Annotated in this window: 45 protein-coding genes and 1 pseudogene (2 of these 46 cut by a window edge); 27 read left to right on the top strand and 19 right to left on the bottom strand. The window is 71.4% G+C overall.

Going from position 1 to position 57,671, the window contains the following annotated elements:
- From STRAU_RS13385 to STRAU_RS13355, 7 genes are all read left to right on the top strand, one after another.
- A protein-coding gene (locus STRAU_RS13385) for a DEAD/DEAH box helicase (protein ID WP_203227396.1) crosses the window boundary here: on the top strand, window positions 1-817 show its end. Its footprint begins 1,757 nt before the window's first position; the window shows 817 of its 2,574 coding nt (coding positions 1,758-2,574); the start codon falls outside the window, past its left edge; it ends in the stop codon at window positions 815-817.
- A gap of 48 nt (window positions 818-865) precedes the next feature.
- Complete coding sequence (locus STRAU_RS13380) at window positions 866-1,768, top strand: acyl-CoA thioesterase (protein ID WP_016640841.1); 903 nt, start codon at window positions 866-868, stop codon at window positions 1,766-1,768.
- A gap of 139 nt (window positions 1,769-1,907) precedes the next feature.
- The gene (locus tag STRAU_RS13375; protein WP_016640840.1) at window positions 1,908-2,462 is read left to right on the top strand and encodes a tetratricopeptide repeat protein; all 555 of its coding nucleotides are present in this window, start codon (window positions 1,908-1,910) and stop codon (window positions 2,460-2,462) included.
- A gap of 143 nt (window positions 2,463-2,605) precedes the next feature.
- Window positions 2,606-3,733, top strand: coding sequence for an FAD-dependent monooxygenase (locus tag STRAU_RS13370; protein WP_037659079.1), 1,128 nt, complete (start codon window positions 2,606-2,608; stop codon window positions 3,731-3,733).
- Between the two features lie 62 nt (window positions 3,734-3,795).
- Entirely contained in the window at window positions 3,796-4,974 is a 1,179-nt protein-coding gene (locus STRAU_RS13365) for an alpha/beta hydrolase family protein (RefSeq protein WP_016640838.1), read from the top strand.
- A 24-nt stretch (window positions 4,975-4,998) separates the two neighbouring features.
- Window positions 4,999-5,940, top strand: a complete 942-nt coding sequence (locus STRAU_RS13360) for a VOC family protein (protein ID WP_016640837.1) — start codon at window positions 4,999-5,001, stop codon at window positions 5,938-5,940.
- A gap of 221 nt (window positions 5,941-6,161) precedes the next feature.
- Window positions 6,162-7,142: an AraC family transcriptional regulator gene (locus STRAU_RS13355; protein ID WP_016640835.1), complete on the top strand. Its 981-nt coding sequence runs from the start codon at window positions 6,162-6,164 to the stop codon at window positions 7,140-7,142.
- 29 nt (window positions 7,143-7,171) lie between these two features.
- Here the strand turns inward: STRAU_RS13355 and STRAU_RS13350 are convergent, their stop codons facing one another.
- On the bottom strand, window positions 7,172-8,059 hold the full coding sequence (locus tag STRAU_RS13350; protein WP_016640834.1) for a DUF6397 family protein: 888 nt from the start codon (window positions 8,057-8,059) through the stop codon (window positions 7,172-7,174).
- A gap of 286 nt (window positions 8,060-8,345) precedes the next feature.
- A complete protein-coding gene (locus STRAU_RS13345) occupies window positions 8,346-8,759 on the bottom strand; it encodes a roadblock/LC7 domain-containing protein (RefSeq protein ID WP_016640833.1) in 414 nt (137 codons plus the stop codon).
- A 93-nt stretch (window positions 8,760-8,852) separates the two neighbouring features.
- Here STRAU_RS13345 and STRAU_RS13340 point away from each other — a divergent pair, with 93 nt between their 5' ends.
- Window positions 8,853-9,281 carry a PPOX class F420-dependent oxidoreductase gene (locus tag STRAU_RS13340; protein ID WP_016640832.1) on the top strand — a complete coding sequence of 143 codons (429 nt, stop codon included), beginning with the start codon at window positions 8,853-8,855 and terminating at the stop codon, window positions 9,279-9,281.
- A 24-nt stretch (window positions 9,282-9,305) separates the two neighbouring features.
- On the opposite strand, the gene STRAU_RS13335 is transcribed toward STRAU_RS13340, so the two are convergent.
- The 5 genes from STRAU_RS13335 to STRAU_RS13315 form a co-directional block, all read right to left on the bottom strand.
- Entirely contained in the window at window positions 9,306-9,866 is a 561-nt protein-coding gene (locus tag STRAU_RS13335) for a GTP-binding protein (protein ID WP_052029071.1), read from the bottom strand.
- A 154-nt stretch (window positions 9,867-10,020) separates the two neighbouring features.
- The gene (locus STRAU_RS13330; RefSeq protein WP_016640830.1) at window positions 10,021-10,434 is read right to left on the bottom strand and encodes a DUF742 domain-containing protein; all 414 of its coding nucleotides are present in this window, start codon (window positions 10,432-10,434) and stop codon (window positions 10,021-10,023) included.
- Window positions 10,435-10,452: 18 nt separating this feature from the next.
- Entirely contained in the window at window positions 10,453-10,887 is a 435-nt protein-coding gene (locus STRAU_RS13325; protein WP_016640829.1) for a roadblock/LC7 domain-containing protein, read from the bottom strand.
- Window positions 10,884-13,523, bottom strand: coding sequence for a sensor histidine kinase (locus tag STRAU_RS13320; protein WP_052029069.1), 2,640 nt, complete (start codon window positions 13,521-13,523; stop codon window positions 10,884-10,886). The genes STRAU_RS13325 and STRAU_RS13320 overlap by 4 nt, the downstream gene beginning before the upstream one ends.
- Window positions 13,524-13,584: 61 nt before the next feature.
- Window positions 13,585-14,358: an MHYT domain-containing protein gene (locus STRAU_RS13315; protein WP_016640827.1), complete on the bottom strand. Its 774-nt coding sequence runs from the start codon at window positions 14,356-14,358 to the stop codon at window positions 13,585-13,587.
- A 179-nt stretch (window positions 14,359-14,537) separates the two neighbouring features.
- Between STRAU_RS13315 and STRAU_RS13310 the strand changes: the two genes are divergently transcribed.
- On the top strand, window positions 14,538-15,137 hold the full coding sequence (locus STRAU_RS13310; RefSeq protein ID WP_037659139.1) for a class I SAM-dependent methyltransferase: 600 nt from the start codon (window positions 14,538-14,540) through the stop codon (window positions 15,135-15,137).
- Between the two features lie 57 nt (window positions 15,138-15,194).
- Here the strand turns inward: STRAU_RS13310 and STRAU_RS13305 are convergent, their stop codons facing one another.
- Window positions 15,195-15,959, bottom strand: coding sequence for an alpha/beta fold hydrolase (locus STRAU_RS13305; RefSeq protein ID WP_037659136.1), 765 nt, complete (start codon window positions 15,957-15,959; stop codon window positions 15,195-15,197).
- Window positions 15,960-16,094: 135 nt separating this feature from the next.
- Here STRAU_RS13305 and STRAU_RS13300 point away from each other — a divergent pair, with 135 nt between their 5' ends.
- Entirely contained in the window at window positions 16,095-16,616 is a 522-nt protein-coding gene (locus STRAU_RS13300) for a PadR family transcriptional regulator (protein ID WP_016640824.1), read from the top strand.
- 17 nt (window positions 16,617-16,633) lie between these two features.
- Here the strand turns inward: STRAU_RS13300 and STRAU_RS13295 are convergent, their stop codons facing one another.
- Window positions 16,634-17,539: an oxygenase MpaB family protein gene (locus STRAU_RS13295; RefSeq protein WP_037659133.1), complete on the bottom strand. Its 906-nt coding sequence runs from the start codon at window positions 17,537-17,539 to the stop codon at window positions 16,634-16,636.
- Window positions 17,540-17,638: 99 nt separating this feature from the next.
- Between STRAU_RS13295 and STRAU_RS13290 the strand changes: the two genes are divergently transcribed.
- Together STRAU_RS13290 and STRAU_RS13285 are read left to right on the top strand one after the other, a co-directional pair.
- Window positions 17,639-17,935: a hypothetical protein gene (locus tag STRAU_RS13290; protein ID WP_016640822.1), complete on the top strand. Its 297-nt coding sequence runs from the start codon at window positions 17,639-17,641 to the stop codon at window positions 17,933-17,935.
- A gap of 194 nt (window positions 17,936-18,129) precedes the next feature.
- Entirely contained in the window at window positions 18,130-19,005 is an 876-nt protein-coding gene (locus tag STRAU_RS13285) for a hypothetical protein (protein ID WP_016640821.1), read from the top strand.
- 127 nt (window positions 19,006-19,132) lie between these two features.
- Here STRAU_RS13285 and STRAU_RS13280 read toward each other — a convergent pair whose 3' ends face one another.
- From STRAU_RS13280 to STRAU_RS13265, 4 genes are all read right to left on the bottom strand, one after another.
- Window positions 19,133-21,211 carry a hypothetical protein gene (locus STRAU_RS13280; RefSeq protein WP_016640820.1) on the bottom strand — a complete coding sequence of 693 codons (2,079 nt, stop codon included), beginning with the start codon at window positions 21,209-21,211 and terminating at the stop codon, window positions 19,133-19,135.
- A gap of 111 nt (window positions 21,212-21,322) precedes the next feature.
- Window positions 21,323-22,573, bottom strand: a complete 1,251-nt coding sequence (locus STRAU_RS13275; protein WP_037659076.1) for a hypothetical protein — start codon at window positions 22,571-22,573, stop codon at window positions 21,323-21,325.
- 382 nt (window positions 22,574-22,955) lie between these two features.
- The gene (locus STRAU_RS13270) at window positions 22,956-23,138 is read right to left on the bottom strand and encodes a hypothetical protein (RefSeq protein WP_037659074.1); all 183 of its coding nucleotides are present in this window, start codon (window positions 23,136-23,138) and stop codon (window positions 22,956-22,958) included.
- Between the two features lie 106 nt (window positions 23,139-23,244).
- Window positions 23,245-24,312 carry a fatty acid desaturase family protein gene (locus STRAU_RS13265; protein WP_016640816.1) on the bottom strand — a complete coding sequence of 356 codons (1,068 nt, stop codon included), beginning with the start codon at window positions 24,310-24,312 and terminating at the stop codon, window positions 23,245-23,247.
- A gap of 334 nt (window positions 24,313-24,646) precedes the next feature.
- Between STRAU_RS13265 and STRAU_RS13260 the strand changes: the two genes are divergently transcribed.
- The 3 genes and pseudogenes from STRAU_RS13260 (at window position 24,647) to STRAU_RS13250 (ending at window position 30,530) form a co-directional block, all read left to right on the top strand.
- Complete coding sequence (locus STRAU_RS13260; protein WP_016640815.1) at window positions 24,647-27,472, top strand: DEAD/DEAH box helicase; 2,826 nt, start codon at window positions 24,647-24,649, stop codon at window positions 27,470-27,472.
- On the top strand, window positions 27,469-28,812 hold the full coding sequence (locus STRAU_RS13255; protein WP_016640813.1) for an SWIM zinc finger family protein: 1,344 nt from the start codon (window positions 27,469-27,471) through the stop codon (window positions 28,810-28,812). Before STRAU_RS13260 ends, STRAU_RS13255 begins: the two co-directional genes overlap by 4 nt.
- Before the next feature lie 354 nt (window positions 28,813-29,166).
- A pseudogene (locus STRAU_RS13250) lies at window positions 29,167-30,530 on the top strand (esterase-like activity of phytase family protein).
- A gap of 93 nt (window positions 30,531-30,623) precedes the next feature.
- Here the strand turns inward: STRAU_RS13250 and STRAU_RS42945 are convergent.
- Together STRAU_RS42945 and xylA are read right to left on the bottom strand one after the other, a co-directional pair.
- A complete protein-coding gene (locus STRAU_RS42945; RefSeq protein ID WP_016640810.1) occupies window positions 30,624-31,100 on the bottom strand; it encodes a hypothetical protein in 477 nt (158 codons plus the stop codon).
- Window positions 31,101-31,218: 118 nt separating this feature from the next.
- Window positions 31,219-32,385 (bottom strand): xylose isomerase, encoded by a 1,167-nt coding sequence (gene xylA / locus STRAU_RS13240; RefSeq protein WP_016640809.1) that lies wholly within the window; start codon window positions 32,383-32,385, stop codon window positions 31,219-31,221.
- A gap of 136 nt (window positions 32,386-32,521) precedes the next feature.
- Here xylA and xylB point away from each other — a divergent pair, with 136 nt between their 5' ends.
- The 5 genes from xylB to adh all read left to right on the top strand — a co-directional run bounded on the left by xylB (window position 32,522) and on the right by adh (window position 39,514).
- Window positions 32,522-33,979 carry a xylulokinase gene (gene xylB / locus STRAU_RS13235; RefSeq protein WP_016640808.1) on the top strand — a complete coding sequence of 486 codons (1,458 nt, stop codon included), beginning with the start codon at window positions 32,522-32,524 and terminating at the stop codon, window positions 33,977-33,979.
- Window positions 33,969-35,162, top strand: a complete 1,194-nt coding sequence (locus STRAU_RS13230; protein WP_016640807.1) for an ROK family transcriptional regulator — start codon at window positions 33,969-33,971, stop codon at window positions 35,160-35,162. Before xylB ends, STRAU_RS13230 begins: the two co-directional genes overlap by 11 nt.
- Window positions 35,163-35,501: 339 nt before the next feature.
- Window positions 35,502-36,191 carry an N-acetylmuramoyl-L-alanine amidase gene (locus STRAU_RS13225; RefSeq protein ID WP_078621183.1) on the top strand — a complete coding sequence of 230 codons (690 nt, stop codon included), beginning with the start codon at window positions 35,502-35,504 and terminating at the stop codon, window positions 36,189-36,191.
- Window positions 36,192-36,353: 162 nt separating this feature from the next.
- Window positions 36,354-37,634 carry a GAF domain-containing protein gene (locus tag STRAU_RS13220; protein ID WP_016640805.1) on the top strand — a complete coding sequence of 427 codons (1,281 nt, stop codon included), beginning with the start codon at window positions 36,354-36,356 and terminating at the stop codon, window positions 37,632-37,634.
- Between the two features lie 356 nt (window positions 37,635-37,990).
- Window positions 37,991-39,514, top strand: coding sequence for an aldehyde dehydrogenase (gene adh, locus STRAU_RS13215; protein WP_016640803.1), 1,524 nt, complete (start codon window positions 37,991-37,993; stop codon window positions 39,512-39,514).
- 360 nt (window positions 39,515-39,874) lie between these two features.
- Here adh and STRAU_RS13210 read toward each other — a convergent pair whose 3' ends face one another.
- The gene (locus STRAU_RS13210) at window positions 39,875-40,168 is read right to left on the bottom strand and encodes a DUF1330 domain-containing protein (protein ID WP_016640802.1); all 294 of its coding nucleotides are present in this window, start codon (window positions 40,166-40,168) and stop codon (window positions 39,875-39,877) included.
- 243 nt (window positions 40,169-40,411) lie between these two features.
- On the opposite strand from STRAU_RS13210, the gene STRAU_RS13205 reads away from it, so the two are divergent.
- The 7 genes from STRAU_RS13205 to STRAU_RS43595 all read left to right on the top strand — a co-directional run bounded on the left by STRAU_RS13205 (window position 40,412) and on the right by STRAU_RS43595 (window position 51,758).
- Window positions 40,412-40,708 (top strand): winged helix-turn-helix transcriptional regulator, encoded by a 297-nt coding sequence (locus STRAU_RS13205; protein WP_016640801.1) that lies wholly within the window; start codon window positions 40,412-40,414, stop codon window positions 40,706-40,708.
- 64 nt (window positions 40,709-40,772) lie between these two features.
- Window positions 40,773-41,642 carry a PhzF family phenazine biosynthesis protein gene (locus STRAU_RS13200; RefSeq protein ID WP_037659068.1) on the top strand — a complete coding sequence of 290 codons (870 nt, stop codon included), beginning with the start codon at window positions 40,773-40,775 and terminating at the stop codon, window positions 41,640-41,642.
- Window positions 41,643-41,958: 316 nt separating this feature from the next.
- Window positions 41,959-42,960: an ArsR/SmtB family transcription factor gene (locus tag STRAU_RS13195; RefSeq protein ID WP_037659065.1), complete on the top strand. Its 1,002-nt coding sequence runs from the start codon at window positions 41,959-41,961 to the stop codon at window positions 42,958-42,960.
- A 203-nt stretch (window positions 42,961-43,163) separates the two neighbouring features.
- Window positions 43,164-43,565, top strand: coding sequence for a hypothetical protein (locus tag STRAU_RS13190; protein ID WP_016640798.1), 402 nt, complete (start codon window positions 43,164-43,166; stop codon window positions 43,563-43,565).
- Between the two features lie 437 nt (window positions 43,566-44,002).
- Window positions 44,003-44,989, top strand: a complete 987-nt coding sequence (locus STRAU_RS39005; RefSeq protein ID WP_158692068.1) for a PP2C family protein-serine/threonine phosphatase — start codon at window positions 44,003-44,005, stop codon at window positions 44,987-44,989.
- Window positions 44,990-45,094: 105 nt separating this feature from the next.
- Window positions 45,095-47,191 carry an ATP-binding protein gene (locus tag STRAU_RS13180; RefSeq protein WP_063890352.1) on the top strand — a complete coding sequence of 699 codons (2,097 nt, stop codon included), beginning with the start codon at window positions 45,095-45,097 and terminating at the stop codon, window positions 47,189-47,191.
- 337 nt (window positions 47,192-47,528) lie between these two features.
- A complete protein-coding gene (locus tag STRAU_RS43595) occupies window positions 47,529-51,758 on the top strand; it encodes a glycosyl hydrolase family 18 protein (protein ID WP_016640794.1) in 4,230 nt (1,409 codons plus the stop codon).
- A 146-nt stretch (window positions 51,759-51,904) separates the two neighbouring features.
- Here the strand turns inward: STRAU_RS43595 and STRAU_RS13170 are convergent, their stop codons facing one another.
- The 3 genes from STRAU_RS13170 to STRAU_RS13160 all read right to left on the bottom strand — a co-directional run.
- Window positions 51,905-55,759: an nSTAND1 domain-containing NTPase gene (locus tag STRAU_RS13170; RefSeq protein WP_016640793.1), complete on the bottom strand. Its 3,855-nt coding sequence runs from the start codon at window positions 55,757-55,759 to the stop codon at window positions 51,905-51,907.
- Between the two features lie 130 nt (window positions 55,760-55,889).
- Window positions 55,890-57,200 (bottom strand): copper amine oxidase, encoded by a 1,311-nt coding sequence (locus STRAU_RS13165; protein WP_016640792.1) that lies wholly within the window; start codon window positions 57,198-57,200, stop codon window positions 55,890-55,892.
- A 119-nt stretch (window positions 57,201-57,319) separates the two neighbouring features.
- Window positions 57,320-57,671, bottom strand: the final stretch of a protein-coding gene (locus STRAU_RS13160; RefSeq protein WP_016640791.1) for a hypothetical protein. It continues 542 nt past the right edge of the window; only the last 352 of its 894 coding nucleotides appear in the window; the start codon falls outside the window, past its right edge — the gene reads right to left on this strand; its stop codon occupies window positions 57,320-57,322.

The following is a 57,671-nucleotide window of genomic DNA, read 5'->3' as shown; positions in this document are numbered from 1 at the left end:
GAAGGCCGACGGCGTCGAGTACGAGGACCGGATGGAGCGCCTTCAGGACATCACGTACCCGAAGCCGCTGGAGGAGCTCCTCTTCCACGCCTACGACACCTACCGCACCAGCCACCCGTGGGTCGGCGATCACCCGCTGTCCCCGAAGTCCGTGATCCGCGACATGTACGAACGGGCGCTGTCCTTCACCGAGTTCACCTCGTTCTACGAGCTCGCCCGCACCGAGGGCATCGTCCTGCGCTACCTCGCGAGCGCGTACAAGGCGCTTGAGCACACCATCCCGGACGACCTGAAGTCCGAGGACCTGGAGGATCTGATCGCCTGGCTCGGCGAGATGGTCCGTCAGGTCGACTCCAGCCTCCTGGACGAGTGGGAGCAGCTCGCCAACCCCGAGGTCATGACGGCCGAGGAGGCCCAGGAGAAGGCCGACCAGGTGAAGCCGGTGACGGCCAACGCCCGCGCCTTCCGCGTCCTCGTCCGCAACGCGCTCTTCCGCCGGGTCGAGCTCGCCGCCCTCGACCACGTCGAGGAGCTGGGCGAGCTGGACGCCGAGTCGGGCTGGGACGCGGACGCGTGGGGCGCGGCCATGGACAAGTACTGGGACGAGTACGACGACCTGGGCACCGGCCCCGACGCGCGCGGCCCCAAGCTGTTGCGCATCGAGGAGGATCCGGAGCACGGTCTCTGGCGCGTCCGCCAGACGTTCGCCGACCCGAACGGCGACCATGACTGGGGCATCAGCGCGGAGGTCGACCTCGCCGCGTCCGACGAGGAGGGCCGCGCCGTCGTCCGCGTCACGGACGTCGGGCAGCTCTGAGGGCCTGTCTTTGCACCCGAGCCCCTGGACAGGAGTCGAAGAACCGTCATGAACACTCCCGCCGACCGCCTGGTCGATCTGCTGGACCTGGAACAGATCGAGGTCAACATCTTCCGCGGCCGCAGCCCGCAGGAGTCCCTCCAGCGCGTCTTCGGCGGGCAGGTCGCCGGGCAGGCGCTGGTCGCGGCCGGCCGCACCACGGAGGGCGACCGGCCGGTGCACTCGCTGCACGCGTACTTCCTGCGTCCCGGCCGGCCGGGCGTGCCCATCGTGTATCAGGTGGAGCGGGTGCGCGACGGCCGGTCCTTCACCACGCGCCGCGTCACGGCGGTCCAGCAGGGGCGCACCATCTTCAATCTCACCGCTTCCTTCCATCAGCCCGAACAGGGCGCTTTCGAGCACCAGCTGCCGCCTCGCATCGACGCTCCCGCCCCGGAGACACTGCCGACGGTCGCCGAGGAGATCAAGGAGCACCTGGGCGCGCTCCCGGAGCAGTGGGAGCGGATGGCGCGGCGGCAGCCCTTCGACATCCGCTATGTGGACCGGCTGCGCTGGACCGCCGAGGAGATCAAGGACGCCGAGCCGCGCAGCGCGGTGTGGATGCGCGCCGTCGGCCCTCTCGGCGACGACCCGCTGGTGCACACCTGCGCGCTCACGTACGCCAGCGACATGACCCTCCTCGACGCCGTCCGCATCCCCGTGGAGCCGCTGTGGGGTCCGCGGGGCTTCGACATGGCCTCGCTCGACCACGCCATGTGGTTCCACCGGCCGTTCCGCGCCGACGAGTGGTTCCTGTACGACCAGGAGTCACCGATCGCCACGGGCGGCCGCGGTCTGGCGCGGGGCCGTATCTACGACATCGAGGGCCGGCTCCTCGTCTCGGTCGTCCAGGAGGGGCTGTTCCGCCCGCACGCACCCCGGCACATGGGCACGCCCGCTCCGGACGCCTGAGCCGACAGGCGTGCTGCGCAAGGGACTTGCGGGACTTGCGGACGTACGGGACTTGCGGGACTTGCGGGACTTGCGGGACTTGCGGGACTTGAAGACGTTCTCCCCGACGAGGGGGAGGCACAGGGGACGGGAGCACGACATGAGCGACAGCGGCGGCGGACCGGCCGGGGGCGGCAGCACGAGCCCCGGCCCGGGGACGGGCGACGGCCGGGACGAGGTGCTCGCCGAGGCCGTACGACTCCGTGAGAGCGGCAGCCGCGAGGAGGCGCGCGCACTCCTGATCCCCCTCAGCGAGCGCTTCCCCGACGATGCCGAAGTGGCCTACCAGACCGCGTGGGTGCACGACACGCTCGGCCTCGAAGCCGAGGCCCTGCCCCACTACCAGCGCGCGATCCAGCTGCCGGGCCTCTCGGACGACGACCGACGCGGAGCACTCCTCGGCCTCGGCAGCACGTACCGCGTCCTCAGCCGATACGAGGAAGCCGTCACCGCGCTGCGCGAGGCGTCCGAGGAGTACCCGGACGACGGAGCCCTCAAGACCTTCCTGGCCATGGCGCTGTACAACACGGGCCATGCCCGTGACGCGATGGGAGTCCTGCTGCGGCTCCTCGCCGCGACGAGCCGGGACCCGGACATCGCCTCCTACCGTCCCGCCATCGAGTACTACGCCAAGGATCTCGACGAGACGGTCTAGCTCGTTGCGTGGCGGCTCGCGCAGTTCCCCGCGCCCCGGCGCCCAACTGCTTGCCGACAGCGGATGGCCGCCGCCCGATTCGGACAAGGCGGAGCGCCGACGCGTCCTACGGTGTCGAGGAAATCGGCGCTCTGGAGGCGTATATGGACAGCTGTCGCGGTGCGCAGACAGCCGTGATCGTGGGTGCGGGTGTGGCTGGTCTGACGGCGGCCATTGCCCTGGCACGGCGCGGATGGCAGGTGGAGATCGCCGAGGTCGGCCCGCCGGAGGCGGCTTCTGGATGGGGGTTGTGCCTGACGGGTCCTTCGCTGCGCGCGCTGGACGAGCTGGGTCTCGCGGACGCATGTCTGGCCGAGGGCTACGGCATGAGCACGGTCACGCACGTGGACGTGAACGGCGAGCCCGCGGGCGAGGCCCAGCTGCCACGCCTGCTGGGTGCGCGACGACCGGCGATGGTCGGAATCGCGCGTCCCGCGCTGCACCGCATCCTGTACGCGGAGGCCGAGAGGCGCGGTGTAGTGGTACGCCACGGAGTGACCGTCGCCGCGGTGGATCAGGAGAGGGGCCTGGTCCGCGTGCGGTTGTCGGACGGCGCGGTCCGCAGGGTCGCGCTGCTGGTGGGCGCGGACGGGATCCGCTCGACGACGCGGGGCCTGCTGGGGCTTGAGACCTCGCTCGGCTTTCACAGGCAGATGGTCTGGCGGGCTCTAGTGCCCCGCCCGCGGTGGGCCACCGGGATCCATCAGTTCGCCGGGAAGGCCGACACGGCCGGACTCGTGCCCCTCTCGGGCAGTCAGGCGTACGTGTTCCTGACGGAGAACGGAGTGGAGCAGAGCGTCCTTCCCGATGCCGAACTCGCCCCGCGTCTGCAGCAGCTGCTGGCGGCCTTCCCGGGCCGGGTGGAGGAGATCCGCTCCCTGGTGTCCGCGTCGGAATCGGTGGTGCGCCGCCCGGTGCTGACGGCGCTCCTGGAGGGCGCCTGGAACCGGGGCGACGGCGTGGTCATCGGGGACGCCGCACATGCGCCCGCACCGCAGATGGCCAGTGGTGCTGCCCTGGCCATCGAGGACGGGCTCGTACTGGCCCGGGAACTCGAGCGCCACGAGTCCGTCGGCGCGGGGCTCCAGGCGTTCGTCAGCCGGCGCGCGCAGCGGTGCCGAACGCTCGTGGAGACGTCGGTGGCGATCGTCGGCCTGGAGCGGGAGCAGCGCCACCACGAGGCGTATCCGCTGGCCGATTCCTGCCACCTGCTCATGGCCGAGCCCGCGTAACCATCCGGCGCGAAGGGCGTCCCGGCGGCTCGCCGTTTCGTACGACGGACATGGAGAGACAGATGCCCGCTGCACCTTCCCGAACCCGCACCCACACCCCCACCCGAACCGGATCCCCGTCCCCAACCCCGACCCGGCCCCGAACCCTGCCCGAGGCGCAGCAGTGGCTGCGCGAGCACCTGGAGCAGCGCAAGAATCCCTTCAACGCCATCAGTCACGACGCCGCCGCGCGCCACATCGAGACGCTTCCCGGCACCGATCCCCAGTCCTGGGCCGGGCACTGGCTGGCGGGGGCGGAGGACTTCGCGAGCCGGGCGCGCGGGGCCGAGGAGAGCGGCGATCGCGAGGAAGCGCTGGAGAACTGGTGGCAGGCGTACCAGTTCGCGTTCCTGGGCCGCTATCCCTCCCCGCTGCACCCGGCGAAACTCCACGCGTACGACCGGGCCCTGCAGTACTTCGGCCGGGTGTCCGCTCTGGAGCGCACGCCTGTCCAGCACTTGGCGTCGCCCTTCGAGGGGCGTGCCGGAGAGGGAGAGGTGCTGCGGTTCTTCGTGGCACGCCCGCCCGCGGGAGCGGCGCGTCCGCCGGTGGTCATGATGTGGGGCGGGATCGATGTGTGGAAGGAGGAGAGCTACGCGCGCGGCCGGCCGCTGCGCGAACGCGGGTTCGCGACCCTGCACATCGACATGCCCGGGGTGGGGCAGTCGCCGGTGCTCGCGGGCCGTGCCGCCGAACGGCAGTGGGATCCCGTCTTCGCCTGGCTGCGCGGGCAGAAGGACCTGGACGCGGACCGGGTGGCGGCACTGGGGCTCTCGTTCGGCGGCTACTGGGCGATGAAGCTCGCCCACACCCACCGCGAACAGTTGGCCGCCGCCGTCAACTGGGGAGGTGGCGTCCACCTGACCTTCCAGCCCGAATGGCAGGAACGCAGCCGCGACGCCTCGTCCTATCTGATGGACCTGATGCCGGCCAGGGCGCGCGTCTTCGGCGGCAGCACCTTCGAGGACTACGTCGACCGCTGCCCCGAGCTGTCCCTGCTCGACCAGGGCGTCCTGGACCTGCCGTGCTGCCCACTGCTTCTGGTCAACGGCAAGGACGACCTGCAGAACGCTTCGGCCGACCTCTGCCTGGCCCTTGAGCACGGGGGCCCCAAGACGGCCCGGCTGTTCCCCGGCGGTCACATGGGCGAGGGGCCCGTGCTGCCCACCGTCCTCGACTGGCTGACCGACCGACTGCGCTGACCAGCGCGGCTGAAGGAGTGCTCCATGAGCAACAGCAGTCTGATCACCCACCTGCGGCACATCGATGTCGCCATGCCGAACTTCGCCGAGCAGCGCCGGTTCTACACCGAGCTGTGGGGGCTGACGGAGACCGCCGGTGACACCGGCGTCTCGTTCCTGGCGGCCGAGGGCTCCCCGGAGCAGTACGTGGTGCGGCTGCGCGAGGACGCCCACAAGCGCACCGACCTCATCGCCTTCGGTGCCGCCGGCGCCGACGATGTCGACACCCTGGCCGGACAACTGGCCGCCCAGGGCGTGCGGTTGGTCCACGAGCCGACATCCCTTGACACTCCCGGGGGTGGCTACGCGGTCCGCTTCTTCGACAACGAGGGCCGTGTCGTCGAGGTGTCCGCCGACGTCTCCGCCCGCCGGCACCGCAAGATCGAGGCCCGCGAGCCGGTCCCCGTGCGCCTGTCCCACGTGCTGATGAACTCCCCCACCCCGGAGGCCACGGTGGCCTGGTACATCAAGCATCTGGGGTTCCGTCTCTCGGACACGATGTGTCTGGGCGACCGCGGCGAGATCATGTGGTTTCTGCGGTGCAACACCTTTCACCACAGCTTCGGCATCGTGCGCGGGCCCCACGCGGCCTTCCATCACGCCTCCTTCGAGAGGCGCGGCATCGACGAGTTCATGCGCGGCACGGGCCGGATGCGGCGCCTGGGCATCGAGCGACTGTGGGGCCCGGGGCGGCACCGCGCCGGTGACAACTCCTTCAGCTACTTCCTCGACCGGGCCGGCAACACCGTCGAGTACACCACCGAGCTGGAGGTCCTGGACGAGGACACCTGGCACCCCCACATCTTCGACCTGCGCGATCCCGCCAACGCGGACCAGTGGGGCACGGCCAACGAGATGGACGAGTTCATCGCCGCCAAGTCCCACAACGACGTCGACCCAGGGCTGTTCAAGGCCCCGCCGATGTGAACGGAGAGCCGCGTGGAACCCCTCCACACCCGGCTCGCCGACAGCCGACGGTCGGTCGGCCGACGTCCGACCAACGTCCGATCAACGTCCGGCCGACGTCCGGCCGACGGCGGCGGTCCGCAGGAGAACGTCGCGACGTACGGCTCGATGTGTACGCCCGCGACGGTTCCCGCCGACCGCCATGGCTGACAATGAGCTCCTAGGGAGGTGACCCCACCATCGTGCCGACGCCTCTGCGAAACCACCTCATCACCAGGTCCCAGAACCCCGCCGACCTGCTCAACGGCGCGACCCGCCTGTTCGGCGGCGCGATCTCCACCTCGCCCCTGGACGAGCTGTGCGGCGGTGATCACGAACTACGCGGTGTCGCCGCGCACGACTTCGCGGTGGGCTACTTCGCCTCGCCACTCGGTGTGCGCGTCGCCTCGGCCAAGGGCCACGGCCGTGGCTCCTACTTCGTCAACATCGGTGTCTCCGGTGCCATCTCGGCATCCTGCGGCGGCCTGCGGGCGACCCTCGACGAGGCGACGGCAGGAGTCGCCAACCCCGGAGACACCCAGGAACTGCGGCCCCTGCGCAGCCGGAGGACGCGGTGCCTGGGCCTGCGGATCGACGCCACCCTGGTCGACCAGGAATTCGCCGCGCTGACCGGGCATCCGCCGGTGTCCACCGTGCGCTTCGATTTCGCCCTCGACCTGGCCAAGTCCAAGGGCCGGGCGGTGCGACTCCTTGTCCGTTCCCTCCTCGAACAGCTGGACTCGGGAGACCCCCTGTTCCAGCGCGCGGAACTGCAGCGCAGCCAGCTGCGTTGCCTCGTCACCGCCCTGCTCCTGGCCCAGCCGCACTCGCACACCGGCCAGCTGCACGACGGTCCGCGACCCAGCTATCCGCGCTCCTTGCGGGCAGCCCTCGCGTTCATCGAGGCGAACCTCGCCGAGCGCATCAGCCTCGACGACATCGCCGGTGCCGCGGGCTGCAGCCCGCGGACCCTCAGCTCCGCATTCCGCGGACGACTCGGCCTTTCGCCCATGTCCTACGTCCGCAACCTGCGGCTCGACCGGATTCGTGAGGACATCCTCGCCTCCAGCGACCCCGTCGGCACGATCGCCTACCGGTGGGGCGTCTCGCACCTTGGCCGCTTCGCCGGCGACTACCGCGACCGCTTCGCCGAACTGCCCTCCGACACCGCAACCCGCAGGTGAGCCGACTCCCTCCCTGCCTGCCTGTGCGGCTAATTCCGCCTGCGACGCAGCCACTTGAGCAGTCCTCGTGGCTCGTCGCGCCGCTCGGCCTGCTCCGGGTCCACGCGGGCGGCGGGCCACGGCAGCGGATCCAGCGTCGGGTGCGGGCGGGGTGTGGCGACGATGGGCGGGCGGCCCGGCCGGGGTGCGGGCCGCAGCCGCCGGGCCTCTTCCAGGGTGAGGATCAAGTTCGCCCGCAGCCAGCTCAGCTCATCCGGGTCGTCCGCGGTCGTGATGCGTTCGACGATGCGCGTCGTGGGTGACTCGGGTGGGGCCTGCGTGAACGGCTCGGGCTTGAGGCGGTTCAGATAGGCGCGTTCGTAGGGGTCCCTGACCATCTCCGCGAGCTGCACCGGATCGAGCAGTGACGCGCCGGCGGCGGCCCGCTCCCAGGGGTCCTCCGACTGGCGCAGCAGGAACCCGGCGTGCCGGCCCCGCCAGTTGCGCGCCCGCAGGTCCACACCTTCCCCCAACCGGTCACGGAGCACCTGCGGGGCCCGGCCGGTGAGCAGGGCGGCGTTGGCCTCGGACTTGGCGAACTGCCTCAGCTCTTCGGCGAGATAGAGCCAGACGATCGCTCTGTAACGATTGATATAGAACTTTACGGGCGTCAGCACGCCGGCGCGGGCGAGGCGTGTGAACCTGGCAGGCGTGATCTCCATGAGGGTGGCGCCCTCCGCGGTCCCCACCGCTTTGATGCGCTCCCGCAAGGACTCCGGGAAGCCCGGCACTTCACGTACGCGGTCGATCTCCTCGCGCCTGACCCGCCGCCGACCGCCCGCCGGGTCGGCCACGGTGCGGATCCGGCCCAGCATCACGGCCAGGTCGAACTCGCCACGCTTCAGGCCCAGTTCGCGGGCTGCGCGACTGCGCGCCACCGTGGGCGGCGGGTCGGCCGATGACGTCGGCGGATGGCCGGCAGGGCTGGAAGGTGCGCCCGGCCCGGCGCAGGAGGCCGGGCCGGCCGCGGATGCGGCGGGCGCGGCCCATGCCGACTCAGAGGTGGGTCCGGACGCGGACGCGTGCTGCGCGATCGTCTGTGTGTCGCCAGTCATGGCGGTTCTCCCCCGTGCGTGGTCATTGCTCGTGGAAAAACCGTAGCCCGGCCGCACCCCATCTCGCTCGGCCTGTGGATAACTCCGCTTGCGCGGCTGTTTCTGCAGGTCAGAGGTCTACGACTGGTGTCCGTTCTGGATGGCGCGCGCCCACGCCCAGGTGTTCGCCGACGCGGTTCACCAGCAGCGTCATCTCGTACGCGACCTGGCCGATGTCGGCCTGCGCCGAGCTGAGGACGCACAGACAACTGCCGTCACCCGCCGCCGTCACGAACAGGACGGCGTCATCGAATTCGATCATTGTTTGGCGGACGGCGCCCGCGTGGAAGTGGCGGCCGGACCCCTTCGCCAGGCTGTGCAGCCCGGATGAGACCGCCGCCAGATGCTCTGCGTCCTCACGCTGGAGTTCCGAGCTCGCTCCCGTCACCAGACCGTCGTTGGACAGCACCAGCGCGTGCCGCACGTGCTCCACACGCTTCGTCAGGTCGTCTAGCAACCAGCCGAGCCCCGTGTTCTGCGCCATGGTCCCTTCTCCCCCTGCGTCGCTCCCCCTGGCTGGAGGATCTGACCTGCCAGCCTTCCCCACCTCCGGCGTCCCGGCAAGCATGATGGGGACATGGCACAGAAGATGACCGATGAACAATGGCGGGAGTTCGTCTCGCACGGCACCCGCACCGGCAAGCTGTCCACCGTCCGGGCGGACGGCAGCCCGCACGTGGCGCCGATCTGGTTCGTCCTGGACGGGGACGACCTGGTGTTCAACACCGGCAAGGACACTGTCAAGGGGCGCAATCTGGCACGCGACGGGCGCGTGGCGCTGTGCGTGGACGACGACCGGCCGCCGTTCGCCTTCGTCGTCCTGCAGGGCCGTGCCGAGCTGATCGAGGACATCGGGCAGGTGCGGCACTGGGCGGCCCGCATCGGCGGCCGGTACATGGGTGAGGACCGGGCCGAGGAGTTCGGTGAGCGCAACGGCGTGCCGGGCGAACTGCTGGTCAGGGTCAGGATCGCCAAGGTGTTGGCGCACGCCGCTGTGGCCGACTGAGACTCCGGGCGCCGCCGGGGCACGTCATCCCACCGAGTCGAGCAGCCGGGCGGTATGCCTCCGCCCGGCGTACTCGACGAGGCGAATCAGCACCTCCTTCCCCGAGTCACGGTCCCGTGCGTCACACAGCACCACGGGAGTCCCACGGTCGAGGTCCAGGGCCCGTGAAACGTCGTGCGCGCCGTATGTTCGTGCGCCGGCGAAGCAGTTGACGGCCACGACGAACGGAATGTGGCGGTGCTCGAAGTAGTCCACGGCGGGGAAGCAGTCCTCGAGCCGCCGGGTGTCCGCGAGGACGACGGCGCCAAGGGCTCCCTGTGACAGCTCGTCCCACAGGAACCAGAAACGGTCCTGCCCCGGCGTCCCGAAGAGGTACAGGGAAAGGCCGGATCTGATGGTGATGCGGCCGAAGTCCATCGCGACCGTCGTCGTGACCTTCCGGTCCACGCCCTCGATGTCGTCGACCGACTGGCCGACTTCGCTGAGGAGTTCTTCGGTACGCAGCGGCCGGATCTCGCTGACCGCGCCGACCAGAGTGGTCTTGCCGACGCCGAAGCCTCCCGCGACCAGGATCTTCAGTGCCATGGCGGTGGTGTCACCGGTACCGCCGGGCTCACCGGCCACCGGGGACCGGCCGGGCACGGTGGCCTCGCTGGCCCTGCTGGCCTCACTGGTCTCACTGGTCTCACTGGTCTCACTGGTCACAGCAGCCTTGTCGGTCACAGCGCCGTCGACGGCGTCAGAGCGCTCGGAGCCCATCGATCACCTCTCGCAGGATCTTCTCGTCAGGTAGCTGGGCGGGTGGCACGGGCCGGTGCACGGTGACGCGGCCGCCCTCCACGAGGTCGCCGAGCAGCACCCTGACCACGCCCACGGGCAAGTCGGCACCGGCCGCGAGTTCAGCGACGGACTGGGTCTCGATGCGGCACAGCGCGATGAGCGCCCGGTGTTCCGGACCGAGCGCGGCGTCCTCGCCCGGTCCGGTGACGGCGTCCTCGAGGGTGACGAGCGCGATCAGGTCGAAGCGCACACCGCTGGGGCCCGGTCGCGTCCGTCCGCCCGTCATCGCGTACGGGCGGACCAAAGGGCCGGCTTCGGTGTCGTACCAGTGGCTTCCGTGCCGGTCTGCGGCACCGCTCCTGTCGTCGGTCATGGCCGGTGTCCGCCTCGGTCACCCGGAGCCCGGCGGTTGCCCGGCGAAGCGCGCCGGGGTGTGCAGGTGTTCACCGACGCGCTTGACCATGCGTGCCATCTCGTACGCGACCAGGCCGATATCGGCCGTGACCGTGCTGAGCACGGCGAGGCAGGATCCGTCGCCCGCGGCGGCCACGAACAGGAAGGCGTCGTCCATTTCGACCATCGTCTGGCGTACGCCGCCGACTCCGAAGTGCCGGCCGGCGCCCTTCGCGAGACTGTGGAACCCGGAGGCGACGGCGGCCAGATGCTCGGCGTCCTCGCGGGTGAGCGCCGTGGAGGCGCCCACCGCGAGTCCGTCGTTGGACAGCACCACCGCGTGCCGTATGTCGGCGACGCGCAGCACCAGATCGTCCAGCAGCCAGTCGAGTTCGCCGGACCGCCCGGCGGTGCGACTCGATTCCCGGATCATGAGGGCTCTCCTTCGCTGCGGTCACTGCTTCTGGGGGACCCGTCCGGGTCGGGTACGGCTCCGATGACGCCCGGCAGTCGGCCCCCGCCACGCGCCCAGCCGTCCCGGTAGGCGGCGATGCGGTCTCGTACGTGTTCGGCGCTGCGCTCGTCGTCGTGCCGAGCGTGCGCCGCCTGGGGTTCTGGAGGCGGCGGCCCGTGGCGCAGCTGGGGGGCGAGGCTTGCCTGGCGCACACGGCGCGGGAGTTCGTCCCCGAGGTCCGCGGGGCTGCCGTCGGGTGTCCCGGGTGGCGCGCCGTTCGTGTGCTTGCGCAGGTGGAGCGCGGCGACACCGGGGGGTGACGGTGTGGGCGCGGGTCCGTCCGTCGACGGGCCGAGCATGGGGTGTGCGGCCGCGTCGGCCAGGGGGGTGCTCGGGGCTGCCGCCCCGCCCACGCGCGCGTAGGCGGCAGCCGTCGGCTCGGCCACCTCTCCGTGCTCGTGGTGGCCTGTGCGCGCGTACCAGTGCTCACGGTCTTCTGTGGGGCGCGCGGCAGGAGGCGGGGCGGTACCACTGTGCAGCAGTGCGGTCGGCAGCAGGACGACGGCGGTGGTGCCGCCGTACGGCGAGGTCCGCAGGTGCACCTTGATGCCGTGCCGTGCCGCGAGTCTGCTCACTACGAAGAGACCCAGTTGGTCGCTGTCGAACAGGTCCAGGGCTTCGGACTGCGTGACACGGCGGTTGGCTTCGTCGAGGGTGTCGGTGCCCATGCCCAGTCCGCGGTCCTCGACCTCCAGGGCGTATCCGTTGCCCACGGGTTCGCCGCTGACGCGCACCTTGGTGTGGGGCGGTGAGAACTGCGCCGCGTTCTCGACGAGCTCGGCGAGCAGGTGGGTGAGGTCGGCGACCGCCGCGCCCACGATCTCGGCGGCAGTCAGTTGGCGTACCTCCACGCGCGCGTAGTCCTCGACTTCCGAGACGGCGGCGCGGACCACGTTCGTCAGCGGTACCGGCAGCCGCCAGGCGCGGCCGGGTGCGGCCCCGGAGAGGATGATCAGGCTTTCCGCGTGCCGTCGCATGCGGGTGGTCAGGTGGTCGAGGCGGAACAGGTCGCTCAGTTCGTTCGGGTCGTCGGCCCTGCGTTCCATGGTGTCGAGCAGGCCGAGCTGCCGGTGGACGAGGACCTGGCTGCGGCGGGCGAGATTGACGAAGACTCCGGAGATGCCGCTCGCGAGTTCGGCGCGCTCGACGGCGGCGCGCAGTGCGGCGCGGTGCACCGTGCCCAGCGCCTCGACGACCTGGCCCGTCTCGTCCTCGGCGGACGGCCCCTGCGGTGCTTCGGCGTGGATGTCGATCTCCTCGCCCGCCCGCAGCTTCCGCATGGCGTGCGGGAGTTGGCGGCGGGCGATCTCCAGGGCCCGGTTGCGCAGCCCGACGAGTTCCACGACCAGGCCGCGGCCGATGCGTACGGAGATGACCAGCGAGGCGACTACGGCGGCGAGGCCGAGGAACACGGCCGCCCCGGCAGCCGTGAACACTCCCCGGGTCAACGGGTCGGCCCGGTCGGCGGCGCCCCGGGCAGCGCGCTCGGCGATGTCGTGCTGGGTGTCCAGTACCGCGGCGTGGCCGGTGTCCCACGTGCGGGCCGGAGCCGCTTCCAGCGCCTGCCTGCCGGGCTGGGCGACGAGCACCTTGTCCTCGGCGGCCGACACGTCGGCGTACGCGGTACCTGCCGCGAGGCGCTGCCACGCGGCCCGTTCGGGTCCTCGCAGGTCCGTCACGGCCGCCTCGACGAGGGTCCGCCGGGTGTCCGCCGCTCCGGTGAACCTGCGCAGCCGCTCGCCGTCGAGTGTGCCCGCGAGCCGTGCGCTCGCCAGCAGCGCGTCCTCGCGCGCCAGCATCTCTCCCGCCCTCGAGAATTCGAGCAGTACGCGCGCGTGGGAGCCCGATTCGCCGTCCTGGACACCGGAGAGGGCACCGCCGACGTTGAAGGCGGCCGTGATGGTCTTCGTGTACTGGCCGTACGCGTCGTCCCATCCGCTGCGGCGGTCGAGGACGGAAGTACGCACCGTACGCAGCCGTTCGGCTCCTGTGACGAACGCGTCCAGCCGGTCGGCCACAGGCGCGGGAAGACCTGCTCCGTCGGCCACGGTGTTGCCTTTGCCGAGGCGCAGCTTCGCCACCGCCCGGTCCGTGCGGGCAGCTTGCTTCGTGAGGGCGGTTTCGCGGTCGGCGGCGGGTTCGGTCGCGTACCGCACGGCGTCGACGCGTTCGGCCTGGAGCGCGGAGACGGCCGCTTCCACGGGCGCGCGCACCGCGGAGTCCACTTGCTGCGCCTGTCGCAGTCCCGCGACGTCCTGGGCCGTGCTGACCGTCGCGAACGCCCACAGGGCGAGAAGCGAGACGACCGGGACCATGAGGAGGCAGACGACCTTGGCCCGCACGGTGCGCGGGCGCAGTCGCCATCGCGCCGCGTGCGAGGGCGGCTTCGGCGGGCCGTCGTCGCGGCCCCCTGCCGCGGCGAGGTGCTCGTGGGCGGGCGGGCCCGCGTGGGCGCGGCGGCCGCGGGTGCGCGGTGCGCTCGCGGGCGGCGTGCTCGTTGGTGGCGTGCTCGTGGACGGTGTGCCGGTTTCGGGGGTGCTCCGGGGTATGTGCATGGCCTCCTCGCTCGGAAGGGTTCACGACGTGTGTCGCCCGGCCGTCGGCGGCCCGCGTCCGCTACGGGGCGGTGTGCTCGACGGGGCGCTGGGCGGAAACGGAGGCCGCGCGTTCACCGGCGCTCGGGGACAGCGCGACGAACGCCGAGGTCAGGAACAGGTAGGAGCCGAGGCCAACGGCGAGCGGGAAGATGAACTGCATCGTCGAGGCCCCCGGCAGTTCGGCGGTCGAGGACGTGACGCGCACGCTCACGGCGAGCATGCCGGTGTAGTGCATGCTGCTCACGGCCCCGCCCATGACGAGTGAGGCGCCGGCCACCGCCATGGGCGACTTGATGTTCAGGGCGGCCCACAGCGCGGCGGTGGCCGCGACCACGGCGATCACGACGGACAGCGCGACCAGCATCGGGTCGTAGCGCACGTCGCCGTGCAGCCGCAGCGCGGCCATGCCCAGGTAGTGCATGCTCGCGACCCCGAGTCCGGTGGTCAGCCCGCCGAGTACGAGCGCACGTCCGCGCTCGCGGCCGTAGCCGACGGCGAACACTCCCATGCCGACGACGAGCATGGCGACGAGCAGACTCAGGAGTGTCAGCGGCACGTCGTAGCGGATCTGTGTGCCGCTCACACCGAAGCCGAGCATCGCGACGAAGTGCATCGTCCAGATGCCCGTGCCGATCGCGGAGGCGGCGGTGACGAGCCAGTTGCGGCGCGAGCGACCCGAGGCGCCGAGGGCGCGGACGGTGCACTGCAGTCCGAGGGCCGCGCCGACGCACGCCATGGCGTACGACAGCACGGGGGTCAGCCAGCCGAAGGTGGCGTGGTCCAGGTGTCCCATGGCCCAGGGACGCTAGTCCCGGTGGGGGCGCACAACCGGGGCGCATTTCGAAAGCTGCCGCGGATATTTCGAAAGCTGCTGTGATGCGACACCCGATGTCGTTGAACGATCGCGCAGAAGGTGCGCGTCAGGGTGCGCATGCGTGATCGTCACGCGGCAGGTGCGGAATCATGGCCCGCATGACCGATGACCACACGCACGTCCAAGAGTTCTTCACGGCACGTGCCGCCGACTGGGACAGCCGCTTTCCGGACGACGGCCCCGCGTACCGCGCGGCCGTGGCCGAGCTCGGCCTGCGACCGGGCAGCCGCGTTCTGGACGCGGGGTGCGGAACCGGCCGTGCCCTGCCTGCGCTCAGGGACGCCGTGGGGCCCACAGGGGCCGTTCTCGCGGCGGATCTCACCCCGGCGATGCTCGCGGCCGCCACGCGGGCGGGCAGGGCGGCTCACGGGCAGCTGCTCCTCGCCGACGTGGCGCGGCTGCCGGTGCGCACACACTCTCTGGACGCCGTGTTCGCCGCGGGTCTGATCGCGCATCTGCCCGATCCGGCCGTGAATCTCCGGGAGTTGGCGCGGGTGGTGCGGCCGGGTGGGCTGCTCGCGCTGTTCCACCCGATCGGCCGGGCCGCGCTCGCGGCCCGGCAGGGACGTCAGATCACGCCCGGTGACCTGCGCGCGGAGGCCAACCTCCGGCCGCTGCTGTCCGGTTCGGGCTGGCGGATGACGTCGTACGTCGACGAGGACGCCCGATTCCTCGCGCTGGCCGTGCGCGAGAGCTGAGGCCGACCGGCAGGCGTCCGCGCAGGGCGCGCCGCACGCCTGGGCAACGCCTCGCCGCTACCGGGTCGCCTCTGCCCCGGCGACCGCCGCGGCGAAGGCCGCCGGGTTGTCCAGCATGACGTTGTGTCCGGCGTCCGGCACATTGACGACCCGGACTCCGGACGCCACCAGCTCGTCATGGCCCAGGAGTTCACCACTCGACGCGCCCTGGAGATACACCCGCTCCACGGAGAGCCCCATCAGCATCGCGCGCATCATGGGGCTCGTCCCCTTGACGAGCCCGGTCGCGCTGCGGTGCAGCGCGCGCGGGTCGGCCAACCGCAGGGTCGCGGCCCACAGCGGGCCCACCCGCTCCAGCACACGCGCGTGCCCGTCGTTCACGAAGTGCGCTTCTTCGTAGGCGGCGATTCCGCTGCTGCCCGCGGTCTGTGGCGGGTGCGGGTCGAGGTTGGCCTCCGTGAGGACCAGGCGTGACACCAGGTCGGGCCGGCGGTGGGCGAGGACGATGGCGACGGAGCCGCCCATGCTGTGCGCGACGATGTCCGCCTCACGTACCGCGGCCGCGTCCAGGGCTGCCGCCAGCGCGTCCGCGTGATCCTCCAGGGTGTAGCCGAAGTCGGCAGGGCGGTCGCTCAGGCCGTGACCCGGCAGGTCCACGAACAGCGATCTGCGTCCCGCGAGTTCGGGCCGCGCGGCGATATGGGCGTGGTAGGCGGCCGATGCCGCGCCGAGCCCGTGGACGTACACACACGCGGGATCGCTGCCCTCGGCCTCGGTCCAGCGAATCCGGCTTCCCCGCACATCGAACGGCGCGTCGCGCATGGACATGCCTCTCCCCCTCCGCCGCTCTGACCTCACCACTCGCCGTGGCACTGCCGGAGAGAGTACATCAACGAATACATCGCCACCGTAGTATGGCGGCCCCGATGTACACCGCAGGTGCGGCAGAATACGGGCATGCTGGAACTCGCCATCCTCGGATTCCTCTACGACAACTCGTTGCACGGCTACGAGTTGCGCAAGCGCATCACGGCCCTCACCGGGCATGTGCGCCCGGTCGCGGAGAGCACGCTCTACCCGGCCATCAAACGGCTCGAGAAGGCCGGTCTGCTGGCCCGTGAGACCCAGCCCGGCGCCGTCGCCGCGCCCCGTCACGTCCTGAGCCTCAGCGACGCCGGCAGGAGCGAACTGCGCCGCCGTCTCGCGGAGCCCGCGCGGGCGGACATCACCGACGAGAACCGCTGGTTCACGGTGCTCGCCTTCTTGCGTCACCTGGGCGATGCGGGCGCCCAGGCCGCCGTGTTGCGGCGCCGCCTCGACTTCCTTCAGGAACCGTCCAGCTTCTTCTACGAGGGCGATCGCCCGCTGCGCGCCGAGGAGTTGGACGATCCCTTCCGCCAGGGGATCCTCACCATCGCGCGCGCCACGAGCCGGGCGGAACTCGCCTGGCTGCGCAAGACCCTCGCGTCACTCGGCTGACGTCGCCGGCACCGCCGTCAGTCCGCCTGCGGCGCCGCCGACGGGTCCACGTGGCGCACCGGGCAGCCGCGCACGCCCGGGACAGGGCGGGTGCCGAGCTCGTCGACCCGGTAGCCGTGCGGGTAGCCCTTGATCTCGCGGTTCTGCCGGGCGTAGTGCGGGGTGGTGCGCGGCGGCAGCAGACGCACGGCACGGCCGCGCAGCCGCACCGCGCGCCGGACCAGCGTCCTGGTGAGCGCGTGCGGCTGTTCGTAACCGAAAGCCTTCAGCAGCGAATCGTCGAGAAGAGCGACGGTGGCGGTGCGCAGGACGGGCGCCAAGGGGCGGGGATACCAGGAGGCCATCAGGTCGACGGTCGCGTCGGAGACCCTGCGCGCTCCCTCGTCCCATCCGAAGTGGGCCTCTTCGTAGGAGTCGAGGCATTCGGCGAACTCTTCGTAGGAGCCCGGGATGTCTTTGACACCCAAGCGCTCTCCAAGAGTGCGGTAGTACACGGCGGACGCTGCGGCCTCGTGCTGTGAGAACCTGCGCCATCCGTAGGCGTCGATCCACCTCTTGGGCGTGACCACGAACGTGCACAGTACGTACCGCATGTCGTCGTCGCTGATGTCGTAGCTCCGGTGCATCTGGTTGATGCGCCGGACCGCCGTGCGCCCCACGTCGCTGTCGAAGCCGTGCTCGACGATCGCGTCGAGAAGCAGGGCCGTGTCGTCGTACCGCTTCTGCGTGCGGTCCGTCAGCTCCGCGGTCCGTGCGAGCAGGCGGCCGATGCTCGGGACGGCGTACGTGCGGTACAGGGCGAGCTCCAGGGCGCGGGTGTAGTCCCAAGGGAACTCGTACACCGCGGAGAGGCGATAGATCGTCAGGAAGTCCTTCTCCGGGTCCAGACGCCGGATCTGCTGAAGCCGGTCGTAACGCTTCACCACGCGGTCCCCCTTTTGTCGCCGCATCTCCAACTCTACGTTGGGGAACTGGAGATGAGCCGGGTAGCGGAGGGATCCACTCGGGGGAAGGCGGTCCAGATGTTCGACCGAATCCGCAGGCTGTGGCGCAGGGGCGACCAGGCGCGTACGGACAAGGCGGCGCAGCCGGAAAAGCCGCGCCCGCACAACCTCTTCGAGGCGGCCGCCGTCTATGTGGCGGCGTGCGCCGAGGACGATCAGGACCGGGTCGACGAGGCCGCGGGATGGGTGTCTCCGGAGGCGCTGTCCTTCGGCGTGAGCGAACTCGCCTGCCGTGCCGTCATCGCGCTCGCCCGGGAGCACGACGAGTCACCGCGCGACGTGGCACGTACGCTCCTCGGCCTGCCTGCCGCGTGACATCCGCCAGAAGGACGCGCGGCACGACAGACAGACGAAGTGCGAACGCGCACTGGGCATGACAGGGAGCGCGGGCGGTGGCTCCGGCGGCGTACGAGCGGATTTTCCTGGTCATCCACCTCTCGACGACTTCATGGACCAGTGGTTAGGGTGCGCCGACGGAGGATGAAGTGGCCAGTGAGGGGGAGGCCGGCATGGCCGGGACGGACGACGCCGTCGCCATCGACGACGACGCGCTGTACGTACTGACGGCGGTCCTTCTGACGCCCGCGAAGTTCCCCAGCGTGCTCGGCGACGACTACCCGGAAGCGTGTGCGGCCCTGGGGCTGCCCCCGCTGGCCGCCGGCTACGGGCTGGTGCTCGGCCAGGACAGCGCCGGTGCGCGCTGGACCGTCGTCACCGATGACGTGTCCCTCGTCGCTGTGGCGATCGCCTCGTGGGACTGCGGCATGGAGTACGACCTGTCGCCCGGTGAACGCACCGTGGTCGCCGCGCTGCCCGGGTGGCCACTCGCGGTGGCGGTGGCGGCCCCTGGGGTGCCCGCGCCGCACGACCCCGCACCGGATCCCGAGCAGCCGGACCTGGCCCCGCTCGCCCCACCCCAGTCGGACACATGGGGGCCCGCCCAGCGCCGGCTGGGCGCCGACGAGATAGCCCTCCAGTGGGCGGCGTGGCGCGAGCAGATCGACGACGCGGACTTCTTCACCACGGACGGCGGCGCCGAGGAGGCCGGGCCCTCTGACGGCACGCGGCCAGAACCCACCGTCGGCGAGGAGAGCACCGAGGGCCCGACATCCGAGCCGTTGACCGGCGTACGACGTGTCCTCGCGGAGGTGCGTGCCTACGTGGACACGCCCCCGCCGCTCGGGCGGGTGCGGTCGTCGTTCGCGTCCGGTGAGGCGCGCACCTTGCGTGCCGACGGCCCTGGCTGGTCCATGGTCGCCAGGACCGACGACATCGCGTTCGTCCTGCTCGACGAGGAGCCCGGAGAGGTGCTGCCGGTGGGGCGCGGGCCCGAGTTGCCGGGGCTGCTCGAAGCGCTCGACCAGATGGCCGTGCGCCCGGCCTGAGGCACGCGTCCCGCTCGTCCGCGGGCGGGTTTCGCTTGTCCGCCGAGTGGTGCCCCGGCGCCCCTTCGAAGGCGTCCGTTCAGCTGCGTTACGCCTCGGCTGTCAGGCCGTTTCATCTGCCCTGCCGTCAGCCCCGCTTCGCCTCCACAAGGAGCGCGGCCGCAGCTGTGTCGGGGTCCGTGTGGCCACGCAGGGCGGAGAGTTCATCGCGCCACGTCTGCTCCGACGAGATCGTCTGCCCTGCCGCGCTCACCAGCGCGAGGGCCATCACTCCCGCGACGGGAGTGCCGCGTTCACGCAGCATGCGGGCAGCGGCAAGCAGGGCCTCCCGCGCGCGTGGGCCATCGATGTCGAGATACAGGTCGCTCCCATGGGGCAGGCGGTCGGGCCGCTCCTCGACCAGGAGCAGCAACTTCTCCCAGCGCTCCGGGTCGTACTGTCCGTGCCGCAGGGCGGCGAGCGACGCCTCCCACAGGAGACGGGCCGCCTCGCGCGCCAAACCGACGGTGTGCAGGGTCGCAGCGAGTGCGTCGGCGGCGGGCAGGGTTGCGGCCGGGCCCCGCCGCACCCGCAGTGCGCCGGCGACGCCCGCGAGACGGCGCAGCGCGTCGGCCCGCACCTGTGGGTCCTGCTGGCCCGCCCGTCCTTGGAGCGCACGGAAAACATTCGTGAGGACGGACTCGGCGACCGGCCCGGGCGGGAAGTGCGCCAACTCCTGTGCCGCGACGCTCCGCAGGCGCAGGCCGCGCCCTGGATCGACGACAAGGTCCGCCACGGCCCGCATCGCGTCGCCGGACTCCGGAGTGAGCCATCCCGGCAGGACCCGGCACGCGGCGACGACGGTGTCGTCGCCGCCCTCGCGTACTAGGCGCGCGAGGAAGGAACGGTAGGCGGCGGACGCGGAGTCGGGCACAGGCCCCACGCGCGCGTGGATGATGGCATCCCGGACAGCGGGCTCCGCGACTCCCCTGGTCAGTCGATCGGCCATCTCCGGGCGGTCGATGGCGGCAAGCAGCAGCCGGGCCACGACGGCATGCACGTCGCGATGCTGCCCGGGTGCGTCCCAGACCGCGACAAGGGCGGCGAACGCGGCTTCATCAGTGAGCGTTCCCAGCGCTCGTGCGGCTTCCTTGCGAGAGCCGACCGGAGCGTCCGGCGCGCAGGCCACGGGCGTGAGCAAGCCGATTGCCTCGCTGTCGGGCAGGGTGTCCAGGAGACCCCGCAGGGCGGCCATGGCTGCGCGTCCGCGTACACCCCCCGTCGCTGCGTGGCGCAGCAGGAGGTCACGGAGCGGTTCCTGCTCCGGAGTCACGCTGTCGTGGGCCGCGGACCGGTCGGCCCGCAGCGTGCCGGTGGCCGGGCCGAGCGCGATGAGAGCCGCGGCGGCGACCGGCTGGGGCGCGGAGTCGGCCAGGGCGGCGAGCAACCGCGTGTCGTTGAGATACGCGACCGCGTCGGCGCGCGTGCGCAGGGCGGCTTGGCCGTCCTGCGCCACGCGGGCGTGGTGCAGGCCCCATGCGTGGCGCTGTTCGGGGAGCCAGCGGCCGGTGGTTGCTGGGCTCAGCCTGGGGGTCCAAGGGGTGGGGCGTGGGCGCACGCGGCCCTTCATGCCTTGCTGGGCGGCCGTCAGGATGTCGTGCATGAGGTCGGTGCGGCGAGTGGTGGCCGTGCGCAGGATCAGGGGCACGGCCGCGAACGAGGCGTCGATGCCGATCAGTTCGGCGGTGCGCTGTTCGCGGACGCCGGCCGGTGCCACCCATGCGGCCGCGGCGCGGGCCGCGAGGTCCGGGTCGTCACCCTCGACCGCCGTGTGCCGTACCAGCGCGTCGAGTTCGGGCAGGGCGGCCAGGTGCGGTGCCAGGAGTTCGGCCAGGCAGGTGCGGGTTTCCGCATGCGTGCGGGCGTGCGGGCGTGTGGCGTTCCAGACGGCACGCGCCGTCGATTCGTCGAGGGTCAGAGGGCGGACGGGTCCGCCGGAGCGGGGGTCGCAGACCACCTGGCAGAGGAGTTCCACGGTGTGCGCGGTCCGGCTCCCGCTGCCGCCGACCGCCGCAAGGTGGGTGACGCGGCGCAGCAGGGTCTCGGCTGCGCCCAGGGTGCGTGAGGTGGAGTCGCGGGACTGGACGGTGGTGAGGACCGCGTCACGGAGCACGCGGTCCGGCAGCGCGGCGAGCAGGCGCGCGGGGGCGCCCGCGAGTTGTTCCAAGGCAGCGCGGCGTACTTCGTCCTGGTCGTGCCAGGCTCGCTCGCAGTCGGTCGCGATGCGCGCGAACTCGTCCGGGTCGCCCTCGAGTTCGGCGCAGGCGAGCAGCGCGGGTCAGGCCAGGGCTCGGAGATGGGATCGGTGCCGCTCGGTGAGGGCGCGCAGGAGCGGTTCGCCCTCGGCGAGCGGGAGGACGGTGGCGAGCCGGGACACGGCCAAGTCGCGGCGTGTCCGCTTCAGCAGAGGCCGGACGACGCGGGTCCGGTCGGTCGGCTCCAGTGCGGCGAGCGTGGGCAGCGGGATGCCGTACACGGCACGCGACCGCGCTGTACGTTCCGCCACGAGGCGGCCGCGTTCCGGTACGGGCAGCAGCGCGAGCAGGCCGTCCGGAGTGACGTCCAGGCGTCCCTGGCTGCCCAGGCGGGCGCGCGCCGCCGGGCAGCGCCGTGCGAGTTCGGCCAGGTCGGCGGGCGGCAGTGTGCGCAGGGCGCGCCGCCCGGCGGGTGGCAGCGGTCCTGCGGGCAGCGTGACCTCGAGGGGTGTTCCGTCGGGGTTGGGCGGCGCGGCACGCAGCACGTCGAGCATCTGGGCGGGGCGTCGCAGCAGGATGCGGACGGCCGCGCCGGTGAGGAGGTTGGGCTCTTCCTTCAGGAGCAGCAGGGCGGCCTCGGGATCGCGTCGCGCCGCGAGGCTCGCGAGTGCCCGGTAGCCGCGCGTGAGCCGGTGGCGGTGGTGGTCGGTGGCGTCTTGCAGGCGCGCGGTTATCAGGTGCGCCAACGGCACTGGGGCGGTGCGGGCCAGGGCGTGGAGCACGCCCTGGGGAGGGTCGAGGCGGGGCAGCCAGGCGGCGACGGTTTCGGTGGGGCACGCGGGCAGGAGGAGGGCCGCTTCCCGGGCTCCGAACCGCTCGTGCACGGTGGGCAGAAGTTGTCCGGCGAGGGTGTCGCGGCGGCTGAGTCGCAAGACGCGGTACGTCTCGTGCCGTGCCGCGGCGACGGGGCTCAGCGCGAGCTGTTCCAGGGCCTTGGTGTCCACGGGCAGCCGGATGGCCGCGGAGAGGGCACGGCGGCGCAGCAGAGGGTCGGTCAGTGCGGTGGCGACCGCGGTGAGGTCGCGGCGGGCGACGGCGAGGAAGAGGGCTGTGTGGCGTTCGTCCGAGGTCCCGGCGTCGAGGGTTCGGTGCAGGGCGGCGTACGCGGGCGGGGCCAGGGCCCGGGCATAGCGCGCGAGGGCGCTCATCCGGGCCGGGAAGGGAAGGGGGTCGAAGTGGGCTCTGAGCCAGGCCGCGGTCAGGGGCGCGGGAGCGCTCCGGGGCGGGGTCGGGGACTGCGGCGTGTGCGGCTGGGGCGCGTCGTATCGGGCCATCAGCGATCACCGTGGGATCGCTGGGCCTCCTTTCCGGAAGTCATGGACGACATGGTCACGGGCGGGCGTCCGCCGTCGCAATGGGTTTTCCGATCCACACGGGTTCCTCTGGTCCGCATGGGTCTTCCCGGTCGGCATGGGCCTTGCCGCCTGGCACGGGTCTTTCCGCTCCGCATGAGTCCGCCCGCTCAGCACGGCTCTTCCTGCATCCGCCCGCGGGACGGCATCTGGCTGCTCCGCGGGCGCCGCGTGGTCCTGGTCGGGGTGCGGGGTGGTCGCGCGGGGTGCGTGATCTTCTTGGCCCCGGGACCCCGGGGCCTTCGTGGGCTCAGGCTGCTGGCCTTCGGCCGAGTCCCTTGCCTGGTCGGTGAGCCGTGGCGGCTCAGCGGCCGAGCTCCTTGCGGGTGACGCGGCGCAGCCTGCGCCGCTGCCCGGAGTCGAGCGTCAGATAGGCCGCCGCCGGGACGCCGAGCACGATCAGGAACGCGACCCACCAGGGCAACCAGATCAACAGGATGAGCCCTGCCGCCACGCCTCCCGCGGCGATCTTCGCCTTCTTCGACATGTCCGTCGCCTCCTTCACGGCTGGTGCCGCTCTCTGTCTTGAGAAACGGGATCGGACCGCGCCCAGTTCCGGGGCGCGACCCTGACCGATCCCTGACGTACGACCCTTACTCGACCCTGAGAGGTTCGCCCACCTCGTGCATGTGGCGAAGGACCTGCCGGTAGGAGTCGACGGGCCCGGTCTCCGCGTAAGACATACCCACAGCATGACAGTGCGCGCGGACCAAGGGCTGGGCCAGCCGCAGATGCGGCCGGGGCATGCTCGGGAACAGGTGGTGCTCGATCTGGTAGTTCAGTCCGCCGAGGAGCCAGTCGGTGAGGGCGCCGCCGCGGATGTTCCGGGAGGTGAGGACCTGCCGCTTCAGGTGGCCCCAGCGCTCGCCGCCGGGGTCGGGCATCTCCATGCCCTTGTGGTTGGGGGCGAAGGCCATGCCCAGATGCAGGCCGAAAAGTGCCTGGTGGAGGGCGGCGAAAGCGAGCGCGTGGCCCAGTGGCATCGCGGTCAGCAGAAGTGTCACGTAGCCCACGAGATGCACCACCAGGAGGGGGCCTTCGACGGCTCGTTCGCGCGGGCTCTGACGGCGCAGGTCGCGGAAGCCGTAGACCTTCATGGCGATGCCTTGCAGCAGTGTCAGGGGGAAGAACAACCACGCCTGGTTGCGGGTGAGCCAGCTGCGGAAGCCGGCGCGGAGCCTGGCCTGCTTCGCGGTGAACACCAGGATGTCGGCGGCGACATCGGGGTCCTTCTCGATGTGGTTGGGGTTGGCGTGGTGCCGGTTGTGCTTGTCGTTCCACCAGCCGACGCTCATGCCCAGGAGCAGGTTGCCGTGGACGAGGCCGATGAGACGCGCCACCGCGCGGTTGCCGGTTATTTGGGCGTGCCCGGCATCGTGTCCGATGAAGGCGGTGCGGGCGCACAACACGGAGAGCACGGGCGCCAGGAGCAGCACCCACCAGGTGTGCCCGAGGGCGAACAAGCCCGTGCACACGCCCACCAGGGCTGTGGCATTGACAGCCATGCTGCGCGCGTACCAGCCCGTGCGCCGGTCGAGCAGCCCCCGGTTCTTGATGGTGCGCAGGAGCGGCGCGAAGTCGCTCCCGGAGGGGTGCCGAGCGGGGTGCCGTGCGGTGACATCAGTGGGGCGTTCCGCGACGGCTGCGGCAGCCTGGGGCATGGCGAGGGTCTCCGGTCTCCGTGAGGATGCGCTGACCTCAGAAAACGTACGGATCTGTGACCTTCGGCAACCATGGCGCCACCACCCGTGTTCAGCCGGGGGGAAGCGCCCGCGCAGAGGGGTGCTGGGTACACCCCGCCCGCACGGAGGGGCGCCGAGCCCTCTTCCGGAGAGTGAGTCAGATCACCCCATAGGCGACCCTCAGGAGAGAGATCGCGATGTATCCTCGGGCGCTCCGGTCTCATTAGTCAAACTTGAGGAATGCGCCATCGCTGTGCACAGGCTCTCCGCTGTCACCCCCTCCGAGAACTCTGAACTGTCCCGTTGCTCCGTCGTGTTCGTGCCCGGCGACCCCGGGCGCACGGGTCACGTCGCGTTCTGGCAGGCCGACGGCGCCACCCCGCCCGGGGCGACATCGGCGACCGTCGGCGAGCTGACCGTCGCCACGCCCGGCGCCGACGGAATCCACGTCGGCGTCGTACCGGCGTCGCTGCTGCCGGTCGGCGCCGCGCTGCCCGTCCTCACGCGCGCGAGGGCGGCGTCCGGCGCGCACCCCACCGCCGTGTTCTGGGGCACGGCGGCTGTGCTCGCCCTGCAACTGGCCGCCCGCGGACTGCTGTTGCCCGGACTCACCGACAGCGACCACGACGCCTGGCGCGCGGGCCCGTTGAGCACCGAGGACCTGCGCAGGCTGCGCGACCTCGCCGCCGCGATGCCGCCCGCCGCCCATGCCGTCCCCCTCGACGCCGGCCCGCCGGCGCGACTGCCGGCACCGGAGCGACTGCTGCGCCAGTTCCTGGACGCGGTCGCCGACACGCTGCCCCGCTCCCCCGCAGCCGTGGCGGCCGCCGGGCATCGAGCGTTCGCCTCGCCGGAGCCCCAGCACGTGCCCGCACAACGCGCCTGGGCGACCGACGTCGCCGCGGGTCACGACGCCGGGGTGCGGATCTCGCTGCGTGTCGAGGTGCCCGGCCTCGTGTCGGACACCTCCGAGGAAACCCGGCTGCCGTTCCGGGCCGTCGTCCAGGTCCACAGCGTCAGCGACCCGTCGCTCGTCGCGGACGCCGCCGAGGTATGGGCCGGTTCCGGCGCCGCCGGGGCGTTCGGGCCGCGCGCCCGGATGGATTCCCTGCTGGCACTGCGGCGCGCCACGCGCGCGTGGGCACCCCTCGGGCCGCTCCTCTCGGCGCCCGTGCCGGACGCGATCGAGCTCGCCGACGAGGAGGTCACCGAGCTTCTGGGCGAGGGGGCGCGCATGCTCGCCGTGGCCGGCGTGGACGTGCACTGGCCCAGGGAACTCGCCCGCAGCCTCACCGCCCGCGCGGTCATCGGCCCCGACGACCCCGAGGGCTCCGACAGCGGCAGCGAGAAGGGTCCGGGGAAGCTTGGGTCGGACGCGCCGTCGCACCTCTCCGCCGACGCGCTGCTGGCCTTCAACTGGCGCTTCGCGCTGGGCGACCAGGAGTTGACCCGCGAGGAGCTCGACCACCTCGCGGAGGCCAGCCGGCCCGTGGTGCGCCTGCGCGACCAGTGGGTGCTCATCGACCCCGACGAGGCGCGGCGCGCCCGAACTCAGCAGGACCACAAGGTCACCCCCATCGACGCGTTGAGCGCCGCGCTGACCGGCACAACGGAGGTGCAGGGCCGCCGCGTCGACGTCGAACCCACGGGCTGGCTCGCGACCCTGCGTGAGCGCCTGGCGGATCCCGAGGGCATGGACCCCGTCGGGCAGCCCGCGGCGCTCGCCGCCGACCTGCGCGACTACCAGTTGCGGGGCCTCAACTGGCTGGCCCGGATGACGTCTTTGGGGCTCGGCGGATGCCTCGCCGACGACATGGGGCTCGGCAAGACCATCACCCTGATCTCGCTGCATCTGCACCGCCAGAGCGACGAGACGACCGCGGGCCCCACCCTCGTCGTCTGTCCGACCTCGCTCATGGGCAACTGGCAGCGGGAGATCGAGAAGTTCGCGCCCGGCACGGCCGTCCGCCGCTTCCACGGGGCACAGCGTGGCCTGGACGACCTGGCGGACGGCGAGTTCGTGCTGACGACCTACGGAACGATGCGGCTCGACGCGGAGCGGCTCGCTGCGGTCGGCTGGGGCATGGTCGTCGCCGACGAGGCTCAGCACGTCAAGAACCCGTACTCGGCCACCGCAAAGCAGCTTCGCACCCTCCGCGCACGCGCGCGCGTGGCACTCACCGGCACCCCGGTGGAGAACAACCTCTCCGAGCTGTGGGCGATCCTCGACTGGACGACCCCGGGGCTGCTCGGCAGGCTCGGCACCTTCCGCACCCGCTACGCCCAAGCTGTGGAAGGCGGTACCGATCCAGCTGCGGCCGAGCGGCTCTCCCAGCTGGTGCGCCCCTTCTTGCTGCGCCGCCGCAAGTCCGACCCGGGCATCGCCCCCGAACTGCCGCCGAAGACGGAGACCGACCGCGCCGTCTCCCTCAGCGCCGAACAGGCGGGCCTCTACGAAGCGGTGGTCCGTGAGACGCTGGCGGAGATCTCCGGAGCCGACGGTTTCGCCCGCCGCGGCCTGATCGTCAAGCTGCTGACCGGCCTGAAGCAGATCTGCAACCACCCCGCGCAGTACCTCAAGGAAGACAAGCCCCGCATCAAGGGCCGCTCGGGGAAGCTGGAACTCCTGGACGAACTGCTCGACACGATCCTCGCCGAGGAGGCGAGCGTGCTCGTCTTCACGCAGTACGTGCAGATGGCACGTCTCATCGAACAGCATCTGTCGTCCCGCGGCATCCCCTCGCAGTTCCTCCACGGCGGGACTCCGGTGCCCGCGCGCGAGACGATGGTCCGGCGCTTCCAGGACCGCGAAGTCCCGGTCTTCCTTCTGTCGTTGAAGGCGGCGGGCACGGGCCTCAACCTCACGCGGGCCGAGCATGTCGTGCACTACGACCGGTGGTGGAACCCCGCCGTCGAGGCCCAGGCCACCGACCGCGCCTACCGCATCGGCCAGACACAGCCCGTGCAGGTGCACCGGCTGATCGCGGAGGGCACCATCGAGGACCGCATCGCCGAGATGCTGCTGCGCAAGCGCGAACTCGCCGACGCCGTCCTCGGTTCCGGCGAGTCGGCGCTCACCGAGCTGACCGACGCCGAACTGGCCGACCTGGTCGAGCTGCGAGGGGGGACGACGCGATGAGCGACGCCTACGAGGAGACGTACGGCGAGGCACACAGCAGGAGCGGCACCGACGGGAGCGACGACTTGACCTCGTACGACAACGAGCGGACCTTCGCAGCGCTGCCTCCCGCGCACGGGCGTGGGTTCGCGCAGACCTGGTGGGGCCAGGCGTGGATGAAGGCCCTGGAGGACACAGCGCTGGACCTCGCACAGCTCAAGGCGGGGCGTCGGCTCGCGCGGGCGGGGGCCGTGGGCGCGGTCTCGGTGCGCCCGGGACGCATCACCGCGGTCGTGCAGGACAAGGACGGCACCGCGCACCGCTCCGACGTGCTGCTGCAGGAGCTGAGCGACGACGAGTGGGACCGCTTCCTCGGCATGGCCGTCGAGCGTGCCGGACACATCGCCGCCCTGCTGGACCGGGAGATGCCGCCGCACCTGGTCGAGGACGCGGCGACGGCCGGCGTCGAGCTGCTCCCCGGCATCGGCGATCTGGAGCCGCGGTGCGACTGTGAGGCGTGGGACCACTGCGGCCACACGGCCGCCCTCTGCTACCAGGTGGCGCGCCTGCTGGACCAGGATCCGTTCGTGCTGCTCCTGATGCGCGGACGCGGCGAGCGGGAACTCCTCGACGAGTTGCAGGTCCGCAGTGTCGCGCAGCAGGCCGCGCCGGAGTCCCATCCGGAGGAGTCGCGGGAAGCCGCCCAGGAGGGCGTGGACGCCGTCGAGGCGTACGCGGACGGCGCGATACTGCCGCCGCTGCCCGAACCGCCCGTACTGCCCGCAGAGCCCGGCCTGCCGCCCTCGCTCGACACGGAGGCGGAGCCGGCGCCCGGCGTGGACGTGGCGGCGCTGGAGTTCCTCGCGGCGCGCGCGGCGGCCGAGGCACACCGGCTGCTGGCCGAGGCCCTCGCGCCCGGCCACGAACGGCAGCCCGTCGAGGCCGGGTTGACGCACGACGAGGACGCCGTCCGGCTGGCCTCCGCCTCTCCCGAAGCCTCGATTGCGGGACGTCTCGCGGAGAGTTCGGGACGCAACCGCGACGGCCTGGCACGAGCGGTGACGGCTTGGGGGTACGGGGGCCGTGCCGCGCTGGCCGTCCTCGAGGAGGAGGGGCCCCTGGAGGCGGACGCGCTGGCACGCGCGCGTGCCGCGCTGGACTCTGCCTGGGACGAGGGCGAGCGCCCGACGCTGCGCGCCGCCCACAATCGCTGGACCGTCGTCGGCGCCGACGCCCAGCTGCGTCACGGGCGCGACGGTCGCTGGTGGCCCTACCGCAAGGAGCACGGCCGTTGGGTTCCCGCCGGACCGGCCGCGCACGACCCGGCGACCGCTCTGGCCGCCGTCACCGCGAGTGACTGACCAGCGCGCCGGGGATGTCCGAAACCCGCTCAGCGGCCACCGGCGCGACCGCGCTGGTGACACGTGCGCCGGGAACACCGGCGCACGCACTCACCCCGGCCAGCGATTGAACGCGGTCATGACATCCAGGACCGTAGGACCCGCCGGCTCAGGGCGTGCGGGTCCAGCCGAAGGGGAGATGACAGGGGCGCAGCGCCCCCGCCGCCGCTGATCGCCCCGGTGATGACGGCGCCTCCTGCCCCTCGCGGGAGGCGCCGTCGGCGTGTCACGTGCCGTTCACCCGCGCGACGCCGGGCGTTCGCGACGACGGCGAAGGGTGACGCCGTCACCGAACTCACGCCTCAGGAGGCCCTGATGTCCTCGCACGCCGCAGACCGGCGCCGTGTCCGCCGCTCCGTCGCCTTCGGCGTGCCACTCGCCCTGCTCACCGCCGTGGCGGTCACCGGCACCGCGACGGGCGTCCAGAGCGACGCTTCGGGCGAGTCCCGCGGCAAGGGCGGCACGCCGCGTGTCACCGGCACCGCGACGCTCGGCGACATCCCACTGGGCCCGTTCAGCAACCGGCTGCTGCCCGGAACCGTGCGCGACGATCGTGGCGTTGACCTCGGCGGCATCGGAAGTGACATCTATCCGGCAGGCCGCAAGGGCGAGTTCTGGACAGTCACCGACCGTGGGCCCAACGGCCAGATCAAGGTCGACGGCAAGAAGCGCCGCACGTTTCCTGTGCCCGGCTTCGATCCGGCGATCGTGAAGATCCGGGTGGCCGGGCGCTCGGTGAAGGTGATCGACGCGCTTCCGATCACCACACGCTCCGGGAAGCCCGTCACCGGTCTGCCCAACCAGGAGGGACGCGATGAGGCCCCGTACACGTACGACGCCGAGAAGCCCCTCTCCCACAACCCGAACGGTCTGGACACCGAGGGCATCGTGCGGGCCCATGACGGCAGCTTCTGGCTCGTCGACGAGTACGGTCCTTCCCTGGTCCATGTCTCCGCGCGCGGGAAGGTCATCAAGCGGTACGTCCCCAAGGGCCTGAAGCTGCGTGGTGCCGACTACCCGGTGGCCGAGGCGCTGCCCGGCGTCCTGCTGCACCGGACCGGGGCTTCGAGGGGCTGGCGCTGCTCCCGGGCGGTGATCTGGTGATGGCGGTGCAGAGCCCGCTGTCCCTTCCGGACGAGGACGCCGGTGACGGCTCGCGGACGGCACGGCTGCTGCGGTTCTCGCCGAAGAAGCAGGCGGTCACCGCCGAGTACGCGTACCGCTTCGACCCGGTCGGTGTCGTCGACCCGGGCGAGGACGACACCTCCGAGCTCAAGATTTCCTCCGTTGTCGCCGTGGGCCGTGACCGGCTGCTCGTGGAGGAGCGCACCGACAAGGCGGCCCGGCTGCACCTCGTCCGCCTGGACAAGGGGTCGGACATCCTCGGCAACCGGTGGGACGATCCCGCGACCCGCCCCTCCCTGGAGGAGTTGGACGAACCGGCCGCCTCCGGAGTGCCGGTCCTGCGCAAGCGCCTGGTCGTCGATCTGGGGGCCGTCGACGGCGTGCCCGGCAAGATCGAGGGTGTGGCCCGGGTGAACGGCCGCACGCTGGCGCTGATCAACGACAACGACTTCGGTATGACCGACGGGCCGAAGGCGTTCGACGAGGACGGCCGGCTCGTGGACAGCGACGTGGAGACCACGGTGACCTACGTGCGACTCCCCAAGGGGCTGTGAGCGCCTGCTTCGGGACAGCGGTTTTCCGAGCCGGGTGACGGTGCGGCTTCCTTTGCCGGGTCGTGAAGTCGGGAAAGCGGCCGTGTGAGTTCGCTACGGCTCTTCGGTGGCCTCGGCGGTCGGGAGCAGGGTCTCGAGGTCGCTGGGCAGCCCTGTGGGCAGCGTGGGGAGGTCGCTTGGCCGTCGGGTCGGGAGGTCACTGGGCAGGTTGCTCGGCAGTTCCGTGGGGATCTCCGACGGAATGCTCAGCGACGGCGTGGGCCGGGGATCGCTGCTTCTCGTGCTCTCGGTCGGGCTCTTCTTGTCCGGGGAGTCGTCGTCCCCGGCGGCCACGACGACCACGGTGGCGACGGTACCGGCCGCGACGATCGCGGCGAGCAGGATGATCAGCTTGTTGCGGCGGCCGGGCGGCCCGTCGCGCGGTGGCCACCCGTCGTCCTCGGGAGGCGGCCCGTACCCGCCCGGCGGAGGACCGTACCCTCCGGGGGGCGGGCCGTAGCCGCCACTCCCCGGAGGGGGTACGTCACCCGGCGGACGGGGAGGCTGCGGTGGTACCGGCGGCATGGCCATACCACCAAGAGTCGCCTCGAACCGGTCAAGAGGCGACCCTTGCGCGGAAGTTGCTACACGCCGATCCCATGGACCGGACGAATCCGGCACTCGCCGGTCAGCACCGCCCAGCCGGAGATCAGCCCCGCACGCCCACCAAGTGGTCCATGGCCAGCTGGTCGAGCCGCTCGAAGGCCATCCCGCGCGCGGCGGCCCCCTCCACGTCGAACCCTTCGTAGGCGCTCCGGTCGGCGAGCAGGCCGGCGAGTCCGTCCTCGGCGGTGGGCCGCGCCAGCTCGTGCAGGCGCGCCTCGCGCAGCGCGTCGATCACATCGGAGTCCGCGCGGAAGGCCGCCGCACGCTCGCGCAGGATCAGGTAGTTGCGCATGCACCCTGCCGCGGACGCCCATACTCCGGCGTAGTCCTCCGTACGCGGCGGTTTGAAGTCGAAGTGGCGCGGTCCGTCGTAACCACCCCTCTCCAGGAGGTCGACCAGCCAGAAGGCGCTGCGCAGATCACCGGCGCCGAACCGCAGGTCCTGGTCGTACTTGATGCCGTTCTGGCCGTTGAGGTCGATGTGGAAGAGCTTGCCCGCCCACAGGGCCTGGGCGATGCCGTGCGGGAAGTTCAGGCCCGCCATCTGCTCGTGCCCCACTTCGGGGTTCACGCCGTACAGTTCGGGGCGCTCCAGGCGCTCGATGAACGCCAAGGCGTGGCCGACGGTGGGCAGCAGGATGTCACCGCGCGGCTCGTTCGGCTTGGGCTCGATGGCGAAGCGCAGGTCGTACCCCTGCTCGGTCACGTGCTCGCCGAGCAGATCGAAGGCCTCCTTCATGCGCTCCAAGGCGTCCCGCACGTCCTTGGCGGCGCCGGACTCCGCGCCTTCCCTGCCGCCCCAGGCGACGTACGTGTGCGCCCCGAGCTCGACCGCGAGGTCGATGTTGCGGATCGTCTTGCGCAGCGCGTAGCGGCGCACGTCACGGTCGTTGGCGGTGAACGCGCCGTCCTTGAACACCGGGTGCGTGAAGAGGTTCGTGGTGGCCATCGGCACGACGAGGCCGGTGGCGTCCAGGGCCTCCCGGAAGCGCTTGATGTGTCCCGCTCGCTCGGCGTCCGTCGATCCGAACGGGATGAGGTCGTCGTCGTGGAACGTCACTCCGTAGGCACCCAGTTCGGCCAGATGCCGTACGGCGTCGGCCGGGTCGAGCGGAGCGCGGGTGGCGTCCCCGAAGGGGTCCCTGCCCTGCCAGCCGACGGTCCACAGGCCGAAGCTGAACTTGTCCTCAGGGGTGGGCTGGTAGTTCATGTGCGACTCCTTGCCGGCTCCTCGACCATTTCGTCATGGCGATTGACAAATTAGTATCCCCAAGCACCGCTGGGAAGGTCGAAGGAAGCAACTTCCCGCGCGCACGCCCGGGAGAGCCCCCAGAACGGAGTCGCCGATGTCATCAGCGTCATCAGGCCCCCTCGTCGTCGGTGTGGACAGTTCCACGCAGTCCACCAAGGTCCTGGTCGTCGACGCGGCCACCGGGGAGGTCGTGGCGAGCGGCCAGGCGCCCCACACGGTCAGTTCCGGGGCGAGCCGGGAGAGCGATCCCGAGCAGTGGTGGGACGCCCTGTGCGAGGCGCTGCGCCAGTGCGGCGCGGCCGCGCGGGAGGCCGCCGCGGTGTCGGTCGGCGGGCAGCAGCACGGACTGGTCACGCTGGACGCCCGGGGCAGGCCCGTGCGGCCCGCGCTGCTGTGGAACGACGTACGGTCCGCCCCGCAGGCCCGGCGTCTGGTCGAGGAGCTGGGCGGCGCCAAGGTGTGGGCGGACCGGGTCGGCAGCGTACCGACGCCGTCGTTCACGGTGACCAAGTGGGCCTGGCTCGCCGAGCACGAGCCCGCGTCGGTCCGCGCCACGGCGGCGGTACGCCTGCCCCACGACTACCTCACGCAGCGCCTGACGGGCTCCGGGACGACCGACCGCAGCGACGTCTCCGGTACGGGCTGGTGGGCGTCGGCGAGCGAGTCGTACGACGAGGAGATCCTCCGCCTGGTGGGCCTGGACCCGGCGCTGCTGCCGCGCGTGGTGCACTCCGGAGAGGTCGCCGGCACGGTGCACGCCCGTGGTGAGCTGCCCTTCTCCAAGGGGACGCTGGTGGCGCCCGGTGCCGGCGACAACGCGGCCGCCGCCCTCGGTCTCGGGCTGCGCCCCGGCACACCGGTGCTGAGCCTCGGCACGTCGGGCACCGTGTACGCCGTCTCCGAACGCCGCCCCACGGACCTGACCGGAGCGGTCGCCGGTTTCGCGGACGCCCGCGGTGCTTGGTTGCCGCTGGCCTGCACGCTCAACTGCACTCTGGCTGTCGACAGAGTGGCCGCGCTGCTGAGCCTCGACCGGGAGGCCGTACGGCCGGGCGGAGCCGTCACCGTGCTCCCCTACCTGGACGGCGAGCGCACGCCGGACCTGCCGCACGCCTCGGGCATGCTGCACGGGCTGCGTCACGACACGACGCCCGGCCAGGTGCTCCAGGGGGCTTACGACGGCGCGGTGCATGCCCTCCTTGGCGCACTGGACGCCGTCCTGGACGCCGATGCCGACCGCTCCGAACCGCTCCTGCTCATCGGCGGCGGAGCACGGGGCACGGCATGGCAGGAGACCGTACGCCGCCTCTCCGGAAGGCCCGTACAGATCCCGGAGGCCCGTGAACTCGTCGCACTCGGCGCCGCCGCCCAGGCCGCCGGTCTGCTGACCGGGGAGGACCCGGCCGCCGTGGCGCGACGCTGGGGCACCGCGCGCGGGCCCGTCCTCGACGCGGTCGAACGGGACGAAGCGACGCTCTCCAGGATCTCGTCGCTCCTCTCCGATGCTGCTCCCTTGCTCAACGGGGCGTTGGATGGGGCTCATGGAGTGTGATGATTCGAAGCAGACGGGCGCGGGACGCCTGCCCGACACCCAACAGGGCATGCGACGCCGCAACCTCTCACGCGTGCTGCACACCGTGGCCGCTGACGGGCCGCTCTCCCGGGCCGGCGTCGCCTCGCGGATCGGTCTGACCCGGGCAGCCGTGTCCACGTTGGTGGACGAGCTGATCCGGGCGGGGCTTCTGGAGGAGCTGGGTCCCGAGCGCCCGGCGAGGGTGGGCCGCCCGGGCTCCGCACTCGCGGTGAGCGCGCACGGGCCGGCCGGTATCGGCGCGGAGGTCGGCGTCGATCATCTGGCGGTGTGCGTCGTCGATCTGCGCGGTGCTGTACGCGCGCGTGCCGTCCGGCAGGTCGACAACAGAGCGCGCACACCGAAGGCCGTGCTCGCGGATCTCACCGCGCTGGTACGGCAGATGGTCGTGGAAGCCGGGCAGGAAGGGCTGCGCCCGGCCGGCCTCGCGATCGCCGTCCCCGGCCTGGTCGCACGCGGCACGCACACCGTCGTACGCGCCCCCAACCTCGACTGGCACGACGCCGACCTGAGTGCCTGGCTGCCGGCAGAGCTGCCCCTGGCCGTGGACAACGAGGCGAACTTCGGCGCGCTCGCGGAGCTGTGGCTCGGCGACGCGGCACCGGCGGACTTCCTGCATGTGTCGGCGGAGATCGGAATCGGCGCGGCGCTGGTGGTCGACGGGCGGTTGCTGCGTGGAAGCCGCGGCTTCGCGGGCGAGCTCGGGCACGTTCCCGTGTGGCCGGAGGGGCCGGAGTGCGCGTGCGGCGGGCGTGGCTGCCTGGAGCAGTACGCGGGCGAGGAGGCGGTGCTCCGGGCGGCCGGCTTGCCACCCGGGGCGGACCGGGTCGCCGTGCTCGCCGAGCGGGCGGCCGCCGGCGATGAGCAAGTGCGGGTGGCACTGCGTGATGCCGGGGCGGCGCTGGGGATCGCGCTCACCGGCGCGGTGAACCTGCTGGACCCGCGAGCGGTGGTGCTCGGGGGCGCTCTGTCCCGGCTCGCGCCGTGGCTGGTTCCTTCCCTCGAGGACGAGTTGGGGCGGCGCATCGCGGGGCCGGGCTGCGATGTCGTCGTCTCCTCCATCGGGTCGGAAGGTCCGCTGCTGGGGGCGGCTCACGCCGTGGTGCGGGCGGTACTCGATGATCCGATGGGGGTGGTGGTGTAGGTGATCCGGCGGGGGCGGTGTGAGTGACACGGTGGGGCGGTGTGGGCGGTCCAGTGGGGGCGGGGCGAGCGGGCCTGCCCCGCAGAGCCGACCGCCCGAAGGACCGAACTGTCCCCCGCACGGGTGACCAGCTTTTCCACAGTCGCCGTGCCATGCACAGATGTTCCACCGGCCCTTCCACCTCAACGAACAAGCCCCGTACCGTAATTCGCGTGAGACCACCGCCGCTCCGGCGACGGCGGGCGTGCCTCCGTGCCCCATCCCCCCACCCACCCAGGAACCGTGCCGCCCATCTGCTCCCCCATCGGGACCGCTCCCCCACCGAGAGGCAGATCAGCCATGGATCGAGCGAGAGACCGAGCGAAGCACACGCCACAGGACGAGACACCAGCCGACCGAAGCGAGATACAGAAAGGACCAAGACTGCTGCCGAGCAGGCGTCGGCTGCTCCAGGGCGCGGCCCTCGCCGCGGTTCCGTCCGCCCTCCTGACAACCCATCACGCCGCCGCCGCTCCGCGCGCGGCCGAGTCCCCCTCGGCCGACGTCGACTACCCCTCGGCCGTCTGGGTGCCGGCCAGCACCTCCAACTACACCGCCTCCAACCGCCCCAGCAGCTATCCGATCGACTACGTGATCATTCACGTCACCCAGGAGACGTTCGCCGACACACTCGCCATCTTCAAGAACCCGGCGAAGAAGGTCTCCGCGCACTATGTGGTCCGCTCGGCGGACGGGCACATCGCGCAGTGCGTCCGCGAGCGCAACGTCGGCTGGCACGCGGGCAATTGGAGCTACAACACACGCAGCATCGGCATCGAACACGAAGGGTGGGTGGACCAGCCGGAATACTTCACCGACGAGATGTACGAGAAGTCGGCCGCCCTGACCGCGGCGATCTGCAAGAAGTACGGCATCCCCAAGACCCGTGAGCACATCATCGGTCACGTCGAAGTCCCCGGCACCGATCACACAGACCCCGGCCGTTACTGGGACTGGTCGCGCTACATACGTCTGGTGAACTTCGCCTGAGCGACCATCCGCAGCGACCATCCGGAACGATCGCCACAGACGTCACGCGAAAGTCGGTCGACAACGGCCGCAGACCGGCCAGTGTCAGCGCGCGGACGCTTGTCGGCTTCTGTTCCCGGGGTGACGATGGCAGGACCGCATCGCCACCCCGGGAGGACCGAGTTGACCGATCCATGGCTGGCTCTGGAGCCGGGCGCCGACCCCGCCGAGCGGGTGCGGACGATACGGAGCGCGCATGAGCGGTTCACGGCGGCGGGAACCGTCGCGCGCCCCGTGCGCTCCGTGGTCGCCGAGTCCTGGCGCCGCTCGGCGCGGGCACGGGTCAGCCCGGAGGACACCGGGGCGTCGGTCGAGCTGACGTCCGGCGATCTGGGGGCGTATCGGTCGGAGCATCCGCTGTCGCGGGTGATGCCGCTGTTCCGTGAGTTGGTCGGTGGCTTCGCCAAGGACGGGGAGCATCTGCTGGCGGTGTGCGACGCGCACGGCAGGCTGCTCTGGGTCGAGGGGCATCCGGCCACGCGGCTGCGGGCGGGGCGGATGAACTTCGTGCCGGGCGCGCGGTGGGCGGAGTCGGCGATGGGCACGAACGCGCCCGGGACGGCGGTGGCCGTGGACCGGCCGGTGCAGGTGTTCGCGACGGAGCACTTCGTGCGCCGGGTGCAGCCGTGGACGTGCGCGGCCGCGCCGGTGCACGATCCTCGTTCCGGTCGGCTGCTCGGTGCCGTCGACATCACCGGCGGGGACGGTCTGGCGCACCCGCACAGCCTGGCCTTCGTGGGGGCCGTCGCGCGGGCGGCGGAGTCCCAACTCGCGCTGCTGGACCCGCCAGTGGCGACAGACGGCGCCCTGGAGCTGACGGCGCTGGGGAGGGACGAGGGCCTGCTGGTCGTGGGCGGCCGCAAACTGCGGCTGAGCCGGCGGCACACCGAGATCGTGGTGCTGCTCGCCCGTCACCCGGAGGGGATGAGCGGGGACGAGCTGCTGTGCGCGCTGTACGCGGACGAGTCGGTGACGCCGGTGACCTTGCGGGCGGAGCTGGCTCGGCTGCGGCAGGTGCTGGGGACGGAGGTGCTGCGGTCGCGACCGTACCGCCTCGCGGTGCCGGTCACGTCGGACGTGGATGTCGTCGAGCGGCGGCTGGGGTGCGGGGCGGTGACGGCGGCCGTGTCGGTGTACGCGGGGCCGTTGCTGCCGGGGTCGCAGGCACCCGAGGTGGTGCGGTTGCGGCGGAGGCTGACGGACCAGGTGCGGGCGGCGCTCATCGCGCGCGGCGACCCCGACCTGCTGTCGGACTGGGTGCACGCGCCGTGGGGCGAGGACGACGTGGAGGTGTGGCGGGCGTTGGCGGTGGTGCGGCCGACGGCACCCGTCGTGGCACGGTTGCGGGCCCTCGACACGGAGCTGACGGCCGGCTCCACGAGCCCCGTCCGCCACCGCCTCTAGGCGTACGCCGGACAGGACTTCCCGGTCGTACGCCAGGCAGGGCTTGCCCGGCACGCGCGGGGCAGGGCTGGCCCGGCACGCGCAGGGCAAGGCTGACCCGGCACGCGCAGGGCAAGGCTTGCCCGGCACGCGCAGGGCAGAACTTCGCGGGCCCGTCGCCTGGAAGACCTGACCTCCGCGCGCCAAGGGCGGGGCTGTCCCGCCCGCCCCGACCCGGGCGGCCAGCCGGTCGCCGCCAACCCGGGTGCCCCGTAAGCGAACGCGGGTGCCCCGCAACGTACTTGCAACCTCCGCGTCCCTAGCCTGCGGCGGAGAGCTGCCCAACGGCGGGCAGCGTGTCCGGGGAGGCAGTCAAGATGGCCCGTTACGCAGCGCCCGGTACGGAGGGCGCAGTCGTCTCCTATCAGGCCCGGTACGACCACTACATCGGCGGGGAGTACGTGGCGCCCGCGCGTGGGCAGTACTTCGAGAACCCGAGCCCGGTCAACGGGCAGCCGTTCACCGAGGTCGCCCGGGGCACAGCCGAGGACGTGGAGCGCGCGCTGGACGCGGCGCACGCGGCGGCGCCCGCGTGGGGACGTACGTCCGTGGGTGAGCGTGCGGCCATCCTCCGGCAGATCGCCGACCGCATGGAGGCCAACCTCGAGGCGCTCGCGGTGGCGGAGAGCTGGGAGAACGGCAAGCCGGTGCGGGAGACACTGGCCGCCGACATTCCGCTGGCCATCGACCACTTCCGCTACTTCGCCGGGGTGATCCGGGCGCAGGAGGGATCGCTCAGTCAGATCGACGACGACACCGTCGCGTACCACCTGCACGAGCCGCTGGGCGTGGTGGCGCAGATCATTCCGTGGAACTTCCCGATCCTGATGGCGACGTGGAAGCTGGCACCCGCCCTCGCCGCGGGGAACGCGGTCGTCCTGAAGCCCGCCGAGCAGACCCCCGCCTCGATCCACGTGTGGCTGAGCGTGATCGGCGACCTGCTGCCGCCCGGTGTGGTCAACGTGGTGAACGGCTTCGGCGTGGAGGCGGGCAAGCCGCTCGCGTCCAGTCCCCGGGTCGCGAAGGTCGCCTTCACCGGGGAGACGACGACGGGGCGGCTGATCATGCAGTACGCCTCGGAGAACATCAAGCCGGTGACGCTGGAGCTCGGCGGCAAGAGCCCGAACATCTTCTTCGACGACGTGTGGGCCGCCGACGACGACTTCCGCGACAAGGCGCTCGAAGGCTTCACCATGTTCGCGCTGAACCAGGGTGAAGTGTGCACGTGTCCGTCGCGGGCGCTGATCCAGCGCGGCCACTACAGCGAGTTCCTGGAGGCGGCGATCGCCAGGACCGAGGCGATCAAACCGGGACACCCGCTCGACACCGACACGATGATCGGCGCCCAGGCGTCCAACGACCAGCTGGAGAAGATCCTTTCGTACCTGGACATCGGCCAGCAGGAAGGCGCCAAGGTGCTGACGGGCGGCCGGCGCATCGAGTACGACGGTGAGCTGGCGGGCGGCTGGTACGTCCAGCCCACGATCTTCGAGGGCGACAACCGCATGCGGATCTTCCAGGAGGAGATCTTCGGGCCGGTCGTGTCGGTGGCGTCCTTCAACGACTTCGACGACGCCATCAAGATCGCCAACGACACGCTGTACGGCCTGGGTGCGGGGGTGTGGACGCGGGACATCAACACCGCGTACCGCGCGGGCCGTTCGATCCAGGCGGGCCGGGTCTGGACGAACTGCTACCACGCGTACCCGGCACACGCGGCGTTCGGCGGCTACAAGCAGTCCGGCATCGGCCGTGAGACGCACAAGATGATGCTGGAGCACTACCAGCAGACGAAGAACCTTCTGGTGTCGTACTCGCCGAAGAAGCTCGGCTTCTTCTAGAGGCACGAGAGAAGGCGCCTGACCTGGGCTTCTGCCCATCAGGCGCCTTCCACTCGGCCCGCTCAGCACAACTCCCCAGCTCTGCACGGCCACACATCATGGAGCGAACAGGAAGAGGCAGCGAGGCATCGAGAATCGACGCAGCGCGGTTTTCCTCACGACACACGGGCGAGCGGTCCGGAGGGAGAAATTGCGGAGCGGGCAGCCATAGCCGTGGCATGAGAGCGTCTCGGAGGAAGTTCCAGTCCCCTGGGGCTCTTTCTCGTCGGCCCCCGACGAACCTGTCCTTTGACAGCGAAGACAGTCGGGCGCAGGATGCTGACCTGCGGCGACTAAGCGGGGTGTCCGACTGGACCCCGGTCAGTCGATCCCTTCGACGATGCGGAAGTCGCGCTCGACGCCGTCGGAGAGGGCGACCAGCGCTTCCTGGTAGGCCGCACTTTCGTGCGCCGCGACGGCCTGCTCGTAGCTGTCGAACTCGACCAGGACGGTGCGCTCGGCGATTCCGGCGTCGTGTGCGACGACCCGACCGCCACGGACGAAGGTTCGACCACCCCCGGCCTGGACGGCCGGAGCGGCCAGCTTGTTGTAGGCAGCCAGCTTCTCAGGGTCCGAAATGGTGCGGTAGACGCTGACCCAGTAGCCCTTGGGCATGGAACCTCCAGTGTCGGGATGAGTGCATCTGACTTACGGGTTGGTCTCGCGAGCAGCGCCGGCCTGGTCGGCGTACGGCGGTTCCAGCAGGGCTATTCGCGACATCGGCGCTCCCGTTGAGGTTGTTTCGAAATTCGAAACACGCACGGATGCTAGTGTTTCGAATAACGAAACACAAGGAGGGTCATGCCGACACCGCGCCCAGGAACACCGGTTCGTGGATCGACGACCGGCCGCCCGATCATGGCCGCGATGGACCTCTTCGGCCGTCGGTGGGCGCTGCGCATTCTCTGGGAGCTGCGTGCGGGTCCGCTCGGCGCCCGCACGCTGCTGGCGCGGTGCGAAGGACTGTCATCCAGCGTCCTCTACCAGCGGCTTCGCGAACTCACGGCAAACGGGATCATCGCCCCCTCGGCCGACGGCTACGAGCTCACTCGCCTGGGGGCGGCACTCAGCCACGCCCTCCAACCGCTCAACGAATGGGCGATCACCTGGGCGCAGGCGCAAGAACTGAACGATCGGAATCCCGCGGAGGCGTGAAGGTGGAGCCGGCGGTGGGTGAGGGAAGCGGACGCCGGTCCGGCACAGGGATCACGGCACTGCGATGAGTGGGCGCGGTCTGCCTGTCACGATCGTCCGCGCGTGCATGCGCGACGGCCAAGGCGGTAGTCCCACCGCGGTGCTGGACGAGGCGCCGTTGAGTGACGATGAACGCCGTCGTGTGCCGGTGCAGATGGGAACGTCGCACGCCGTTTTCGTATCGGTGCACGACAGCCGACGGGGCGGTCCGGTCGTGTCCCTCCGCTTCTTCACCGCCGAGGGAGAACTGCCCGCGTGCGGTCATGGAACGGTTGCCGCTCTGGCCTTCCTGGCCGAGCGCGCCGGGGGCCGGGAGTATCGAGCCACCATCCATGCGGCAGGGCGCGTCTTCCCTGGTTGGTCCGTACGGGAGAACACACAGGTCAATGCCGCCTTCGACCCCGGACCCGTAGACCTCCGCAGGCCCACAGCGACCGAGTGCGACCTTGTCCTGCCCGCACTCGGTGTCACCCCGGGCACACTCGCTCCTGGTATCCGCGCCGCCTCCGTGGGGCGGACGCGGTTGCTGGTTCCCCTCACTACGCGGTCCGCTCTCACCAACCTCAGCCCGGACTTCGAACGTCTCCGTGCCGCCTGCGACCGTCTCGGCCTCCTGGGCTGCTACGCCTACTCGGTGCCGACGTCCACCGGCCGCGTCGCGGCCCGCATGTTCGCCCCCTCGATCGGCGTCGCGGAAGACATCGCCAACGCCAACAGCACCGCCTGCCTCGCCGCACACCTGGCCGGCCAGGGCATCAGCGACATCGCAGTCGACATGGGTGACTCCCTCGGCAGCCCCTCCACGATCACCGCCACCGCAGAGCACGACGCGTCGGGGCTGCTGGTCCACTTGGGCGGCGCCGCGGAAGTCACCCGCAGCATCCGCATGCCATGACCGATCCGTAACTCATCAGCGGCCGGCACGTGAGGCGATCGTCACCCGCCCTGTCCTCCCGCAGCAACGAGCGACGAAAGCGGCTCCTGCCACCAAGTCCCCTGCTCCGCAGCCCCCTTCGTCGCCCGCCGCTTCCACAGCTCGCCTCCGCGCCCGGCCGCCGACCTGCTCGCGCCGCCCCGACCGGCCGGTCGCTCACCGTCTGCTGCCGTCAGCAAGCGGGCACGGCACACACCTGAATGCCGGATCGGGCGCGGTGGGTTGGGGCATGCTGGGGGGGCTCACAGGCGCTGCTTCGGTGGCAGGAGGCCGGTCAGTGTTACGCATTCACTTCACGGCGGAAGACCTCGTCCGGACCCGGGTGGCCGCAACGATCGGCGTCGCAGCGGAGGTCTACTACAGCCTGGAGCTGCTGAGAGAGAACCGGGAGCTTCCTCACTTCCGTACGTGGCGGTCAGCGGTCGCAGGCCGGATGGGAGCGGACACGCGCCCCCTGACGTCCCTGGTTCCGGTGCGCGGTCCCGGGCTTGATCTGCTGGCCCTGATGGGTGATGTGCCCTCCCTGGACCACGCCGTGGACAACCTGCTGTACGCCCCGGTGTCCCGGCTGCGACGCGAGTTCGAGGGTCTCGACTTCCACCCCGGACACCTGCCATGGGCCAGACGGGTCTCCGAGGGCGACCGCGACGCGCGGAGAGAGCTCGCCGAGGCCGTGCGCGCCTGCCATCGGCTGACCGTGGAGCCCTACTGGCATCGAGGGCGGTCCGAACTGGTCGCGCTGTCCACCCGTTGCGCGCACCTGATGCTGGAGGGAGGCATCGATCTGCTGCTGCGTTCGGTCTGCGCACCACTGGTCCGCTGGCGTCCGCCGGTGCTCGAAGCTCCCTACCCGCGCCGAGTCGAGGTGCGCCTCCAGGGAAGGGGGCTGATCATCACGCCCACGGTCTTCGCGAAGCGCCCGGTGAGCTTTCTGTGGGACCCGCTCGATACTGCCCAGCCACCCCGACTGACCGTGCCGGCTCTCCGGCGGCCGCTGGCCGGTACCGGACCGGCGGAAGCGGACGGCTCCGCCGTGCGGAACCTGGAGTCTCTGCTCGGCCGCACGCGAGCTGCCGCTCTGCAGGTGACAGCAGAAGGCTGCACGACGAGCGAACTGGCCCGCCGCCTCAACGTCACGGCCGCCGCGGCCAGTCAGCACGCGACAGTGCTGCGGAACACGGACCTCATCACCACCAGCCGCCGAGGCGGGTCCGTGCTGCACCTCATCACCCCCCTCGGCCTGGCCCTGCTGCGGACCGGTGCCCTGACGGAACCGTGAGTCCCGAGGGCGCCGCGGCGTCGGACCGGCGGGCGCAAGCGCCGCCCTGCCCGGGTGCCACCGGACACGCTTGCCCAGGTGCGCGAGGCGCCGCGCCTGCCATCCCGGCCCCCCTTTAAGCCGTGGCTTAAGAGGTAGGCCGCAGGTGGCGGGCCCGCCCAGGATGTGAAGCCGCAACCGGCCCGTCCCATCCTGGAGATCGCATGAAGACTCACCTAGCCGCCGCCGTCGGCTCCGCCGCGCTGACCGCGGGCGCCTTGCTGGGCGCTCCCGCCGCCGGCGCGCAGACCGCCGCCTACCCGACCACTCCCTTCGACGTCACGTACGGGGCCAGCTACGTCCGCGGCACCCTGACTTGGTACAACCGGTCGGTCGGGGTCGATGCGACACTCCGGGCCGTCGGCTGCCGCCGGGCGTGGTTCGGCGCGTACGGCGCCTCTGGCAACCAGCTCGGCGCCGTGAGCACCAGCCCTAAGTGCGACACGACGTATAAGTTCAAGGTCCCGATCCCCGCGGATGCGCCCGGTGGGGCCGCGTACGTCATCGTCTGTCTCGACGATGGGAACGCGAACCCGCTCAAGTGCGGGCGGTACAACCGACCCTGACCCGTCCGACCGGTCAGAGAGTGACGTCGCCCAACCGGCTCACGCCGTAACCGACGATGGGCGGTGTCCCACGGCGACGACGGCTCGGCCGGGCTCTTGTCCCGGTAGCCCGTAGCGCCGTAGCGCCAACTCGTGCTCGAACGTCCCGGCCGGGCCCTGAGGAAAGTCTCCTTCCGTCGACGGGTTGGTCGGTTCCGGTCAGTCTCTGATCCGTAAGAGTCATGCAGGGGGTGTGTTCGCGAACTGACGCTCCGTCGGCCAGTGGCGCCGTGCACCGCGCCTGGGCTGGCGGTTTCGGCCTCCATAGGGGCGTACGGGCCCGATCGGCGGGCACGTTCCGTGACCGAACACGCAAAGGGCAGCGCATGCCCCGGGCAGACGTGGCAGCGTGCGTGGCTTGGTGCGGGGCCAGGGACGACCTGCCACGGAGGCGGCCGGTGAGTGCGGAGCACAGATGGATACTGCTCGCAACAGTGATCGGGGCCGGCGTCGCGGTGGGCACCTGTGCCTGCCCCGGGGTGGTGCCGCTTCCCCGTCTGCTCGCTCTGGGACCGCTGCTGGCCCTCCCCGGCCTGTGGGTGATGCTGATGGCACGCGACCGCATGCGCTGCAAGGCGGCGCTCGTGCGCATGACCCGCGTCGCCGAACTCACCCAACAGGCCCTCGTACGTCCCCTTCCTTCCGATCTCGGCGGCCTGGCCACGGCCGTACAGAGCCGCTCCGCGAGCGCGGGTGTCCTGGTCGGCGGGGACCTTTACGACGCCGTCCTGCTGCCGTGCGGGCCGCGCTTGGTCGTCGGGGACGTGAGAGGCCACGGCCTGGACGCCGTCCGCATCAGCGCGGCGGTGCTCTCCGCCTTCCGCCACACCGCGGCCACGGAGCCGGACCTGATCCGCCTCGCCCACGCTCTCGACGACCGCGTACGGGACGACCTCGACGACGAGGACTTCGTCACCTTGCTCCTGGCGGACTTCGTGCCCGGCGCCGTGCGCCTGGTCAACTGCGGGCACCCGCCACCGCTGCGGGTGGGCCGGCGCATGGAGCTGATCGAACCGCCGTACCCGTCACCGCCGTTGGGCCTGTGGCCCACGCCGCGCCTGCACACCGTCCCGCTCTCCCCCGAGCAGCGCCTGCTGTTCTACACCGACGGCCTCACCGAGGCCCGGGACGCGCACGGCACCCCGCTGGCCCTCGACCACCGGGTCCGAAACGCGCTGAGGGCGCCGGCCCTCGATGAGGCCCTTGCGAACCTGGTCGGCGTCGTCGACCAGCACGCGGCCATCCGCGACAGCGGCGGCCACGGCGACGACCTCACCCTGCTGCTCGTCCAGCCCCATGCCGGCCTGCTGACCGGTCCGGCACTGCCTGTGGCGAAGAACGACGGTGTACCGGGCGCGCCGCGGGGCAACCCCGGCCGGTCGTGATCCGGCGGCGGCACTTCCGATCACTTTCGTACCGATCCTCCCGCGGCCCGAGCGCAGCCGTCATGCTGCCGCCGCACAGCGGGAGAGCGAGGAAGGGGCGTGGCCATGCGGCCGCAAAGGACCGGGAACCTGCCCCCGGAGACACGGGAGTTGTACGGCCGGCAGCAGGAACTGGCGCAGATCCGTGGGGCGTTCGACGACGGCGCCCGCCTGGTGACGCTGGCCGGGGTCGGCGGGGTGGGCAAGACGCGGCTCGCGCTGCGGGCCGCGCGCGAGGCGCAGCCGTCCTTCCCGGACGGGGTGTGGTGGGTGGAGCTCTCGTCGCTGCGCCGGGGCGCCCTGCTCGCGCACACCGTGGGCGAGGTGCTGTCGGTGGTGGACCAGACGACGCGGCCGATGATCGATGTGCTGGCCGAGTATCTGGCGGGGCGCGAGCTGCTCCTTGTCCTGGACACCTGTGAGCACCTGGTCCACGAGTGCGCGCTGGCCGCCGATGTGCTGCTGCGGGCCGCGCCGGGGCTGCGGATTCTGGTCACCAGCCGCCGCCCCCTGGGCACGCGCGCGGAGCGGCCGCTGACCGTCGACCCGCTGCCCGTCCCCGAGGGCGAGGGCGGGGCGTGCGGTGGTGCGGATGCGATGGCCCTGCTGGCCGCCCGGGCCGCCGAGGCGGTGCCCGGCTTTGCGGTCACCGACGCCAACCGGCCCGCTCTCGTGCGCCTGTCGCGCCGATTGGACGGCCTCCCGCTGGCCATCGAACTGGCCGCGGCCCGCTTGCGCGATCTGTCCGTGGCCGAGCTGACCGACAAGCTGGACGACCGATTCACCGTCCTGGGCACCACCGACGAGGTGCTGGACGACGCCGAGCCGCCCTGGCACCAGGCCCTGCGGACCGCGATCGGCTGGAGCCTGGAACTGTGCACGCCGGCCGAACGACTGCTCTGGGCCCGCCTTTCCGTCCTCGCCGGAGGCTTCGACGCCCAGGCCGCCCGGGCGGTGTGCGCCGACGCGCGCCTGCCCGAGGACACGATCCCCGCTCTCCTCGCCGCCCTGACGGACAAGTCGATCGTGACGTGGGAGCCGACCGGGGGCGGCGAGCGCTACCGGATGCTCGACACCATCCGCGAGTTCGGTGCCGCCTGGCTGCGCGGCCTCGGCGAGGAGTCCACGCTGCGCCATCGGCACCGGGACTACTTCCGGGCGCTGGCCCGGGCCGGTGATGCCGCCTGGATGGGGCCGGACCAGATCGCCTGGCGCGACCGGATGGCCGTTGAGCACGCCAATCTCCGCGCCGCGCTGGACTTCTGCCTGGCCGAGCAGGACGGGCCCAGTGCGCTGCAGATGGGCGGGACGCTGTGGTTTCTCTGGTACGCCTGCGGCTTCGCCAAGGAGGGCGAGCACTACCTCGACCGGGCCCTGGACCTGGAATCGGCACCCGGACCGGACCGTGCCAAGGCCCTGTGGGCCCGCGGTCTCGTCGGCCACACCCTGGGCGATGCCCAGATCGGCCTTGGCTTCGTCGACGCCTTCCGCAAGGCCACGGCCGACGAGGCCGATGAGACCGCCCCGCTCGCCGCTGCCCTGCTCGAGGGCGCCAGTCTCGTGCTGTGCGGTCGCCAGGCCCGGGCGGCCGAGGTGCTCGACACAGCGCCGCGCACTCCACCGTCCCCCGGGCGCTACGACGCGGCGTGGCCTCTCCTCCAGGTCGCCCGGGCCTTCGTCCACATCCAGCTCGGTCAGGTCACCGAGGCCGCCGCCGTCGCCGATGGGCTGTGCGCCGTATGCGACCGGCACGGCGAGACCCACGTCCGCGCCTGGGGCGACTACCTCCGCGCCCTCGCCGCGCTGGCCCTGGGACGAGCGCAAGAAGCCCAGGCCCACGCCCGCGACGCCCTCGGCGGCAAACGCCGCGTCCACGACAGCCTCGGCATCGCCACTGCCCTCGACGTCCTCGCCACCGCGACACTGGCCTCCGGGCACGCCGAGCGAGCCGCCCAACTCCTCGGCACCGCCGACCGGGTATGGCAGACCCTCGGTACGCCCCAAATGGGGGCACCCGATCTCCTCGCCGCCCGCCAGGCGTGCGAGGCACAGGCCCGCCAGGCCCTCGGCGACGACACCTATGAAACCGCCTTCCGCGCCAGCTACGACACCGACCCCGACACCGGCATCACCCACGCCCTCCACACCGCGACCGCGCCATGATCCGCCCTGACGGGCCCGGGCAGCTGGCTCTACCGGCTACGACTGGACCTGGGGCTCGGCATGGACTTCGGGCGGGTGCTGATGGTCGCCGCTGGCGTGGGAGGCGACGGCTGACGCGCCGTCACGGGTGATCACGGTGGCGACAACGGAATAGCCGCGCAGCACCCAACACGGCGCCCATCCCCTGCCTGCGCGTGTGCTCTGCGGCGTAACCGGGCTTCGCCGCGGCGTTCATAAGACGTTGATCAATTAAAGATCGCTCCCTGCCAGTCTTCAGCGCGGGCGCATCCGCGCCCGGGATCAGCAAGAAGACCGGCAAGAAGAAGGGAGCGTCCCTGTGCGTAAGAGACGCACGGCGGCTGCCTGGTGCGCGGCACTGGCCTTCGCCCTGCTCGCGACCCCCGCGGTCGCGGCGGACGGCCCGGAGGGGCCCACCAGACCCGACCGCCCCCAGAAGCCACGGCCACCGGCGGCGGCGAAGGCGACCGGCGGGGCGGGGGCCCCGTCGGCGACGGCGGGCACGGAGGCCGCCGCGGCGGACGACGAAGGACCGCCGACCGACGGGAAGTTCTACATCCAGAACGCCTCCAGCGGCTACCACATGTCAGCGACCGACAACCCGGTCGCCACCCACCGTCCCAAGGGTGACGAGGACCAACAGCAGTGGGAGTTCGCCCGGAACACCGACGGAACGTACAAGATCAAGAACCCGGACCGGGACGGACAGTGCGTGACCGAGCGGGAGCACGCCATGGGCCCCAGGATCGGCATCGGTCCCTGTGACGCGGAGAAAACCAACTGGGAATTCCGGCACGACAAGGGTGATCGGTACCGCATCCACGTACCGGGCTCGGAGCGCAGGCTGTGGGGCGGGCCAAAGAACGACTCTTCGGTCTGGGTGGACACTTCCGACCCGGACGCAGAGAAGCAGAACTGGTACGTCACGCCGATCAATCCGCCGAAGGCGCCGATGCCGTCGGATCCGAAGCTGGACGACGTGACGTTCCTGACGACGCACAACTCCATGCACAACACGGAGGACCAGGCTCCCGCTCTGCCCTTCCCCAACCAGCCGCACGACGTCACCACGCAGTTGAAGGCCGGGGCGCGGGCGCTCATGCTGGACGCCCACTTCTCCGAGGGGCGAGTGCGGATGTGCCACAAGATCGCCGTGCTGCACGGGTGCGGGGGTGATGTCGAGGCGGCCAAGACGTTCGCCGACATCGCCGCGTTCATGGAGCAGGACAAGGAAGCGATCATCACGGTCTTCCTGGAGGACTACACCACCGCGGAGCAGCTCCAGGAGGAGCTGAAGGAGCAGCTCGGCGAGGGCAAGCCGCTCGCCGGGAAGGTCTTCCGCCCCGACGCGGAAGGTGTCACCGAAAAGGGCTGGCCGACAGTGCGGTCCATGGTGGAGTCCGGCAAGCGCCTGCTGCTCTTCACCGGCGACGGGGACGCCCACAAGAAGGAGAACGGCAAGAACAAGCTGGGCTTCATGTACGACCAGGACTGGACCGTGCAGAACCACTGGTCCATGGGCGCGGGTCTCGGCAACGCCGACTGGAGCTGCTACAGCCGCTGGGGCCATCCGCTCACCCACGAGGACAAGAACTTCCGGCGCCTGTACGTGATGAACCACTTCCGGGACGCCCCGTTGGATCCCACCTACCGCAACGACAACGAGAAGCTCCAGGACCGCGCCGAGCGCTTCTGCGCGCCGGCCGCCCGCAAGAAGCCGAACTTCCTCGCGATCGACCAGTACAAGGACGGCGATCCCATGGCCGCCGTCAACGCTCTCAACAAGTACACGTACCACGGCGACACCCCGGGCATGGGCGGCACCCCCGAGACCCCGCCCGCCACCGGCAGCGCCGGCGACCCCGTGGACAACGCCACCGACGACCGCTCCGCCAAGCCCTCCACATCCGGTCCGCACGAGCAGTGCCGCCCCGAGGGGCTCGCCGCGACGAAGGGCGTCGACACCCCGTACTGCAGGGTGTACGGCGACGACGGGCGCGAGTGGCTCGGCGGCAACGGGCACGACAAGCGGGTCGTCGGCTACTTCACCGGCTGGCGCACCGGCGCCAAGGGCGACCCGCGCTATCTGGCGAAGAACATCCCCTGGTCGAAGGTGTCGCACGTCAACTACGCCTTCGCGAGCGTCGACGGCGGCGACCGGATCTCCGTCGGTGACACGGAAGACCCGAAGAACCCGGCGACCGGAATGACCTGGCCGGGCGTGCGCGGGGCCGAGATGGACGACTCACTCCCGTACAAGGGCCACTTCAACCTCCTCAACCGCTACAAGAAGAAGCACCCGCAGGTGAAGACGTTGATCTCGGTCGGCGGCTGGGCCGAGACGAAGAACTTCTACACCATGGCCACCAACGCCGACGGCTCGGTGAACCAGGCGGGCATCGACACGTTCGCCGACTCGGTGACGGCCTTCCTGGACCGGTACGGCTTCGACGGGGTCGACATCGACTACGAGTACCCGACCGCGCTGCCCGACAGCGGCAACCCGGCCGACTGGGAGCTGTCCAACGGCCGCCGCAAGGGCCTCCAGGCCGGTTACAACGCGCTGATGAAGACCCTCCGCGAGAAGCTGGACCGCGCGGGCGCCGACAAGGACCGCTACTACCTGCTCACCTCGGCGGGCTCCGCCTCCGGCTACCTGGTACGCGGCTACGACGCGGGCCAGGCTCTGCAGTACCAGGACTTCGTCAACGTCATGTCGTACGACCTGCACGGCTCCTGGAACAAGTACGTCGGCCCGCAGGCGCCGCTGTACGACGACGGCAGGGACGCCGAGCTGGCCGCCGCGAAGGTCTACGACGAGAAGGAGTTCGACGGGACCGGCTACTTCAACGTCGACTGGTCGTACCGCTACTACCGGGGCGCGCTGCCGCCCGGCCGCATCAACCTCGGCGTCCCCTATTACACCCGCGGCTGGCAGAACGTTTCCGGCGGCACGGACGGCCTGTGGGGCGTCTCGTCACTTCCCGACCAGGGCGCCTGCCAGCCCGGCACCGGTGAGAAGGCCGACTGCGGCCACGGCGCCGAGGGCATCGACAACGTCTGGCACGACCTCGGCACCCGGGGCGAGGAGGTCGCCTCCGGCTCCAACCCCCTGTGGCACGCGCGGAACCTCCAGGACGGCATCACCCCCGGCTACCTCCCCTCCTACGTCGACACCGGCAAGGAGTCCGGCAAGCTCAAGGGCACGTACACGGAGAAGTACGACGACACGCTCAAGGCGTCGTGGCTGTGGAACGCCGAGAAGAAGGTGTTCCTCTCCACGGAGAACGACGCCTCGATCGACGCCAAGGCGCAGTACGTGAAGGACAACGGCATCGGCGGCGTCATGCTGTGGGAGCTGGCGGGCGACTACACCAAGCGCGCGGGCGGCGAGTACGGCATGGGGTACGACGTCACCAGCCGCCTGGACGGGGCGCTGCACGGCTCCGGGGGCTACAAGACGGAACGCGCCGGTGACACTCCCCTCCCCGACGAAGTCGTGGACGTCTCCGCCGAGTTCGTCGACTACCCGACGGCCGAGGGCGACATGTGGCCGATCCAGCCGAAGCTGCGCATCACCAACAACACGGAACGGACCCTCGGCACCGGCACCGAGATCTCCTTCGACCTGCCCACGTCCACCTCGCCGCTGCTCAAGGACGAGGCGGGCACGGAGCTGAAGGACGCGGTGAAACCCGGCCGCTCCGGGCCCAACGTGGGCGGCCTGAAGGCCGACTTCCACCGCGTGACGCTGAAACTCGGCTTCTGCGAGGCCGTCGCGCCCGGCAAGTCCCACGACATCGGCCTCAAGTACTACCTGCCGGTGACCGGCCCCGCGAACGTCACCGTGTCGACCGGCGACCACACGTACGGCTCCGTCCAGGACGACCGGAAGGGCGTACGGACGGTCGAGCCGGACACCGGTGACGCCAAGGAGTGCGACGCCCCGGAGTGGAAGCCGGGCTCCGCGCACGGCAAGACGGTCGGCCGGACCTTCGCGGCCTGGGACAAGGGCGACCAGGGCTGGCAGTTCGAGTACCAGGGCAACCTGATGGACCACCACCCCGGCGAGAGCCGCGCCCACCTGGTGGAGCCGCAGCCCGGCAACCCCAACCAGCTCTGGACCCCCCGCAACGCCGGGAACGGCTGGTACACCCTCACCAACGCCGGCAAGTGCCTGACCGCGACCGGCGCGCGCGAGGACATCAAGGTCGCCGACTGCGCCTCCTCGGAGGCCCAGCGCTGGCACTTCATCCCCATCGACCCGGCGACGGGGTCGGAGGGCTCCCCCTCCACCCCCGCCCACGGCAAGCTCTTCACCCTCCGCTCGGCCGGCGGCAAGGACGTCGAGGCCGCCTACGGCGCCACGACCCCCAACACCCACCTGTGGAGCGGCAACACAGCCGACCCCGCGACCGGCGCCTACGTCTCCTGGAAGGGGTCGTACTGGGCGGCGTCCTGGTACACGACCGTCGAACCGGGCACTTCGGAGCGGGACAGCCAGGGGAAGGAGGTGCTTCCCTGGCGGAAGCTGGGGCGGGCGAGCTGACGCTGCCCTGAGGTCCTGGCTTCCTGGGGTGTGAGCCCTGCCGGGGCTTGAGTTCCAGTGGTCGTCGCAACACCCCGACGAGCCCCGACCGGACCGTGGCGCCCGCGCTTGCTCCGCGGACGCCACGGTCCAGCCGTTCGAGGGGCTCAGCAGACGTCGCGGTACGCGACTTCCGTTATGTGTTCCTGCCATTCCTCGCGTGACGGCCCGCCGGCGGCTCGCTCGCAGGCTTCGGCGGCCGCTTCGGACGGGGCGACGGTGTAGCGCCGCACGGGGGTGTGCTCCCCGACCGCGTACAGGCCCTGGCCGTCCGGGGCGAACGCCACCGAGGTGATGCGGTCTCCGGGGGTCGGTTGGTCGAGTCCGATCTGCCGTCCGGTGGCGGTGTCCCACAGACGCAGCGTCCCGTTCTCGCCGGCGGTGGCGAGGCGGTTGCCGTCCGGTGAGAAGGCCAACGCCGAGACGGGGTGGGCCTGTTCGACCCGGCCGCCGGCACGGCTTGCGGGCAGCAGGTGGAGGCGGCGCCGTACGTCACCGTCCCAGAGGCTCACCAGGCCGACCGAGTCGCCGACGGCCAGGTGGCGGCCGTCGGGGCTGAAGGCCACCGCGAGGGAGCGGGCATTGCTCAGCGGTCTCGTCACCGCCTTGCCCGAGGGAAGCCTCACCACCAGCCCCTCCGACGAGGTGACGACCAACAGCTCGTTGTCGGGCCTGACCGCGATTCCGTCCGCCTCGCCGGAGAGCACGAAGGTGACCTTCCCCCGCGCGTCGGTGTGCTCCGCCTCGACCATGCGCAGGCGCGCTCCGCTGCGTACGTTCCACAGCTCGGCGGTCTCCTTTCCCAAGGTGGCCAACCGGGTTCCGTCGGGGCTGAGAGAGACAGCGAGCACCTCATGGCCCGGTCGTACCGTGGCGATGCCACGACGGGTACGCGCGTCCCGCACGCGGACCTCGTCGGGGAGCCCTCGTCCGGGCGAGGTCCTGTGTCCGTGGGCCACCAGTCGTCCGTCGGCGCTGAGCGAGACCAGGTGACGCGGGTCGTCCTCGTACAGAGGGTTGTCCCGCTGCATGGGTACGGTGCCGACGTGCCGGGTGGGGCTGCCCTCCCGGATGCCGGTGACGCCGACGCTGCCGCGCGCGCCGTGTTCTTGGATCGTGGCCATCCGGTCGCCGCGCGAACTCAACATGGCTGTCGGCCTGTTCGCCGACTGCCAGGTCGCGATGTCGGCTGCGGGGCCCAGGTCCAGCGATCTGACTGTGGTCCCGGTCGGCCCGCCCATGCCCAGGTAGCGGATCTGCCGGGCGTCGGCGTCGAGCCAGAGGTCCATGACGTAGTCGTCGGCCGGTGTGTGACGCCACACGGGTTGTCGGGGGCGGTCCGTGCGCCACACCACGAGGGATCCGTCGGTCACCGCCGCCGCCAGCCGTCCGTCATCGCTCAGGGTGAACCGCTGGATCCGCGGGGAGTCCCCCACGTCGTCGAGGAGCGAATCGCTCGGGCCGGTCCGCGGCGGACCGGCCCCCTCCGCGAGGCTGCCGCCGTCCGGCGAGCCGTACGCGGGCAGGCGCTCTCCCGTCTTGACGTCCCAGCGGCGGATCTCGCTGCCCGTGTTGACGGCCATCGCGCCCTGGGTGAAGACGGGAGGCCCACCCACGCACGGGGAGGTGGGCCGCCCGCCCAGCAGCTCCCGGAATCTGCCGGTCCGGGTGTCCCAGAGCCGGAGGGGCCCCTTCTCCATGCTCGGGCACCACGCCAGGTGGCGTCCGTCGGAGCCCACGACGGCATCCGCGCTCATGGAGCGGCGGGACAGGAGGATCTGCCTCCGTACGTCCCACAGTTCAACGACACTCCTCTGCCCAGAGGGCGCGCCATCCAGGTCACGCTCCCCGCGGGCCAGGAGTGTCCGCCCGTCCGGTGTGAATTCGAAGTCGCCCGATGCCGTGGCGAGGGGCTTGCCGAGCCTTCGTCCGGTGGCCATGTCCCACAGCATCGTGGGACCCGATTCCGCCTGCGCGGCGACCATCTTCCCGCCCGCGCTGACCGCTGCTCCCCACATGTCCTCACGGACCGGCACGGAGCGACTCTTGTGGCTCACGGTGTCCTCTACGACGAGACGCTTCCCCCGCTGCGCGACCACGGCGCGACCGTCGGCGGAGACCACGGGGTCGAACTGCCCGTCCCCCGGCGGCACCGCGAACACGTCCCGCTCCTTCTGCCCCACCGCCCCCAGCACGGCCGACCTCGTCTCCGCGGTGTCCGCGATCCGCCACGCCGCCACGCTCAACCGCATCGCGAGCCGCGGGTCGCTCGACCGTGCCTTCTCCGCGACAGCGGCCACGCGCTGGGCCTCCGCCCGGACGCGCCGGCGGTCGTTGTCCTCGCTCTCCCGCCAGGCGATCACCCCCGCGGTCAGGGAGAGGGCGAGCAGCAGGGCCAGGGTCGCCGTCAGCCCCCGCAGTCGACGGGTGGCGCGCGCCTTGCGGGCGCGCACACGATCACGCTCGGCGCGGCTCGCGGTGAGGAAGTCCTGCTCCAGCTCGCTGAGCTCGCCGCGGCGACCCTCCGATCCCAGGAGATCGTCCGCGGTGGCGAGAAGGGTGCCCCGGTACAGCGCGGCCTGGTCGCGGTCCAACCCGTCCCAGTCGGCGGCGGCTTGGGTCATCTTGCGCCGGACGACGAGTCGTTGGCGGTCGTCGTCGATCCATTGACGCAGTCGGGGCCACGCGGTGATCAGAGCCTCGTGGGCCAGGTCGACGGTGTGGTCGTCCACGGTGACGAGGCGGGCACGGGCCAGGTGCTCCAGGGCGACCTCGGCGGTGGTCGCGTCACCGCCGCCCAACGACGTGCGCGGCAGGGGGCATCGCGTGTCCGGTGCTCCCTCACCGGGGGTGACCAGGCGCAGCAGAATGCGCCTGGCGGCGGCCGCTTGGTCCGGGGTGAGCTGGGTGTAGAGGCTCTCGGCGGTCTGAGCGATGGCGCCATGGATGCCGCCGGCCGCTTCATAGGCCCGCAGTGTCAGGGTGCGGCCGTGGCGTCGGCGCCAGGTTTCCAGGAGGGCGTGGGACAGGAGCGGCAGCCCGCCCGGCTCTTGGCTCACCTCCTTGATGAGGCGATCGGTCAGGGCCCGCTCCACGATCAGCCCGTCTGCCTGGGCGGGTTTGACGATCACCGCGCGCAACTCGTCGGCGGCCATGGGGCCCACCGGGACGCTCGAGCCACGGACGGCGGCCGCCAGTCCGGGGAGCGCCAGGCAGCGGCCGTAGAAGTCGCCTCGGACACCCAGCACGACGCGCAGTCCGCTGCCGGGCTCGGTGGCGGCCAGGAGCCGGGTCAGGAAGTCGGCCCGCTCGACCGGGTCGTGACAAAGGGTGAAGACCTCCTCGAATTGGTCCACGATCAGCCATGTGTCACCGTCGCCCGGTGCGGGAGTCAAGACGTCTTCGCGGGTGCGGACGGGGTGTTCGCCCGGCGTGAGGATCCGGATCGCCTCAGGCTGCCGCGCCGGACCGGTCAGGCTGCGCAGCCTGGGTACGAGGCCGGCCCGCAACAAGGACGACTTGCCGCTGCCCGAGGGGCCGACGACCGCCACGACGCGGTGCTCGGTCGCCGTCCGTGCGAGGTCGTCGGCCAGGTCACCGCGGCCGAAGAAGAGGTGCTCGTCCCCCACGTCGAAGCGCGCGAGGCCCCGGTAGGGAGGCGGCCTCCCGTCATCCGCCGTGCCGCTGATCCGCTGGGCCTCTTCCCGGGCCGCCGCACGCCAGCGCTGCTCCCACTCGTCCGGGTCTCCCCCGCACACGGTGACGTACGCCAGCGCCACCGGCAGTGAGGGCAGTTGCTCCCCCGCGGCTGCTCGCGACAGCGCCGTGACGGAGAATTCCACCTGCCGGGCCATCTGCCGGTAGGTGATTCCGCCCGTCTCCTGCCGGAGTTTGCGCAACTCGAACGCGAACCTCTGGACCGGTCCCTGTCCAGGATCGATGTCCGTCTCCGGACGCCCCACGTGCTGCCCTTCCCCCGTACCAGCCGCACTCTCGCCTCATCCGAACACGCCCCCCGCCGGCTTGGAAGCGGCTATCTGGCCAAGCAGGTCCTCTGACCTGCCTCCGAGAGGTCTCAGTGCTTTCGGGGGCTCAACGTTCGTTGCCTGGTTTGCCGTTGTGGTTCCTGAGGTCATCGGGTGTCAGTGGATTCATGGCAGTCACATCGCGTGGGGTGATCGAGAAGCCCTGCCAGTGGACCGGCATGGGTTCTTGGTCCTCGTCCCTGGCTATGTGGTGGAATCCGATGTTGACCCAGGCGATCGGGTGTTTGAGGGTCTGGCCGTTCACCCACTTGTCGACGCTGTTGTGCGTGCAGCCGTTGATCAGTGCGTTGTTGTGACTCGCGTACTGCTCGCACGCCTTGTAGTCGGTGAAGTAGATGTCGTGCTTGGTGAAGGGCCGGCCCGCATGCCTGGCGGTGGGTCCGGGGACGAACTCGTAGGAACGCGCGTGTCCGTCCTTGTTCTTGCCGGTCGCGCTGACCATCCGCCACCAGCGCATGGTCTTGAGGTCGCCGCTGAGTTCCTTGGTGACGGGGGTGCGGGCGGTCTTCGTCCGGGGGCTGCCGTTGCCGGTGGGCGGGGTGACGGTGGAGTCGTACTGCTCGACCCGCCCCTTGGGGGAGCCGTCCAGGCCGAAGTTCAGCCGCCAGAACACGTTGTGGCTGTGGCTGGTGCTGAAGTCCTTGGCGCCCTTGCCGATCGGCCAGCCACGGCCGTCGCCCGCGTCGTAGTCGTCCGGGGAGAGGCTGCCGGTGGCGCCGACGTTCGAGGTGATGGTGCCGTCGGACGAGAACCGCCACTCGGTGATGTACTCGTACCAGTCCACCTCGTTCACGACGTAGAGCAGCAGGTCCTTGCCCTGGGACTGCCAGACCTTGCCGTCTTCGTTCAGCCGGTAGGCATGGCCGCGTGCGCGGGTCGTGGCGCACAGCCCCTGCACCAGGTCGGTGCCCTTCTTGACCGTCTTGATCGTGCCGCCCGGGCATTCGGCCGGCTTGAGCTTGAGCAGGTTCTTGCCGAAGTCGTAGCCCGTCAGGTCGTCGTACTCGCTCTCGCCGTCGTCGTACGGCACATGGACCTGGGCGAGCTTGGCGGTGCTGAGGACCTTGATGGGCCGGGGCTCCGCCTTGGGCTGATAGGAGACGTTGTTCAGGACGAGTCCGGCCTCGGTGTCGTAGTGCACGCACATGCGCCACGTGGTGCCGCCGTCGAGTTTCTGCTCGATGCGGGACGCCGCACTGCAACCGGGCGCGGGGGCCGCTGCGGGGGCGTCGGGCGCCTTGGGCGCCGCCCCCGCAGGCGTGGCAGCGGTGGTGAGGACGCCGCCGCCCAGCAGCACGGCGGCGGCGAGGGCCGACGCTGCCTTCTTGCGGGCGCGCTTCGCTCTTTTCAGGTCCATGCCGGAGAACTCCTGTGTACGGGACGGGTGATGGGCCGATGGCGGGGGCGGACGTGAGCCGGGCGGGGCTCAGCGGGCGCGAGCCGGGCGGGGCTCAGCGGACGCGAGCCGGGCAGAGCTCAGCGGACGCGGGTGACGGTCCGCGCGCTCAGGTCGACGATCAGGTCCCTGGTGTTGATCCACGGGCCGTGCACGACCTTGGACATGACCCGGACACACCGGTGCTCGCCGCATGCGGCCAACCGCGGCGGAAGCTGCTCCTCCGTCTCCTTGCGGAAGGCTCCGCCGCTCAGGACCAGTTGGCCGGGCGAGGTCAGCTCCTTGCCCATGATGTCCTTGTAGTCCGCCTTGAGGCCCTTGCCGAGCGGGTCGGCGATGATCAGTGCCGCGGCCTGAGCCACCTCGTCCCTCGTCGGCGGGGGCTGGGCGCCGCGTGCGGTGTCGGCCTGCTCGACCTTGCCGGTCGTGAGG

It is taken from the genome of Streptomyces aurantiacus JA 4570 (genome assembly GCF_000414115.1).
GTDB classification, from domain to species: Bacteria; Actinomycetota; Actinomycetes; order Streptomycetales; family Streptomycetaceae; genus Streptomyces; species Streptomyces aurantiacus_A.
Note: the sequence above shows the minus strand (reverse complement) of the source record. Positions and strands in the feature narration are given on the sequence as shown.

Coding starts and splice junctions, on each gene's coding strand:
- STRAU_RS13380 (WP_016640841.1), top strand. CDS start 866: ATGAACACTCCCGCCGACCGCCTGGTCGATCTGCTGGACCTGGAACAG.
- STRAU_RS13375 (WP_016640840.1), top strand. CDS start 1,908: ATGAGCGACAGCGGCGGCGGACCGGCCGGGGGCGGCAGCACGAGCCCC.
- STRAU_RS13370 (WP_037659079.1), top strand. CDS start 2,606: ATGGACAGCTGTCGCGGTGCGCAGACAGCCGTGATCGTGGGTGCGGGT.
- STRAU_RS13365 (WP_016640838.1), top strand. CDS start 3,796: ATGCCCGCTGCACCTTCCCGAACCCGCACCCACACCCCCACCCGAACC.
- STRAU_RS13360 (WP_016640837.1), top strand. CDS start 4,999: ATGAGCAACAGCAGTCTGATCACCCACCTGCGGCACATCGATGTCGCC.
- STRAU_RS13345 (WP_016640833.1), bottom strand. CDS start 8,759: ATGGCGCAGAACACGGGGCTCGGCTGGTTGCTAGACGACCTGACGAAG.
- STRAU_RS13340 (WP_016640832.1), top strand. CDS start 8,853: ATGGCACAGAAGATGACCGATGAACAATGGCGGGAGTTCGTCTCGCAC.
- STRAU_RS13335 (WP_052029071.1), bottom strand. CDS start 9,866: ATGGCACTGAAGATCCTGGTCGCGGGAGGCTTCGGCGTCGGCAAGACC.
- STRAU_RS13330 (WP_016640830.1), bottom strand. CDS start 10,434: ATGACCGACGACAGGAGCGGTGCCGCAGACCGGCACGGAAGCCACTGG.
- STRAU_RS13325 (WP_016640829.1), bottom strand. CDS start 10,887: ATGATCCGGGAATCGAGTCGCACCGCCGGGCGGTCCGGCGAACTCGAC.
- STRAU_RS13320 (WP_052029069.1), bottom strand. CDS start 13,523: ATGCACATACCCCGGAGCACCCCCGAAACCGGCACACCGTCCACGAGC.
- STRAU_RS13315 (WP_016640827.1), bottom strand. CDS start 14,358: ATGGGACACCTGGACCACGCCACCTTCGGCTGGCTGACCCCCGTGCTG.
- STRAU_RS13310 (WP_037659139.1), top strand. CDS start 14,538: ATGACCGATGACCACACGCACGTCCAAGAGTTCTTCACGGCACGTGCC.
- STRAU_RS13305 (WP_037659136.1), bottom strand. CDS start 15,959: ATGCGCGACGCGCCGTTCGATGTGCGGGGAAGCCGGATTCGCTGGACC.
- STRAU_RS13300 (WP_016640824.1), top strand. CDS start 16,095: ATGCTGGAACTCGCCATCCTCGGATTCCTCTACGACAACTCGTTGCAC.
- STRAU_RS13290 (WP_016640822.1), top strand. CDS start 17,639: ATGTTCGACCGAATCCGCAGGCTGTGGCGCAGGGGCGACCAGGCGCGT.
- STRAU_RS13285 (WP_016640821.1), top strand. CDS start 18,130: ATGGCCGGGACGGACGACGCCGTCGCCATCGACGACGACGCGCTGTAC.
- STRAU_RS13275 (WP_037659076.1), bottom strand. CDS start 22,573: ATGGCCCGATACGACGCGCCCCAGCCGCACACGCCGCAGTCCCCGACC.
- STRAU_RS13270 (WP_037659074.1), bottom strand. CDS start 23,138: ATGTCGAAGAAGGCGAAGATCGCCGCGGGAGGCGTGGCGGCAGGGCTC.
- STRAU_RS13265 (WP_016640816.1), bottom strand. CDS start 24,312: ATGCCCCAGGCTGCCGCAGCCGTCGCGGAACGCCCCACTGATGTCACC.
- STRAU_RS13255 (WP_016640813.1), top strand. CDS start 27,469: ATGAGCGACGCCTACGAGGAGACGTACGGCGAGGCACACAGCAGGAGC.
- STRAU_RS42945 (WP_016640810.1), bottom strand. CDS start 31,100: ATGGCCATGCCGCCGGTACCACCGCAGCCTCCCCGTCCGCCGGGTGAC.
- xylA (WP_016640809.1), bottom strand. CDS start 32,385: ATGAACTACCAGCCCACCCCTGAGGACAAGTTCAGCTTCGGCCTGTGG.
- xylB (WP_016640808.1), top strand. CDS start 32,522: ATGTCATCAGCGTCATCAGGCCCCCTCGTCGTCGGTGTGGACAGTTCC.
- STRAU_RS13230 (WP_016640807.1), top strand. CDS start 33,969: ATGGAGTGTGATGATTCGAAGCAGACGGGCGCGGGACGCCTGCCCGAC.
- STRAU_RS13225 (WP_078621183.1), top strand. CDS start 35,502: ATGGATCGAGCGAGAGACCGAGCGAAGCACACGCCACAGGACGAGACA.
- adh (WP_016640803.1), top strand. CDS start 37,991: ATGGCCCGTTACGCAGCGCCCGGTACGGAGGGCGCAGTCGTCTCCTAT.
- STRAU_RS13210 (WP_016640802.1), bottom strand. CDS start 40,168: ATGCCCAAGGGCTACTGGGTCAGCGTCTACCGCACCATTTCGGACCCT.
- STRAU_RS13205 (WP_016640801.1), top strand. CDS start 40,412: ATGGCCGCGATGGACCTCTTCGGCCGTCGGTGGGCGCTGCGCATTCTC.
- STRAU_RS13200 (WP_037659068.1), top strand. CDS start 40,773: ATGAGTGGGCGCGGTCTGCCTGTCACGATCGTCCGCGCGTGCATGCGC.
- STRAU_RS13190 (WP_016640798.1), top strand. CDS start 43,164: ATGAAGACTCACCTAGCCGCCGCCGTCGGCTCCGCCGCGCTGACCGCG.
- STRAU_RS13180 (WP_063890352.1), top strand. CDS start 45,095: ATGCGGCCGCAAAGGACCGGGAACCTGCCCCCGGAGACACGGGAGTTG.
- STRAU_RS13165 (WP_016640792.1), bottom strand. CDS start 57,200: ATGGACCTGAAAAGAGCGAAGCGCGCCCGCAAGAAGGCAGCGTCGGCC.